The organism is Neobacillus cucumis, from assembly GCF_023715505.1.
Genome location: NZ_JAMBOH010000011.1, coordinates 57,672 through 115,342, shown reverse-complemented (window position 1 = coordinate 115,342; position 57,671 = coordinate 57,672). Strand labels below are relative to the sequence as shown.

Here is a 57,671-nt window from a genome sequence, read left to right as displayed (position 1 = left end):
TTCGTGTAAAAAAGCAGCCCGCTTAAGAAGACCAGAGCAAGCTGCAGCAGTCGTGAGACAAGCCATACAAGACGCGTTTGCTTATCCAGCAGGACCAGTAACACTTGAAATCCCCATTGATTTCCAATCTGCTATTATCCCAAATCATCCGATTGAAGAAATCATAACAACAGCTCCAACTAATAAAACTATTCCATCCTTGCCTGAAGAGGCAATAACTAAAATCTGTCATGCCCGTAGGCCGGTGATTTGGGCAGGAGGAGGAGTGATTTCCTCCGGCGCATCCAGAGAAGTCGAGGCATTAGCTGAAATGATTGGGGCAGCTGTGATTACAAGCCAATCTGGAAAAGGAAGTATACCTGAAAATCATCCACAATGCATCGGCCATTTTGCCGCGTCTGAATTAACGAAAAACCTGCTGCAAACCGCTGACTTATTGATCAGTATCGGTGTTCGATTCAGAGGGAATGAAACATCGAATTGGAAAGTTCCTGTTCCAAAAGAACATATAGCCATCGATGCCGACTGGCTGGCGATTAATCGTAACTATGAAGCTACCTGTGGACTCGTAGGGGATGCTAAACAGATTTTACAGGCTTTAAACGAAGAATTATGCCATAAGTCCATTACTCCAGATCCTTCCTATCTGGATGAAGTGCAGTCTGTACGGGAAGAGCTGCGAGCTCAGTTACGAGCAACACTTGGTCCCTATGAACAAATCCTTGATGGTATGAGAGAAGTGTTACCTCTCAATACGATTTTGGTCCGTGATGTAACCGTTCAAGCAAATGTGTGGGGCAGCCGCCTGTTTGAGATATATGAACCAAGAACCTCGATACATGCGTCGGGCGGCGGGATTGGTCAAGGACTGCCAACAGCCATTGGTGCGCAAATGAGTGATAAAGATCGAACTGTCGTACTAATGGCAGGAGATGGAGGTTTCATGGTCAATGTCGGTGAAATGGCAACCGCAGCGCAGGAAAAACTGCCTTTGATTGTTGTGTTGTTTGATGATGCAGGTTATGGTGTGCTCCGAAATATTCAAAGTGCAGCTTACGGACGTCAGGTAGCCGTGGATTTATTAAGCCCTGACTTTGTGTTATTGGCAAAGTCGATGGGATTTGATGCCTCACGAATTAGTTCCCCAACGGAGTTTGTTACAGAGCTTGAGAAAGCTGTAGAAAACAAAAAGCCAACGATGATTGTTGTAGACATGGAGGCTGTCGGCCCAATGGCGAAACCATTTGGAGGACCTCCGGGAGCAGCAGATGCATTTAAACCGAAAAAATTATAAGGAGGAAAGATAGTGATTTCAACGTATCCATTTGTTTCAGGCAAATATCTGATCGGCGGGAAGTGGATTCAAGCAGAACAAACAGCAGCTGTAACCAACCCGGCTAATACGAGTGAAGTTGTTGGTGAAGTGGCCTTATGTTCAAAAAGTGAAGTAGAGCAAGCCGTGTTCACTGCGGCTAAGGCTTATGAAGGCTGGTCGCAAAGTGATATTTATGACAGGGCAAACCGGATGAGGCTTGCAGCTGAGGAAATTAAAGCAATCGTTGAAGAGAATGTCACTTTACTAGTCCGCGAGAATGGTAAGGTATTAGTTGAGGCGAAGAAGGATTTACTCAGGTGTGTAGATATTATGAAACAAGGGGCGGAAGAATTATTAGAATGGTGGCAGCCTGAAAGTTTACCCGGCAGCCAAAAAGTGCAAATCAGAAAGCGGCCGCGCGGTGTGGCAGCCATTATCTCTCCTTGGAATTCTCCACTGATTCTTACATTTAAGCGGGTTATACCCGCAGTATTGGCAGGAAACACAGTAGTCGTAAAGCCGGCGACCAGTTGTCCATTAACGATTATGACTTTCTTAAAGGTGGCAGCTTCCTATTTTCCGGATGGGGTGATCAATGTGGTAACAGGTTCCGGTGGTGTGATTGGTGATGCTCTTTGCTCTGACCCAAGGGTTCGTACGATTGCGTTCGTTGGCAGTACGGAAACCGGTAAAGAAATCATGCGCCGAGCTGCCGGTACGGTAAAGAAACTGTACATGGAACTGGGCGGAAATGATGCGGCAATTGTTCTGGCTGATGCCAAATTGGATGAAGAAGCGATCAAACGCTTACGTTTTGGAATCCTTCGTGCGGCAGGGCAAGTATGCTCAGCGATCAAAAGAATCTATGTTCATGAATCGAGGTATGAGGAAGTCATTGAAAAATTAAAGAAGGAATTCAGTCGAATTCGAGTTGGAAACGGTATTCAGCCTGATGTTGAAATGGGTCCGTTAAATAATAAATCCCAATATGACTATGTTAACGGTCTGATCAAACGGGCAGCAGAATCAGGGGCAACTGTATGGACTGGAGGAATTCAACTCGATCCTGAATCATGGGATCAAGGCTATTTTATCATGCCAACCATCATTACTGGAGTAGACCAAACAAGTGAGATTGTACGTACAGAACAATTTGGTCCGGTTATCCCAGTATTGCCGTTTTCAAATATTGATGAAGCCGTAAGACTTGCAAATGATAGCGAATTTGGTTTACGGGCGTCTGTTTGGACAGAGGATGAAACACTTGCGATGAAATTAGCTGACCGCTTGGAAGCTGGAGCCGTATTTCATAATAACCACACGGTTTTCCAGGACCTTCACCTTGATTTCCCTGGATTAAAAGAAAGCGGACTGTCCCGTGAAACGAGACATTGTGGGCTTGAGTATTTCGCAGATTCATATGGTCTGGCCAACTAAAAAGGGGGATGCCTGATGAGAATAGGGTTGATTGGCGGAGGAAATATTGGAAAGTTCCTTCTTCAAAGCATCAATATGGATGGTCTTCTTCCAGACGGAAAAATTGTTGGCCTTTATACCCGCAACCAGCAAAGTGCCGGACAGCTTGCTAGGGAATTTGATACAGAAAACTATTTAGATATTCAATCACTAATAGAATCTGCTGCGATTGATTTAGTCATAGAGGCGGCGAATATTCAAGTAGTAAAAGACTACGCTGCTGCTATTTTAAAAAGTGGAAAAGATTTAGTCGTAAGCAGTGTAGGTGCTCTAGCTGATAGCCATTTTTATCAGCAACTAGAAAGAATATGCCAAGAAGCCCGCTCGAAAATTTATTTACCGGCAGGGGCAATTGGTGGACTGGATATATTGAAAGCGGCAAGATCTATTGGTGAACTTGAGTCCGTTTCCATTATTACAAGGAAACCACCTCGGGCACTGCCCGGCGCTCCTGCCGATAGAGAACAAGTGATGTTCGAAGGAACTGCAAAGGAAGCGATTGAATTATTCCCTAAAAATATAAATGTATCGATTATTTTGTCCTTGGCAGGGCTAGGACCGGATAAGACAGGTGTAAAAATAATTTCCGATCCAGCTGTGAGAAAAAATAGTCACTTGATAGAGGCTGCAGGGTCTTTCGGAGCATTATCTCTTCAAGTAGAAAATGATCCGATGCCCAATAATCCTAAAACAAGCTACTTAGCAGCCTTAAGTGTATTGTCTGTATTGAAAAATAAAGATGCAGTCGTTAAGGTGGGTTAGATGGTAGAATGAAGATATGGAAAGTCATTCTAGTATTCTAGTAAAGAAAACAGGGGAAACCCAATCTTTTTAGACAATATTCTCCTGTAAATAGGAAACAACATTAAATAGTAAGGGGGAATAGGCATATGATGAAAACGAACATCAAGCTTGAAGAAATGTCGCAAACAGACATGATTGACTATTTAAAAGAATCTGTGCAGCCTGAAAGTGGCGCAATTCCTGCTTTTCTTTTAGGTGATCCAAAGGTTTATGACATCGAACACAAAAAAGTATTTTTAAAAACCTGGCTGTTTATTGGCCATGACTCAGAAATCCCCAACAAAAATGATTTTATTACAAGAGACCTAGCAGGCTATTCCGTCATTATTTCCAGAGGTGCAGATGGTGAAATCCGCGGTCTTTATAATATGTGTACCCATCGTGGCATGAAACTGTGCCGGGCAGATGCAGGAAATAAATCATCGTTTACATGTCCGTATCATGGCTTTAATTTTAAAAATACCGGGGATTGTATCGGGGTACCGCTTCAAAAGGATCTTTATGGAGAGGGGTTCGATAAATCTGGGTTAGGGCTCCATAAAATCAGAATCGAATCTTACAAAGGTCTTATGTTTGGTACGTGGAATGAAGAAGCTGAGCCTTTAGTAGATTTTTTAGGTGACTTTAAATGGTATCTTGATATCTTAGCAGGCCGGGCGGAAATGGAAGTCATCGGGCCGCCGCAAAGATTTATTATCCAATCAAACTGGAAAATTGGTGCGGATAATTTTGTAGGTGACTCCTATCATACCATGGTTACTCATGGTTCCATTGTTAAATTGGGAATGGTCCCAAGTGCGACTTATTCGAAAAAAGGCTATCAAATCTATACAAAAAACGGGCATGGACTAAATCTTGGAACACCGAATCCTGATTTTGCTTTTCCGGAAGAACTTAAAGACGAGTATAAGTCTAATTTAACAGAAGAACAGTATGACGTATTATCTAATCTAAAAAATATGATTGGCAATATCTTTCCTAATCTATCTTTCTTAATTTCTCATACGAAAGTAAAAGGCCAGTTGATCTCAAATACCTCAGTCCGCCTTTGGAGACCGGTTGATGTGGATAAAATGGAGGTCATTACTTGGTTTTTAGTAGAGAAAAACGCTTCAGATGATTGGAAACGACGTTCTCGAGAGTCGTTTATTTTAACGTTCAGTCCTTCAGGAATCTTTGAACAGGATGACACCGAGGTATTTACGGATATTACTGCTGCAGCCGCTGGTACCATGCCCTTAGTGAAAGGGCTTACCTTTAACTATACGATGGGCTTACATCGGAAACCTGTGGAAGATTTTATTGGCCCGGGTGTTGTTTTCGATGATAAATTCACAGAGGCCAATCAACGAAACTTTTATCGTTACTGGCTCGATCTAATGACTTCTTAATATTTTCTTATACAGGGTAGATTCTATTAAAAAGATTGGAGGAGTAGGGATGAGTTTAGAGAAAATGCTGGCGACCTATGAATTTGAACAATGGTTGTATGTAGAAGCTAAGCTGCTCGATGATATTGATTTTGATGGCTGGTTTAGCTTGCTGCACCCTGACATTACCTATCAAATGCCGGTTCGAGTGAATAAGGAAGGTATTGAACGTCCGGATTATTCCTTAGATATGTTTGCATTTCATGATGATATTGAATTATTGAAGATCCGCGTAGACCGTTTGAAAACAGATTACGCCTGGGCGGAAATTCCTCCTTCACGGACACGAAGATCCGTCAATAATGTCCGGCTTCTTGACTACATTCCGAATGAAAAAGCCGTTGTAAACAGTTATTTGACGATTTATCGAAGCCGAAGTACAGATATCCATCACGATTTAATTTCTGGGGAGCGTCAGGATGAATTCACGTATGTGGCTGGGGAATGGAAGCTGTCGAAGCGTGTTTTCATTGTAGACCAAACCACATTAAATACAAGAAATCTCGCTATTTTTGTTTAATGGCTGAAGAAAAGGGGGCAGACTTGATGGCTCAGCTTAGCGGCAAGTCTATTTATTTGACCGGAGGTGCCTCTGGTATTGGAAGGGCTGTCACCGAAGCATTTATCAAAGAAGGTGCAGCTGTTACGATCCTTGATAAGTCGGCAGAAGGATTACATGAATTGAAACAGCAATTTGGTGAAAAGGTTCAATGTATCGAAGGTGACGTAACGGTATATGAAGACCATGTTCATGCAGTTGAAACTGCAGTAGAATCCTTTGGAAAGTTAGATGTTTTTGTTGCCAATGCAGGTGTTTTTGATGGATTTGCCAAGTTTGAACATGTTACACCGGAAGCGATGTCAGCTGCTTATGACCTGCTGATGGATATCAATGTGAAGGGCTATTTTAATGGGGCAAAAGCTTCGGTTGCGGAGCTTAAGAAAACATCCGGGAATATGATTTTAACTGTTTCTGGGGCAGGATTCTATCCAGATGGAGGCGGAGTCTGGTACACCGCGAGCAAACATGCTCAAATTGGTTTAATGCGTCAGCTTGCGTTTGAATTAGCACCTGAAATTCGAGTGAATGCGGTGGCCCCAGGAGGTACTTTAACTGCGTTACATGTTATTCCGCCGCTCGAGCCCTTCGTAAAGATAGTTGATAATGAAACGAAAGAGAAAAGTATTAAAAAACGGAATCCACTGCAAATTGCGATGAAATCAGAAGACCATGTAGGGGCCTATATCTTGCTTGCTTCGGACCAGGCACGTGCTATTACGGGTGAGGTAATCTCAAGCGACGGAGGATTAGCTGTTCGCGGGCTTGGTTGATTACGATCTAAAAGACACATTGAGGTGATTGTTAAATGGCCCACTCATTAACTGATAAAAAGCCGTTGGCTGGGAATAACGTCATTAATCAAATTGCATTTGTTGTTCGGGATATTGAGCAGGCATCAGAAGCATTTGCTCAACTTCTGGGTATACCGAAACCAAATTGGTTTTTAACTGGTGATCGTGGAGTTTCGAAAGTCACTTTTCGCGGCCAGCCAAGTGATTCCCGCAGTAAGCTCGTATTCATGAATACACCTACAGTGCAAATTGAACTGATTGAACCAGATCAAGAACCTGGGACAATAAGTGAATTTTTGGATACAGTAGGTGAAGGGATTCATCATTTCGCCTTTGACGTGGATTCCATAAAAGATAAACTTCCTGTTTTTGAGGAAAATGGTTATCCATTACTCCAAAGCGGAGAATTTACTTCCAGTGATGGAAGATATGTATATGTCGATACCTTAAAGAGTCATAAGATTCTAATGGAGCTCTTAGAAAGTGCTGAACCCAGAGATACCGCTCCTAGAACTGATGTCTTCACCCCGTTATTAGGAACGAATAAAATAGAGCAGTTTGCTATTGTCGTAAAAGATCTTGATGCTGCTGCAGAAGAGTACTGTAAGTTATTAGGTGTAGAAAAACCTCCTGTTATTCAGTCCGATCCAAGTGAAGTGACTCAGGTTGTTTTTGAAGGAAAACCAACTGAGGGTGAGTCAAAATATATGTTTATTAATACCCCTTTACTTCAACTTGAATTAATCGAGCCAGGGGATTCACCAAGTACGTGGAAAAAGCACCTGGAAACACAAGGAGAAGGGGTCCACCATATTTCATTTTTGGTAAATGATATGGACGAAAAAGTGAGGGTATTGGAGAATATGGGCTATCCAATTATTCAAAAGGGAAATTTCTGGAATGGCAAAGGAAGATACGCTTATATGGATACCACCGCTACATATAAAGTAATAATTGAACTGCTTGAAAGATCTTGATTGGCAAGAAAAACGGACTTGTGACAAAAGTCCGTTTTTCTTTTACATCCAGCAGTATATTAATTCCACTCGCTAATATGATGTTAGGGAAGGGGTGAGAGGATGACGGTACATGTCGTTGGTACTGGTGAAAATCTGTGGTCTATTTCCCAAAGGTATAATGTGTCAATTCATACCATTGTTAGTGTAAACGGGTTACCATCTACTACAGAAATGGTTCCGGGTCTTGCTCTTTATATTCCGGACAATTCTCTGTCCATACGGGCCTATCAAATAAAAGCTGGTGACACCCTTTGGGAATTGGCCGAGCGATTTAAAACGAATCCTTCATCGATAAGTCCTGCTAATCCAGGAATTGATTTGAAACGACTTCGAATCGGTCAAGTCATTAATATTCCCTCACCAATTAAATTAACACTTAGTACGCTTGGATTCTTAGTGCCCTCCGGATCGACGACAAACCTCTCTATTATAGAATCACTATCCACTCAACTAACCTACTTAGCAATCGTGAACTATGCCTTTACCAGTGAGGGTTTCGCTTACGCTCAAATAGACGACTCTGCCATCATTGCGAAATGCAAACAATTAAATATTATCCCATTATTAATGATCCGGAACTTTACCACTAGTGGCTTCAGTGCTGAGCTAGCAGGAGGGGTGCTGGGAAACTCAACCTATCGGCAGAATTTAGTTACAAGCATCGTCAATCTCACAACTAGTAGAGGGTTTGGCGGTGTAAGTCTTGATCTTGAGTTCATTCCTCCAGCAAGGCGAGATGATTTTACATTATTCTTACAAGAATTAAAGAGACAATTAGGAGATTTAATTCTAAATGTTAATGTCCATGCCAAAGCAGCGGATTTACCGACTAATCGGATTGTGGGCGCTTATGATTATGGGGCAATTGGAACCGTAGCTGATCTTATGGCGGTCATGACGATCGATTATGGTTACCCTGGCGGCCCGCCTGAACCAATCGCACCCTACGGATGGATTGAACAGGTGATCGAGTATGCACTCACTCAAGTAAGTCCACAAAAACTGTTAATGGCAATGCCGCTATATGGCTATGATAAAGTGGTCGCTACAAATGCAACCCAAGGATTATCTGTGCTTGCGGCACAAAATCAAGCCATTTCCGTTCGAGAACCTATTCAATTTGATCCTACAGCTAGATCTCCCTGGTATCGTTATTGGGCCGGGACGGTAGAGCATGTGGTTTGGTTCGAAGATATTCGAAGTTATATTGAAAAGTATAAACTTATTGATATTCACCAATTAGTTGGAACCACTTTTTGGCAAATCAGTTTGCCAGCACCACAGAATTGGGCATTTTTAAATAAGGATATAACAGTTATTAAAAACAGGGGAAAATAACTTATAATTACAATGGAGATAAGAGGATTTTGGATAAAAGGGGGGAGAATTAATGAAACATGAAGCTGTTAGAGAAGACAAGAGAAGGACTTCTATGCAGACTTTAGTAGAGCTATGGCTGGTTTCAACAAAATTGGGATTAACCTCTTTTGGCGGACCGATTGCTCACATAGGCTATTTTCACGAGGAGTATGTTAGACGTAGGAAGTGGATGGATGAAAAAAGTTATGCTGATTTAGTGGCTCTATGTCAGTTTTTACCCGGTCCTGCTAGTTCCCAAGTGGGAATTGGAATTGGTGTGATGCGTGCAGGTGTTTTAGGTGGCATCATCTCCTTTCTTGGATTTACGTTACCATCTGTATTGGCCCTGATTATTTTTGCGTTGATCTTGCAAGGAATTGACATTGAGAATTCTGGCTGGATTCACGGTTTAAAAGTTGTAGCTGTTGCGGTTGTGGCGCAGGCTATTTTAGGCATGGCCCAAAAGTTGACGCCCGATTTAAAAAGAAAAGCGCTTGCCTTATTCGCATTGGTTGCCACTTTATTATGGCAAACCTCATACACACAGGTAGTGGTCATCTTGATTGCAGCCATTTTTGGTTTTCTTATCTACTCTAAGAACAATGGAAATACAGATTCAAAAAATCAATTTCCTATATCACGCAGGTTTGGTGTTATTTGTTTAAGCTTATTTTTTACATTACTGATCCTTCTTCCTCTAGTAAGAGAGGTTACTTCGTGGCATTGGATTGCGGTTTTTGACAGTTTTTATCGGTCTGGTTCCCTTGTTTTTGGCGGGGGACATGTAGTACTGCCATTGCTTGAACGGGAATTTGTACCGAACGGATGGATCAGTAAAGAAGTATTCCTTGCGGGATATGGTGCGGCACAAGCTGTTCCTGGTCCGTTATTCACTTTTGCCGCTTATTTAGGTGCGGTTATGAATGGGGGGATTGGCGGGCTAATTGCTACGCTCGCAATCTTTTTACCGGCATTCCTGCTTATTCTAGGGACCTTGCCTTTTTGGGAGGCTCTACGGCGTAATCAAAAAATTAATGGAGCGTTAATGGGAGTAAATGCAGCAGTGGTAGGGATCTTAATTTCTGCCTTTTATCAGCCAATCTGGACTAGTTCCATTATGGAACCAATGGATTTTGCTTTTGCCGCAGTTCTATTTAGTATGTTAGTTTATTGGAAGTTGCCACCTTGGGTCATCGTTGTTACTGGTGCAGCCGGTGGTTCGCTATTAACATTTCTTTCATAAGGATTGTAAAACTCAGGAGCCTTTTCATCTGCAACCTCCACCTTTCCAGATATTGAAACCAAACAAGTTAGTTTTCGTAAGTATATAACCGGCAATTAATATAGAAGAAAGGTGGCTATGTATAAATGGAAACTAGAGAACAATTATTGGACGAGCTATCTGTAATAGAAAAATGGGAAAAAAGACCAAAGTGACTTGTGGTTTTGGGAGCGTCTAGGCCGACTGCCATTTAAGCTTCTGGATAAACTAACTCCTCAATTCATTCATAACAAAGTTGGCAACTTACTTGAAGAAATCGGTTCTTATATACAAACTGGCGGCAGTTATTTAATAAAAAAAGAGACTATTTTTGAAAAAGTAGAAAAAGAGATTGGGAAGCCAATCAACGATGTATCGGATATTAAAGAAATCCCTATTACGACAATGCATAAGTTAAGCATTGAGCTTACTGAGCAGAGGAAGAAGTTTGCTGCCATCCAAGGTGCCAGCACTGGAATCGGCGGAATTTTTACGCTTGCTATCGATATCCCGGCTTTAATGGCTATTTCTTTAAAAACATTACAGGAAATTGCGCTTATTCATGGTTATGATCCAAGCGATCAAAGTGAGCGGGTTTTCATTGTGAAATGCTTGCAATTTTCATCTGCTGATATTGTCGGGAAACGGGCGATTTTGAATGAGCTTTCCCAGTATGGTCGACAAGAGAGAGAATCGGGTGAAATGGTTTCACAGCTGCAAGGATGGCGTGAGGTAGTGTATACATATCGGGATCAGTTTGGCTGGAAGAAGCTTTTTCAAATGGTACCGATTGCCGGGATGATTTTCGGGGCATTTACCAATCGGTCGATGGTAAATGATTTGGCTGAAACAGGGATGATGCTTTATCGGAAAAGGAGGATTCTGGAGAGGCTGACGCAAGGACAAGATTCAAATGACCAGCTAGATTAGCAAGTCCTCATATTTTTATACAAAAAGTTTATTTTAGTAAATTTAGTTTATTATTGGAGGTTCTCCGTATTTTATACATCAAATAGAAAAGGGTGCAGAACGGTTGATACCGTAATGCACCCTTTTTGATACATGGGAAGGTTCTCCTACTTCCTAAGCAGAAGAACCGTCCCCGCGCTTCCTTTAATAAACAACAACCGGCTCGTATGTGCTTAAATTGTTATAGACGGTTTTCATAACACTTGGCGGTGTGTTGACGCAGCCGCCAGAACCTGCATTTAGGTAGGCTGTGCTTGACCAGTTTTTACGCCAGCTGGCATCGTGGAAGCCTTGTCCGCTGTTCGTAAATGGTGCCCAATATTGAACCTCAACTTCATAAGATCCACTGCCTACATGGCTGCCTCTGAGTGTGGCTGGTGTTCGTTTGTAGAGGATATACCAAACACCTTTTGATGTATCTTCACCAGTACTGTGTTTCCCTGTTACCACACTCGTTGTGACGACTAATTTTCCTTTTTTGTATATCCAAATACGCTGCTGTGCAATCGATACTTCCGCATAGGTATCGCCAATACCATTGTTCCCGGTCGTTTCATAACCGTAGCCTTCACCGCTCCAGCCATGTCCGATAATACTAGAAGCAGAAATGGATGTTGTTCCTTTTTCAAAAGCGGCCTCGACCTGTGCAGTTTCTTTGTCCACATCTAATGCCCAGCCATAGCCTTGTCCTTTAACCGAAATCACTGAACCTGAATGGGTCTTAAATTTGAAGTTTTTATTTAATGTAGACTGAGAATCATTAATTTCAGTAATCTTGTTTTTAATATCATCTGTATCAATGGTAACTTTTAAATCTTTAGTCACAGAAGCACTTTTGATTAGTTCGCTGGCTTTTAGTGAATAAACTTGATTCTGTACTTTATATTCAACCGTTTTCTGAAGGAGTTCTTGCAGCTTTTCTTCTTCTTTTTTTACAATCTCACTGTCTTCTTTGACCGGGAGTATAAATACAGGATTCAGATGGATTTCACTTGTAAATCCTTGCTTTTCGAAGGCCTTTACTAGGCCGGCGACATCATATTGCTCCCCGTCCACGCTTTTTGAAACGACAATTTTGCCTTGCTCCAAATGAGCTTGTGCATCTTGGGGAACTTTTAAACTCTTGTTCATAGAGATTAGCTTTTCTTCCAATTGTTTTTTCAATTCTTGGCTGTGATATGTATCTGGTTGGGTTGGTATTAGTGAATAATTTTTTGCCTTTGAAGAAGGAAAAAACGTCCGCTGGCTTTTTGCTATTTTTTTAACACCTGACAGGTCTTGATCCGTAAATCCCATCTTCGTATCTGTTCCATCTAAAATTTGTTGTTGTCCGACATAGACTTCATTTTTTAAAATGGTTGTTTTTAATTTTTCAAGTGCCTCATTTGCGGTTAGTCCACTGACATCTATGCCGTTAATCTTGATATTTGCATTAAAGTGGTTTGCCTGATAATAACTGATTCCGCCCAATAGGAGTGCAACCAGAACGATGATACCAGGTGTGATCACCTTCCAATTCTTATACCATTTGGATGGTGTTACCCGTTGTTTATCCATTTCCGCTGATTCATTTACCGCATTTTCCATGAAAAATTCCCCCTCAACCCGGTGACCCAGCAATTAACGTCAACCGCCTTTACTTTTCATTTGTAATTCGAACATTACAATTATATTACAACACTCTTAAAATAACCTTAAATTATAACTACCATTCTACTAAATTTTTTATTTTAACTTTGTCGTAATTTGTAACTATGTGAAAAATTTAATAAATTTTTGGAAGTAGGAGATTATAGTTGAATCCAATAAAAAGCCGTGGTATAGTAATACCGTCCAATAAATGACCGAAATACCAAAATGGTCAGTTAACAGGAGATGGTTATAGCCCGATACTTAAAGGTGACTTAGTATTTTAGGGAGAAAATTTTTTTTATAAAAAAATGACCATTTGAGAATATTGGTCAATAAGAATTTAATAGAATAATAATGAGGTGAATGATATGAAAGCTTTCACATCGGTGAAAAGTGAGTTTCTGAAAATCCTTCGCACGCGTAAATTACTAATCGCTATTATCGGTGTGATGACAATTCCGGTGCTTTACAGCGGAACTTATTTATGGGCCTTTTGGGATCCATATGCCCATTTAGACCGTATGCCTGTGGCGATTGTGAATAACGACCAAGGTGCCGTCTACAATGGTGAGAAGTTGACGATTGGTAAGGATTTAGTGGAGAACTTAAAAGGGAAAAAAAGCTTTAACTGGAATTTTGTTAGTGCCAGAAAAGCAAAACAAGGCTTGGAAAATCAAGATTATTATTTAGAGATCGAAATTCCGAAAGATTTTTCAAAAAATGCCACCACATTACAAAGTGATCATCCTGAAAAACTAAATCTCATCTATACGGTTAATGAAGGGAATAACTACTTATCATCAAAAATCGGCGATTCAGCCATTGAAAAAATAAAAGAAGAAGTCTCAAGCTCTGTCACGAAAACCTATGCAGAGTCGATGTTTGACAGTTTAAAAGATGTTGCTGACGGATTGAACAAGGCTAGTGACGGGGCCGGGGAGCTTTATAATGGAATTAATGAAGCTAAAGATGGTGCCGGAAAACTAGAGAATGGAATCAATTCTGCCGGCAGTGGTGCGGCTAAATTAGCGGATGGTGCAAAATCCGTAGATTCCGGTACCCAAACCATTAAGGAAAACCTTGAAGTTTTAGCCGAAAAATCGGTCGACTTTTCAGAAGGGGTTATATCGGCTTCCTCTGGCTCCAAAGAGCTTCAAAGCGGATTGGAGCAATTTAACACCGGACTTACTCAGATGAAAGATGCCAATACAAAGCTATTAACAGGTGCGACTCAAAGTGAATCTGGCACAAAGCAATTATCGGATGGCTTAGCTTCAGCCGCAGCTAATTTACCTAGTCTGCAAAATGGTTCACAGCGGCTTGCGGACGGTGCTTCCCAGCTCTCTGATTCCTTAGATCAATGGAAGACAGGAGCAGACCAAACAAAGGTTGGGGCCGATTCTGTAAGCCAAGGACTGGAGCAGCTGCTTGGTCAAGTAAGCAACATGGCGGATAGTTCGACAGACCCAGCCGAAAAGGCAAAATTGACGGCCCTAAAGGACAGCCTGACACAACTATCACAAGGGAGCCAGCAGGTTGCTTCAGGTGTGGGTAATTTGTCAAGCAGTGCTGGCCAAATCAAACAAGGCGCAGGTTCGTTAGCTGCCGGCGCGGGTCAGTTAAATCAAGGTCAAGAGAAATTGGCCGAAGGCATTAATCAATTATCAGGCGGGGCAAAACAGGTATTAGACGGTCAGGGACAGTTAAAACAAGGGCTTGCTCAATTTGGGGCCAAGCTTGATGAAGCCCAAACAGGATTCGGCCAAATTGTGAATGGCTCCAACAGCCTGACATCTGGGTTAGGCCAGTTAGCATCCGGTTCCACTTTATTGCAAGATGGGACGAATAAGCTTGCACAAGGCGCTAACCAATTAGCATCTGGTACCACATCGCTTTACAATGGCGAAATGGACTTGAATAACGGGATGACCAAGCTTGCAGATGGATCATCCGATTTAACCAGCGGTATGGCGAAACTATCGGATGGCTCGAAGGAATTGAGCCATCAATTGGATAGCGGAGCAAAGGATGCTAGTGATGTTAAAGCTAATAACCGTGTGTACGATATGTTTGCCAAACCAGTTAGTCTTAAAAGTACGAAGATGAACCATGTTCCCAACTACGGCAGCGGCTTGGCTCCTTATTTCTTGTCACTTAGCCTTTTTGTTGGTGCGCTTATGCTGTCTGTTATTTTCCCAATGTTTCAACCAGCTTCAAAACCGAAGAGCGGATTTAGTTGGTTTTTAGGAAAAGCAGGGGTTATTTTGGCGGTTGGTATTGGCCAGGCGTTGTTAGTGGACGCGGTCATGCTGTTAGGCCTCGGGCTTGAAGTGAAGAGCGTTCCTTATTTTATACTGTTAAGTATTATGACAAGCTGGGCCTTCTTGGCGATCATTCAGTTCCTTGTGACAGCTCTTGATAATCCAGGACGTTTCTTAGCTGTAATTATCTTGATCTTGCAATTAACAGGCAGTGCGGGAACGTATCCGATTGAACTGGGACCAACATTCCTGCAGCATATTAGTCATTTCTTGCCGATGACCTATTCGATTTCTGGTTTTAGAGCGGTTATTTCAACGGGTGACTTTGGATTTATGTGGGACAATATCGGATATCTTGCCGTCTTCTTTGTTCTATTCCTAGTAGCAACCTTGAGTTTCTTTATCGTAAAATTTAAACGCCAGCCAGAAGTGCAGGTACAATAATACAATGATGAAAAATGGCAGCTTGAGACCCAGGCTGCTATTTTTTATTGTCGATTACTTTCGCCTTTTTTTGACAACTTTCGGACAAGCGTTGATGCCATATTTTCTTCCATTCATAGACTGATAGAGCAAAAGAATGGAGGGATATGGATGTTTGGTTATTCAATGGTTCAAATGGTACGATCACATGCACATAAACTGGATCATTCCTTACGTGAAAGTATCTTAAACCTTTATAAACCTTTCAAATGGACACCATGCTTTTTGCATGATTTTTTTGAAGGGACCATAAAAAAGAGGAAAAAATTATCTGTTATTATTGAGTTTGAGGAAGGCTGCTTCGAAGAGGGATGCCAAGTAGTAGGTGAGATAGTGGGACGCCATAGGAAAAATCGGTTGAGACACCAATTTCACCGGATTTCCTGCAGCAGTGCAGACCTTACGCCGAATGGATTAGAAGAGCTTCTCACAAATTGTAACCATATAAAGAAAGTCTATTTAAATAGTGAAGTGAAGGCTTTTTTAAACGTAGCCGTTCCATCAGCGAATGCTAAAGGAATCATAAGAAACGGAAAAGAACTAACAGGCAGCGGGGTTAAGATTGCCATTGTCGATACAGGAATTTATCCACATCCTGATTTATCTGGCCGAATTACAGATTTTGTGGATTTTATTAATAACAGGACTGCTCCATATGATGATAACGGTCATGGGACGCACTGTGCGGGAGATGCTGCTTCAGCGTCTTTAAAGTATACGGGGCCTGCTCCAAAAGCACATCTAGTTGGGGTTAAAGTTCTGGACAGATCAGGTTCAGGTTCTCTTGAAACGATTATGCTTGGTGTAGAATGGTGTATTCTATACAATAAACAAAATCCTGCTAATAAGATTGATATTATTAGTATGTCGTTAGGAAGTACTGCCCGCAATTATCGTTCAGAGAATCATGATCCAATGGTTAAAATTGTGGAGAGTGCTTGGGAATCGGGCATCGTCGTATGTGTCGCAGCTGGAAATGAAGGTCCGGACCGGAGTACCATTGCAAGTCCTGGTATAAGTGACCGAGTGATTACGGTGGGAGCGTTCGATGACAAGGACACCTTGCAAAGAACAGATGATGATGTCGCTAGTTTTTCCAGCCGGGGGCCGACAATTTATAATGTGAAAAAGCCGGATATTTTAGCTCCAGGGGTTGATATTGTTTCATTAAGGTCACCTAACTCCTATTTGGACAGGGCTCAAAAGAGCAGCCGAGTAGGAAGTAATTACTTTACTTTATCGGGAACTTCTATGGCGACACCGATTTGTGCTGGAATCGTTGCTTTGATAAAAGAAAGTAACCCACAATTAAGCCCCGACGAAATCAAAAACTTACTAACTTCCGGTACCGTTTTGTGGAAGGACAGGGACTATAATGTATATGGTGCAGGGTATATTGATGCTAATAACTCGATTCCTTAATCATGTTAGAGAGGGTGTTTTAGTATTAGACACCCTCTTATCTTTTCTACTATCAATTTGTTTATAAGTTTTGCCTAGTACATATGTGATAAAATGATCTAAAGAGAGACTTAATAAGGGGGGAGACCGTGTTTTCTTTTTTTAAACAAAAAGCAGTTCATCTATTCCCAGGCTATTTTGCGCTGGTAATGGCCACGGGGGCCCTCTCCATCGGAACTTATTTTCTTGGAATGGACTTGATTGCTAAGATTTTATTCTATCTAAACGCAGCGGCATATATTGGTTTATGGATCTTAACGCTTATTCGGTTTTTTTGCTATTTTCCTAGAATGGCTGCCGATTTGATGAGCCATACCGCTGGGCCCGGATTTTTTACGATCGTTGCCGGAACCAGTATGTTTGGCTGCCAGCTTATTATTATTACTGATTTTTATAGGGTTGCCGTGTATTTATGGGGGCTGGCGATTCTTCTATGGGTCGTGATCATGTATACCTTTTTTTCAGCGGTTACGATTCGCAAGGAGAAGCCAGCGCTTGCTGAAGGGATTAATGGGGCCTGGTTGATTGCGGCGGTCGCAACGCACTCGATCTCCATCCTTGGAACGCTGCTTGTGCCCTATATGGAACGGGGGCAGGATGTTGCCTTGTTTTTTACGTTATGTATGTATTTTCTTGGCTGTATGTTGTACCTCAACATTATCACATTGATTTTTTACCGCTTTACCTTTTTAAAGCTTGATCATTCAGCCCTGACACCCCCGTACTGGATTAATATGGGGGCGGTTGCGATTACTACATTGGCAGGTTCTTCGCTCATTTTGAATGCCAAGTATTGGCCGTTACTGGTTGAAATTACTCCCTTTTTAAAAGGGTTTACGTTGTTTTTCTGGATTATGGGTACCTGGTGGATTCCACTGATGTTTATTCTGATGATCTGGCGTCATCTTTATCATCGTTATCCTTTATCGTATGATCCGCAGTTTTGGGGGCTGGCGTTTCCGCTGGCAATGTATACGACGAGTACCTATCAGTTGTCTAAGGCGCTGGGGGTTCCATTTTTAACCGTGATTCCTCGGTTTATGGTGTATATTGCACTGGCTGCTTGGGTATTTGTGTTTTTGGGCATGATCCACCACATGTTTTTTCAACGTATTCATTACGCTAAGTCAGTGGAGGAGAAAAGCTTGTAGAGCGGTGTTTCTACGAGCTTTTTTTCGATCTTCTGTACTGCATCCAGTAGAATCTTTTCATTTTAAATTACTTAAGATATGATGAACGGTATCACAAATAAATGAGGTTTTGCGAAAAACAAACAGCACTTACCCTAATTTGATGGAGAAGTGCTGTTTTGTACTTTTGTTCTTGCGGGAACTTAATTTTTTTGCTCAATCAGGATTTCCTATCCAAATAAAAAAGAATGGCCATATACAAAAAGATGGCTGAAATCCTCCACATATCCTTTTGTTTACTTTAATATTCTCCTTTAATAACAAAATACGAGCCCCGAATGGTTCCAGCTAGTTTAGACTTCTGCCTAGCAAACTTAAACTTCCCTTCTAGCTCCTTTGGTACCTCCATCCCCTCAGAAAGCTTAAAACCAACAGCTCGCTTCGGCTTAGGGTCATCAACCGTATACATGACGTTGACCTCAAGACCATCCTCATAAAAGACGTAGGCCATTTTGATATTTTCCACTTGAAAACGAGATGTTTCTAAAGGTTTGGCTGCAAACTCAATATCACGTTCTTCCTTCAAAATTCGATTCACATAATCAAGTGTCTCGCTGGACTCGCTAGCTGGTACAACCGTAAATTCATGCTTGTATTTGTTCATAAAATAACGGGCTTCATTGGCACGTAAACCAGCAAGCGCTTCTGCTACAGGTGAAGACAGTAAACCAACCGTAGACACATTTTTAAAATCAACGATATAAGACAATTCCATCCTCCTCTTATCTCTTTATTTCCTAACAACAGGAATCCATATTTCACCAAATACTAAGCCATTTCGCTGCCCCATCTCAACCGTTGCATTTGGCCCGCCAACATAGGCAAAATTCTTTGCTTCTGGCAAGACTTGACCAAAGGCAATGCCAGTGAGCATATTACTCAACTCATCAGCCGTTTTCGCTTCCCCTTTAACAACTAGGTACTCCCCTTTAGGAAATTGGATAACTCTCGTTGCTTCCGGTAACGATGTCTCTGTCATGACGCCAGCATAATGCATCATCTTATTATTCACCGCTTCATTCACGGCAAAAATGTAGTCATTTGTGGCATTTGTCTTTAAAGTGTCAAGCCTTCCATCTTGTTTGACGGTCTCCCAAAAATCTGACTTTTCCTGGCTTATGCCAGCATAGTCTGTGTAATCGCTCTTAAGCTCAATTCCAAAACCTAAAACAGTAAAGCTATCTTTTTCTTCTAGCGTATAATCTGCCATAATTAAAACCTTCCTTTTTTTAAAATTAATCAAATGATTTGTCTTTCCACTTGATGAGTTTATAATAGCCTTAAATGATGTCAAAAAATGATACTGTTTAGGAGGTCCAGATGAAAAAAGTTGAACGGATTAATATCATCATGCGGTATATCAACAATCGCGCTCACTTTACAATTTCTGAAATCATGCGGGAATTTAACATCTCTCGTTCGACAGCTATTAGAGATATCAGAGAAATTGAAGCTATGGGGATGCCGCTTGTCGCTGAAGTTGGCAGGGATGGGGGGTATTTTGTCATGAACAACTCTGTCCTGCCCACTGTTCGCTTTACTGATAATGAAATTAAAGCTCTTTTTATTGCCTTTATGGCCACAAAAAATCAACAGCTCCCCTATCTAAAGAGTCGTCAGTCTTTAGCTGAAAAGTTACTAGGCCTCATCTCAGAAAACCAGCAAGAGACCATAGTTCTTTTAAATCAAATCTTGCTATTTGAAGGGACCAACCCGAATAACCCTGACCTGCTTGATCTGTCAGACCTCCCTCATCCCATGTTAGAAAAACTCATCCAAGTCCTTCTTTTGGATCGATATTTATTGATCACTATTAAAGAAGAGAAGGTAATAAGGTCTTATCCCATTTATCTCTTGCACCTTTATCGTGAAAAAAGCCTGTGGCTGATTGAAGGTTTTGACTTAAAGGAAGAAAAGAAGCAGATCTTTAATGTCGACAATCTCACCAATGTCCAATCCTACCCAACGATAAATAGATTAAGTAAGAAAAAGATGGTAGAAAAACTAAGTAAGCAGGAGGAGGTAATCAACCTTGTTCTTGAACTTGGTCCAAAAGCGATTGCTCAGTTTAAAAAATACCACCCTTTAAAAGTATCACTTTCCTATACGAATCCTTACCAAGCCACAGCCATTTTAAAGACTTTTATCGATGTTCATAATCCCGAAGAATTGAATGAAATGACAAGTTGGCTGCTTTTCCTAGGCGGGGATATCAAGGTCAAGGAAATGCCAGAAGAAGTTTTAGCGAGTTTACAAGAGAGATTACGAATATTCTGCCCATAAACGGTGCAAGTTAATACTCATATAATTTTGAGCCTGGCAAGTTTCCAGTTACTCTTTATTTTCACACACCCAGAAAAGATAAATTCTTCCTAATAAATAGAAGTATTTTAAAAGGATAATAGTATTTTTATCAGTACTGTTCTTTATTGAAATTCTAGTAAAATTATTTTGGGTGAAAAAAAATTAAACCTCATTTAGATGAGTTACGTTGAGCCGTACCACAAGTAAATGAGGTCTTTTTTAAAAGATAAGAAAGTATAAATATTTTTGACTTCGAAAATTGTCCAGCTCCAGCGCCTAGCCCCTCGAGGTCACAAGCCAATCCGGCCAAAAGGTTAAAGAGCAACCTTTCGGCCGGCTCGTCTTGTGCTTGTCGGGGCTAACCAAGGCGCTTGCGCTTTTCTAATGCTTGTAAGATTGGGATTGTTTTTACAATAAAGCACCGGAGAAAGAAATAGCCATAAAGGCCATACCATTAATGGCATATCTTTTATGGCTTACTATTTTTGGTCATCTTGCTCCTAATTAGAAATGGTACTTTACCCTCACCTATAAATGTGTGCTTTTTCTGTAGTACGCAAATTAGAAGTTCGAATTTGCGTACTAGGAATCGTTTATTATATAGCATTTTTCTTATCCAATTGAGATTCCATTTTGTACTCTTTTGATCTTAAGTCATCGTTCACTTTCTGCCCTTGTTCCAAAAATTCTGTTTTGAATCCGCTCTTTATTGCCCAACTGTAGAATAAAAGAGACATGCATGTTACTAAGGCCATATCCCAGCCAAATGGAATGACATTAAGTCCGCCAAATTTTTCACTTCCCAGGAATGAAACGATCATCATACATAATAGGTAAGCAACCATCCACAGCCCTGCGAAGAAGTTTTGACGGAATCCCTTCCATTTTTGTTTTGCTTGATAATAGAAATAAATGGGAAGGCCGATCATAATGATAAATAATACTTGTCCGGTCAGCGGCCATTTTGCCCAATATAGAACTAAGGAAGCTATCACGAATCCAATCGGCGAAATGAAACGTAATCCTTTCAAGCGTAATGGGCGGTACAGGTCTGCACCTGTGCGTCTCAAGGTCATCACCGTAACTGGACCTGTAATATAAGAGATCAAAGTTGCAACTGAAATAATCTCTGCTAATACGCCCCAGCCTCTAAACAGGAATAGAAATAAGAAAGACACACCCAGGTTTAAAAACATGGCTTGACGCGGGACACCATAAAGGGGATGAAGTTTTCCAAATACACTTGGAAAGTACTTGCTTTGTTCCATTCCATAAATCATCCGTGAAGTGGTTGCCGTATAAGTAATACCTGTCCCGGAAGGAGAAATAAAAGCATCAGAATAAAGAATAATTACTAACCAGTTTATGCCTAATGAAATAGCTAAGTCGGCAAACGGTGAATTGAAAGTTAAATGGTGCCATCCGTTTGCGATCATAGACGGATTAACTGCCCCAATAAAAGCAATCTGCAATAAAACATAGATAACGGTGGCAATTAAAATGGAACCAATTACGGCAATGGGGATAGAACGTCCAGGATTCTTTGCCTCACCCGCCATATTAATTGGACTTTGAAAACCATTGAATGCAAAGATAATACCAGAAGTGGCTACAGCGGTAAGCACACCCGCCCAGCCGTTCGGTGCGATACTTCCTGTAGAAGTAAAGTTAGAGGCATGAAAGCCGGCAAATAAAAGTGTCCCAATCGTAAGTCCAGGTATAATGATTTTAAAGACCGTAATAAATGAATTCGCTTTTGAAAACAAACTGACTGTCCAGTAATTAATGAAAAAGTAGATTATTAGTAATCCAGAGGCAATGGCTAAACCTCCTCCGGTAAGACTTCCGTTTGCTACTAAACCATGTGTCCATTGCGCCCATTTCCATGGCCAGGAACTCATATATTGAACAGATGCCACGGCCTCAACTGGAATGACAGAAACAATTGCTATCCAGTTTGCCCATGCCGCGAGAAATCCTGCAAACGAGCCGTGTGAGTACTGCGTATATTTTACCATTCCGCCTGCTTCAGGAAACATGGAGCCTAATTCACTATAAGAAAGTGCAATAAATGAGATGACGATCATACCAATGATCCAAGAGATAAAAGCCGCTGGTCCAGCAATTTGTGCCGCTCTCCAAGCTCCGAATAACCAACCGGACCCAATAATCGATCCGAGCCCAACCATAGTCAATGAAAAAGTCCCCATTTTTCGATGCAATTGATTCATTTGTTTTCCCCTCTCATATTTAGAACAAAGGTATAAAGCGTTTACAAAAAATTCCCAAACATCATTATCTATACAACTTTTGTTAATTAGGAGTTTTATATTTTTAATAACCTCCTAATCCGTAACACCCCCATTTCAAAAAATATGCGCGTTATGCGAACTTTTATGGAAATTATAAACTGAAAATAGAAAGAAATCAATATTTTGTACTCAAAACGAGAACATTTTCGATTTTTATCTTCAGAAGATTAAAAATAATTGATTATCTCACCAACTGATAAGAGTTATGGGATAGACTAGAATAATAGTGTGCGTAACGAGAACATTATATTGATTTTTCGAAATTTAATAATATAATAGCTAGTGTAAATACGCGTTTCGCGTAAATTTGATGTTCCTTTTATGGAGATGCTGTTTATGATTTTACTTTACATAGGGGAGAGTGAAAGATATGTCCATCACAAAGAGTCCAATGAGAACAGAAAAGGATTTTTTAGGCTCAAAAGAAGTTCCTGCCGAAGCTTATTATGGGGTCCAGACACTTCGCGCGGTTGAAAACTTTCCCATCACTGGGTATCGAATTCATGAAGAATTAATTAAGGCAATGGCGATGGTGAAAAAAGCAGCTGCGATGGCAAATATAGAGGTTAAACGGCTCTATTCAGGCATTGGAGAAGCGATCATTAAGGCAGCAGATGAAATGATGGAAGGCAAATGGTACGATCAAATTATCGTCGATCCTATCCAAGGCGGCGCAGGAACCTCAATTAACATGAATGTAAATGAAGTCCTTGCCAACCGTGCCATTGAGTTAATAGGGAAAGAAAAGGGGGACTATTTCCACTGCAGTCCTAATACCCATGTCAATATGTCACAATCGACGAATGATTCATTTCCTACAGCGATTCATATTGCCGTTCTAAATCTTTTAGAGAAACTATTGGCAACCATGGAAGAGATGCATTCCGTCTTTCAGCAAAAGGCGGAGGAGTTCAATCCTGTGATTAAAATGGGACGCACCCATCTTCAGGATGCGGTACCGATTCGACTTGGGCAGGAATTTGAAGCATATAGCCGCGCAGTCGAACGTGATATCAAACGGATTAAGCAATCACGCCAGCATTTGTATGAATTGAACATGGGGGCAACAGCCGTAGGAACAGGTTTAAATGCGGACCCGCGTTATATAGAGTATGTGGTCAAACATCTTAAAGATATAAGCGGCCTGCCGCTGGTGGGTGCTGAACATCTTGTCGATGCGACGCAAAATACAGATGCCTATACAGAAGTATCAGCAGCATTGAAGGTGTGTATGATTAATATGTCAAAAATCGCTAACGACCTGCGCTTAATGGCTTCAGGACCAAGAGCCGGTTTGGGTGAAATCATGTTGCCAGCACGTCAGCCTGGTTCTTCGATCATGCCAGGAAAAGTAAATCCAGTCATGCCAGAGGTCATTAATCAGGTAGCCTTTCAAGTCATTGGGAACGACCATACGATCTGCCTTGCCTCCGAAGCAGGACAGCTTGAACTGAATGTAATGGAGCCTGTTCTCGTTTTTAATCTTCTGCAGTCGATCAGCATTATGAATAATGCCTTCCGCAGTTTTACCGAAAATTGTTTAAAAGGAATAAAGGCGAATGAAGAGAGATTAAAAGACTATGTAGAAAAAAGTGTTGGCGTCATTACGGCCGTTAACCCCCATATTGGGTACGAAGCAGCGGCTAAAATTGCACGGGAGGCCATCTTAAGCGGTGCTCCCATCCGGGAACTGTGCTTGAAGTATGATGTGTTAACAGAAGATGAGCTTAATCTGATCCTCGACCCCTATGAAATGACACATCCCGGAATCGCCGGTGCAGCCCTGCTGGAAAGAGAGTAAATGGTTTAAAAGTACTTTTCTAAAAAAATAACAGCACCTTCTAATGTTCATTAGAGGTGCTGTTTTGTTATTGGAAAACCCTATGATGATCCCATATCTAGGCTTCTTTACTCATTCCCTTTGCACTCAATATTCTTTTCACCCTCACAAAAGAGACAAAATCGTTTAATTCATCGACTGATAAAAGTTCCCCATCTATTGAAAGTCTGTGACTGTGGCTTTTTGCAAAATCGGTAATTTCAATAGTATCATCCTTTTCTGCTCCTAATAAGTAATCCACCGTTGTATCAAATAAACCTGCAATTTGTAATAAGGAATGGAGGGAGGGTTCACGGTATCCTGATTCGTAACCGGCATAAGTGCTTTTTGCTATCCCAAGTTTGTCGGCCGTTTCTTGTAGGGACCATTTTCGCTCTTTTCTTAATACAGATAAACGTTCCAGCATGCTCTCGAGGCCTCCAGCTTTTTAATATTGGATTTATTATACCATTGAAAATTAGCGAATACTAGAAAAATATACGCGAAACGAGAACATTATATTGATTTTTCATAATTTAGTTATATAATAGCTTATATAAATACGCGTTGCGCGTAAATCTTGACCATCCTTTTTCAATGGAGATGTTGCTTGTGAAGAAGATTTTATTGCTTGCTACCGGTGGAACCATTGCCTCAGTGGAGAGGAATGAGGGGCTTGTTCCTGAATTGTCTGTTGAAGAATTGCTGAACTTTTTACCAGAAACATCAGGTGATGTTCATGTTGACGGAAGAATCATCATGAATATCGATAGTACCAATTTGCAGCCAGAGCAATGGATAAAGATCGCTGAGGCCGTCTATATCCATTATCATGATTATGACGGATTTGTCATTACACATGGGACCGATACGTTAGCGTATACATCCTCAGCCCTTTCCTATATGCTTCAGGGGCTGGAAAAACCGGTGGTGCTGACCGGATCCCAAGTTCCGATCAGCTTTCAAAAAACCGATGCGAAGAAAAATGTTACCGATGCGCTTCGGTTTGCTTGTGAGGATATTGGCGGCGTATTTGTCCTATTTGATGGCCGAGTCATTCTCGGAACGAGAGCAGTCAAAATGAGAACAAAAAGTTATGATGCATTTGAAAGTATTAACCATCCGTATGTCGCTTACGTAAATGGAAATGAAATACACTACCAATGGAAACCTGTCCGGGCGTCGAAAGAGTTTTCTTTTAACGCTAACCTATGTACCGATGTATTTCTGATGAAATTATATCCTGGTATGAAGCCTGAGACGTTTGATTATTTAAAAGATTTATATAAAGGAATCATAATTGAAAGCTTCGGTAATGGCGGCTTGCCTTTTGAAGGAAGGAACTTGCTTTCAAAAATCCAAGAGCTTACGGAACAGGGGGTTGCGATCGTAATTACCACGCAATGCCTGGAAGAAGGAGAAGACCTGCTTCTATATGAAGTGGGCCGAAAGGTAGCTCAGCATCAAGTTATTTTATCTGGGGATATGAATACAGAAGCTATCGTTCCCAAATTAATGTGGGCGTTGGGACAAGCTGAATCTTTGGAACAGGTTAAGAAAATCATTGAAACGCCAATGGCAGAGGACTTAACCGCCAAATCAGATCAAGAAGACGATATCGAAATCGAACCACTTATTCGTTTGCTTTAATAGTGGAGATCGAAAAATAGGTCGACTATGAGGGCAATCTACAATTCTGTCTTTATAAGGACACGTGACAAGATACATCCATACATGGAGTGGGTACGCTAATGAAGGTTTTACAAAAAACACAAACGATCGTTCGTTATCAGAATTCTAACGGTAAAGTATTTTACGGAATTGTTGAGGGTGATGAAATTTTACAATTGTCCAGTACTTTTACTGAAATTGCAAACAATCAACTAAAATATGATGGTATAAGACTTAAATATAGTGATGTCAAAGTTTTAGAGCCTGTAGCACCCTCAAAGGTGATTAATTTTGGCTGGACATATGCTGAACATGCAAGGGAGACCGGGGGAAAGGCTAACCTCAAAGAGCCATTTATGTTTTTAAAACCAGCCTCTTCCTTGATTCCAAATGGAGAGGATATCATTCTTCCGTCAAGTGATTTAACCAAGCAGGTAGAAATGGAAGGGGAAGTAGCCCTTATCATTGGAAAACGTGGTAAAAATATAAAAGAAGAAGAGGCTTTGGATTATGTTTTTGGCTGTACAATCTTTAATGATGTAACGGCAAGAGACCTTACAAAAACGGATCCCCAATTTACACGCGGCAAAGGTTTTGACACATTTGGACCGTTGGGGCCGTGGATTGTGTCAGGCCTTGATCCAACTAATTTACGAATCGTTACCACTTTAAATGGAAAAATCGTACAAGATGGAAATACGAATCAGATGTCACTCTCCATTCCTTTCCTTATCAGCTGGGTTTCACAGATTATGACACTGGAGCCTGGTGATGTTTTGGCTACTGGTTCCCCATCTGGCAGTTGTCCAATGAAGGCAGGCGATGCCGTAACTGTGGAAGTAGAGAATATCGGTAAACTATTTAATTATGTATTGTAGCAGATATAAAAAAAGATGAAGGGGCCTAATTAGGCCTCTTAGGAGCACGGGAACCGTCCCCGTGCTTCTTCCCTTTGATTAGAAATCGTAAACCCCCCCCTGTTTTTTGAACTCTAAAACTAGCATGAGAACCTTCCCCTTATATCCATAACAAGAAGATTTGTAAGATCATTCTTTCTTATTACCTATTTTTTTGATAAATCATAAAACTAAAACAAATTGGAAACCACTTTACAAAATAGGTTACTACTACTATAGTAATCATATGGATTTAAAAACTCTTTGCCAGTGTTAAAAAATAAGAATTTTGCAAAAATGAAAGCGCTGGCTTTATAAAAACGAACTCAGCGAAAAGGTAAACCTCCCTCCATTGTACTGGTTGCGATTACCATTAACTTCAAAAAAAGAAAGGGTTTACAACTTTAGTAACAAAGGAGTAAAATAAAGTTGTCTGTTAGACGTCTGACATCTTACGTTTGTATTCAGGTACTAGGTTTCGATAAAGTATTAGATAATATTTATACAAAAAGAGGTGCGCTTCAATGAGAATGGTTGATGTAATTGAGAAAAAACGTGATGGTTACGAATTAACCAAAAAAGAAATTCAATTCTTGATAAACGGGTTTACAACAGGAGATATTCCTGATTATCAAATGTCAGCTTTTGCAATGGCTGTGTTTTTTCAGGGAATGACAAAAGAGGAACGCGTTAGCTTAACGGAGGCAATGGTTCAATCCGGTGACCAAATCGACCTCTCAGGCATAGAAGGGACTAAAGTAGATAAGCACAGTACCGGTGGAGTTGGCGACACAACAACCCTTGTGCTGGCACCTCTTGTTGCCTCTGTCGGCGTTCCAGTTGCAAAAATGTCAGGAAGAGGCTTAGGCCATACTGGAGGAACAATTGACAAATTGGAATCGATTAAGGGATTCCATGTGGAAATTTCAAATGAAGAATTTACCCAATTAGTGAATCAAAATAAAGTAGCTGTCATTGGTCAGAGCGGGAATTTAACACCTGCCGATAAAAAATTGTATGCACTTAGGGATGTAACCGCAACGGTTAACTCCATTCCGCTGATTGCCAGTTCCATTATGAGTAAGAAAATTGCTGCAGGCGCTGATGCGATTGTTCTAGATGTTAAAACAGGCAGCGGAGCATTCATGAAAAATCTTGACGATGCGAAAGAATTAGCTCAGTCGATGGTGGAGATCGGCAATGGGGTCGGCCGGAAAACAAAGGCAATCATTTCCGATATGAGCCAGCCGCTCGGCTTTGCAGTCGGCAATGCTCTTGAGGTAAAAGAAGCGATTGATACGCTTAAAGGACAAGGACCTGAAGATTTGCAAGAACTCTGTTTAACACTTGGAAGTCATATGGTTGTATTGGCTGAAAAAGCTTCTGATTTTAACCAGGCACGTGAAATGTTAAAAGAGTCGATTCAGAGCGGCCAGGCATTACAAACCTTTAAAACCTTCCTTGCAGCACAAGGAGGAGATGCATCAGTTGTGGATGATCCTAGTAAACTTCCAACCGCTTCCTATATGGTTGAAGTTCCAGCAAAAACTTCTGGTTATGTGGCGGAAATTACGGCGGAAACGGTTGGAACCGCTGCTATGATGTTAGGAGCAGGACGGGCCACAAAAGAATCTGTCATCGATTTGGCAGTAGGCGTTGTCCTTCATAAGAAAGTGGGGGATCATGTCGAGGCAGGAGAGTCCTTGGTTACGATTCATAGTAACAAAGAAAATGTTCAGGAAGTAATCGAAAAAATTTACTCCGCTTATAAGGTTACAGATGAAAAGGTAGCCGCACCTACACTGATCTATACAGAAATTCAATAATTGGCATCATAAATGGAGAAACATCATCTTGTGCAAACTGGAAAAAATTTAAAGGCTGGTCTTATCGCCAGCCTGGATACCAAAACATATTTGAAAGGATGACGAACAAATGGACATGCAAACATTACTTGATCAAGCAATCGAAGCCAGGAAAAAAGCGTATACGCCCTATTCAAATTTTCAAGTAGGCGCAGCCGTTTTGACAAAAGATCATCATGTCTTTCAAGGCTGCAATATTGAAAACGCCTCCTATGGATTGGCCAATTGCGCTGAAAGAACGGCTATTTTTAAAGCGGTTTCTGAAGGAAAAAAGGAAATAGATACAATCGTTGTTGTTGCTGATACGGAGGGCCCTGTTTCACCTTGTGGTGCCTGTCGCCAAGTAATGGCCGAATTCTGTGATAAAGACACAAAAATTATTTTAGCTAATTTAAACGGCGAAAAGATGGAGACCACCATTGATGAATTGCTGCCCGGGTTTTTTTCTTCTAAAGATTTAACAAAATAAATTTTTTTGTTTGTAATGAAAGCGAATACGAACAACTTTTGGAGGACTTACAATGAAATACATCATTGCGATTATCGGACTGCTTGTTGTTTTCGGACTGGCATACTTGGCAAGCAATAATCGGAAAAACATCAAAATAAAACCGATTATTCTTATGGTCATTATTCAAGTCATATTATCAGCATTATTATTAAATACCACGTTAGGCCTGGATTTAATCAAAGTATTTGCAGGAGTCTTTAATAAATTATTAGGCTATGCAGGTGCCGGGATCTCGTTTGTTTTCGGGGGACTTGCCAATAAAGGAGAAATGCCATTCTTCCTAAATGTATTGCTGCCAATCGTGTTTATTTCCGTGCTAATTGGAATATTTCAGTATTTGAAGATCCTGCCGTTTATTATGAAAGCCATTGGGTTATTACTCAGCAAAGTAAACGGAATGGGGAAATTGGAATCCTATAATGCGGTTGCTTCGGCCATGATTGGTCAATCTGAAGTGTTTATTACGGTGAAAAAGCAGCTCGGTCTCTTGCCTGCCCATCGTTTATATACCCTTTGTGCATCAGCGATGTCCACCGTTTCAATGTCAATTGTCGGTGCCTATATGACCATGGTTGAACCAAGGTACGTGGTTACGGCACTTGTTCTGAATTTATTTGGCGGATTTATCATCACTTCTATTATTAACCCTTATACGGTAAATCCAAACGAGGATATTCTTGATATCCAGGAAACAGAAAAGCAGAGCTTTTTTGAAATGTTAGGCGAATACATTATGGATGGTTTTAAAGTAGCCGTGATTGTCGGTGCGATGCTAATTGGTTTTGTTGCCTTAATGGCTGCCATTAATAATATTTTTGATTTAATTTTTCATATTACATTCCAGGAGATATTGGGATATATCTTTTCGCCGATTGCGTTTATCATGGGAATTCCATTTTCAGAGGCTGTCCAAGCTGGCGGTATAATGGCCGAAAAGCTTGTAACCAATGAGTTTGTAGCCATGATGGACCTGGCGAAAATAGGGGATGCCTTCAGCACTCGCACATTAGGAATTATTTCTGTTTTCCTTGTTTCATTTGCCAATTTTTCATCGATCGGGATTATTGCTGGAGCCGTAAAAAGCCTTAACGAGAAAAAGGGTAATGTTGTCGCCAAATTTGGCTTAAAGCTTTTATACGGCGCCACTCTGGTAAGTGTGTTATCGGCTGTGATTGTAAGTATTGTTTTATAATCTGTTGAAAAAGCATTTTTTCACCCTGTAGAGGAGGATGGAAAACTGCTTTTTCCTTTTTGAAGGAGGGGAATGTTGTGAAAATAATCTTTCACAACAAAGCATATGAGTTTCGTCGGATTATTTCTTTCGGGTGCCGTTTTATTTCTTAATAGTTTGATGTTAACAGGAAAAGCAGAAGCAAAAAGTGTTGGGGTTTTTAATCTGTTTGTAGGAGTCATCCAACTGATTATACCTTTTTATTTAATCATGGTGTCGGGTCAACATCATTGGGAGTTGTATAACTACGCATCTATCTTTTTATTTGGTTTAACTTATTTATATGTTGGGGTCACCGCATTAACAGGACTTGATGGCAGGGGACTTGGCTGGTTTTGTTTGTGGGTGGCGGTTATCGCGGTTGTTTATACGTTCACAGCCGTGATCCACTTCCATGATGCTGTCAGTGCGATTACATGGGGAATGTGGGCTTTTCTGTGGCTGTTATTCTTTTTATCCAATTCACTGCAAATGAAGATTGACCATTATCTTGGACGGGTTGCCTTTATTCAATCCTGGGTTACCTTAACGATCCCGTCTTTATTGTATTTTTTAGGAATTTGGAACACACCTGTTGTCAAACAAATATGGCTGATGGTTTTAATCGTATCCATCGTTTATTTTTGTATAAGCTTACTTAAATTCCGTTTACCTATGCAGAAAAACAATGAAAGCCTTGAAGAGATGATTTGAGGAGGATTTATCGACACAAACACTTTCTGATCTGGGGGAGGGCAACCGCAGCTGACCATTTCAATGTGAAAATGCCTGTTGTACGGTACAAGGTTTTTTAAAGCGTTGAAAATTAATTTGGAGGTGTAAAGATTGAAAACGATCTTGATTACAGGGGCAGGTACAGGGCTTGGTAAAGAACTTGCCCTTGCATATGCCCAAGAAGGAAATCGAATCATTCTGGTGGGAAGAACACCATCTCATTTGGATGAAGTTAGACAAATGATAGGAAAGACAAACGGAAGTGCTACATCAGCGACCTGTGATATTACAGATCCTAAAATGGTTGAACAATTGCTTTACAATTGAATAAAACAGAAAAAATTGATCAAGTGATTAATAATGCTGGTATCGGTTACTTTGGCCCCCTGGAAGAAATCTCAGCGGATAAAATCAGTGATATGATCGATACGAATGTAAAGGGAACGATTTATGTAACAAAGGCAATATTGCCGACCTTCTTGGAACGGAATGCCGGAAAAATTATGAACATTATTTCAACCGCTGGATTACGCGGGAAAGTTCAGGAAACAGCCTATTGTGCAAGTAAGTTTGCGATTCGAGGGTTCACCGAAGCCTTAGTGAAAGAGTTAGAGAATACTTCGATTTCTGTTTCCGGTGTCTATATGGGGGGGATGGATACTCCATTTTGGGATGAAAATAACTTTGTGACTGACCGTTCAAGATTAAAATCGGCAAAAGACGTAGCACGGGAAATACTAGAAAGGGAAAATGAAACCGAGTTGATTATTGGTTAATCGTTTCATCCTTAACGGTATCCTGCTAACCACTAACTGCTATTTTAGATAAATCAAAATAAAAAGTACTGCCTTTAAAAGTTAAATTCTTCTCCAATGGGCTCTCCATTAAAAAAACCTCATTTAGATATGTTACGCTACCGTACCATAAGTAAATGAGGTTTTTTGCGGAAAACAGATACAGCACCTTTCAATATGAGGGAATGTGTTATTTATATGAATAATATGGTCGATAAAGTTATTGTAAAATTCAAAAATAAGTTTATATTCTTAATACTTTTATTTAAAAAAAGCTAGATATGTAGATGTTTTTCTGAAAAATACAATTGTGTTTTTTATATAGTAGTATTATAATTGAATAATAATTCAGATAAGTAAGTAAGAAGCAATTAGTTGGAAGGAGGGAGTCAAAGTGGAAACAAAAGAATTAAAGAGAGGCTTAAAATCACGTCATATTCAGATGATTGCGTTAGGCGGTACAATTGGTGTCGGATTATTTATGGGGTCAGCAAGTACCATTCAATGGACGGGTCCTTCTGTGCTGTTTGCCTATATGATTGCAGGAATTTTTATCTTTTTTATTATGAGGGCAATGGGAGAAATGTTATATTTGGAGCCAAGTACGGGCTCTTTCGCAACATTTGGATATAAGTATATTCATCCATTAGCTGGGTATTTAACGGCATGGAGCAACTGGTTTCAGTGGGTAATTGTCGGGATGTCAGAAATTATTGCCGTTGGGGCATACATGAAGTATTGGTTCCCAGATCTCCCCGCTTGGATTCCCGGTTTGGTTGCCTTTGTGATTCTTGGGGCAGCCAACTTAATCTCGGTTAAATCGTTTGGTGAATTTGAATTTTGGTTTTCGTTAATCAAAGTTGTCACTATTTTAATCATGATAGTTGCCGGATTTGGTCTTATTTTCTTCGGACTTGGCAATGGAGGAACCCCAACCGGGTTATCAAACCTTTGGAAACATGGCGGCTTTTTTACAGGTGGCTGGTCAGGATTCTTTTTTGCACTATCACTGGTTATTGGGGCATATCAAGGTGTCGAATTAATCGGGATTACAGCGGGAGAAGCAGAAGATCCGCAAAAAACGTTAACAAAAGCGACCCAAAGCATTATTTGGCGGATATTAATTTTTTATATTGGGGCAATCTTTGTGATTGTGACCGTTTATCCATGGGATCAGCTGCATTCAATTGGCAGTCCATTTGTTGCAACCTTTGCAAAACTTGGAGTTACAGCGGCAGCCGGAATTATTAACTTTGTTGTCATCACTTCGGCAATGTCCGGGTGCAACAGCGGGATTTACAGTGCAGGCCGAATGCTTTACACATTGGGCGTCAATGGACAAGCACCAAAAATCTTTACGAAATTATCTTCTAATGGGGTACCCCTTTTAAGTACGATCGGTGTACTGGTTGGTTTGGCCGTGGGGATTATTTTAAGTTATATTGCACCAAAAAATCTATTCGTCTATGTCTATAGTGCTAGTGTACTTCCAGGGATGATTCCGTGGTTTGTTATTCTGATCAGCCAAATTCGATTCAGAAAAGAGAAGGGGGATAAAATGGACAATCATCCATTCAAAATGCCTTTTGCCCCTGTATCAAACTACCTGACAATCGCTTTCCTGGTTCTAATATTAATAGGAATGTGGTTTAATAAAGATACCCGTGTATCGCTTGTTGTAGGGATTGTTTTTCTGGCGCTTGTTTCCATCAGCTATTACGCATTTGGCATCGGAAAGCGTGCAGCGGGAGCTCAAACCAAACGTGTTTCTTAAGACTTCTTGAAAATAGCATTATAGTTATCAACAGGGGCAGTTATAACAATGCCTCTGTTTTTATTATGAAACAAATAACTAGGTAAATGAATGTCAGCTAGTTAAAAAACTCATTTAGACGCATTACGGGGAGCTGTAACATAACGTAAAATAAGGCAGGGACTTTAAATGAAGGAACATCATCAACCCAATACTTTAAATGCCCATAAAAGTCAAAATGGGATTACACCTGAATTCATTGAAAATGCTCATAAACTTAGAGAACAGTTACTTCTTGGAATACAACTTTGTGACCCTGCAATTATAAACAGCTTTGAAAGAGACATTCAACAGGGGATTGGAGAGGAAAGATTAAACATCCTTAATAGAGTCCCGAATAATAGGCTCCGGTCCTACAAGAATATTTTATTATCACACAATACGCTTTATAGTTATGCTGCTGAAAAAGGTGGTTTAAGCCCATGGCAATGCCATTTTATATCAGAGAAATATGCTATTATGATTGAGCATGCCAACGCAATTTCTGAACTTGATCAAATTCATGGGAATATGGTAACAGAATATTCCGACCCAACAATACGTAAATCTAAAAGCAAAAATTTAACGATTGTGGAGAAGGCGGAAAACTATATAGAGATGAACTTTGCGGAGGACATTTCACTAGAAGAAATGGCATTGAAATTACATGTTCATCCTTCACATTTAATGCGTGCGTTTAAGAGAGAAAAAGGAATAACTATTAGTAATTATCGAAATTTGAGAAGAATACGAGAGGCAAAAGAGCTTATTCTATTCTCCAATCTTTCCATGACGGAAATTGCCTTTATGGTTGGATTTAGCAACCCTCCGTATTTTTCTAAGTTTTTCAAAGAGGTAGAAGGAGTAACTCCCGGAGAGTTTAAAAGGAAGAGTAAGAAATCTCTATAAAAGAAGTGACGTACGTGTGAGTACGTTCCTTTTAGTGGTGTATGAGAAAATCATGCGCCTATTTATTTTGCTCTTTTTTTACGAACTGCGTATTTACTTTCCCTTTTTTGGATAAAAATTCATGCAATTATACTATAAAAACATGCAATTATAGTTTAAAAGTGCCAGTGTCATTAGATGTATACTAATTAAGTAATGTGTAAAGCGCTTACAAAGAGGGGTGTGTTTAGTAAAACAGCATGAAAGATATCGCTAACTTTATAAAAAAGATGGAGGAGGGTGGCTTATGAAGAAGTTTGGAGTAAAAGACCAAGTTGGTTATGCGCTGGGGGATATTGGAGGAAGTTTCGTTAACTTATTTATAGGCGGATTTTTCTTAATGTTTTGTACCTATGTATTGGGTGTTAGTCCTTATTTTATGGGGACGATGTTTTTGTTAGGTAAATTCTTTGATGCCATTTGTAATGTGATTATGGGAACGATTCCAGACCGTTGGAGATTAGGGAAATCTGGCGATAAATTTTTACCATATATTAATATTTCTAAATGGATATTAGCAGCATCTTGTTTATTAGCTTTTGCAAATGTATCTAGTTGGGGATCTGCAGCCACTCATGTTTGGGTAGTATTCGTTTATTTATTCTTCTGTGTCGCTTATACAGCGGATTCCATTCCTTACGGTTCTCTTGCATCTGTTATAACGAATGATCCTGTTGAACGTACAAAATTATCTTGTGCTCGTGCGATTGGCGGTATGGTTGTTGGTCTTGGATTTTTATCTTTCGTTCCAATGTTTATCTATGATAAATCCCATTCTATAGTTCCAAACGCATTCTTCAAAATTGCGATTGTTTTTAGTATTTTATCGGTATTAGCTTATACAGGACTTGTAAAATTAACAACAGAACGTATTCATGATGATCAACAAGAAGGGGCAAAATCCGATTATCGTTTTAAGGATGCATTTACAGTAGCGATAAAAAATAGACCGTTAATTGGTATGATGTTTGCATCCATTGGTTCACTTTTAATGATAAATGGTGTAAGCCAATTAGCTCCCATTGTCTTTGCAGAACGTTATCATATGCCAGGTGCTTTCGCTATTAATTCTTTCATTAGCATCGGTGTTACACTGATATTATTCGTGATCGTTCCTAAACTAGTTGTTAAGTTCAATAAAAGAAATTTAGTTATTGCCACATCCATCTTCAGTTTAGTTGCGACTGCTTTAATGACATTGGTTATTTTTGAAAATGTATACGTGTTCATGGTTTTATATAACCTTGCTACAATCGGTTCATCCGTCTTCGTTATGGTTGTTTGGGCTCTTGTAACAGATTGTATCGACTATGCAGAACTTCAAACTGGAAAGCATTACGAAGGAACCCTTTATTCCCTTTATTCCTTTGCTCGTAAAGTAGGTATGGGATTAGGTTCTGCACTCGGAAGTTATGCTTTAGGCTGGGTTGGCTTCGTTTCTGGAGCAAAATCTCAATCACCAGCAGTGGCTGAAGGTGTATTAAAGATGTACACTGGTATGCCAATTATTGCATTCATTATCATGTTAATCGGTGTAGGTTTCATTTATAACCTAAATTCAAAAAGAACAAATGAAATGTATGCAGCATTAAAAGAAAGAAGAGCATCTTAATAGGGGCTCCCATATCGTAATTCTTCATAAAGTGAAATTGCAGGAGAGAAAGAAGAGGTTCATATGCGTACTAGATTCCTTTCAAAAATGACAAATGGGGAAGTCGAAGATTATTTAAGTAACAATGATATTATCTATGTTCCAGTTGGAGTAACGGAAACTCATGGAGCCTTACCGTTGGACTCTGAAACCGTTTTGGCAGAAGCTATTGCGTTAAAAATGGCTGAAGAATCAGATGGGCTTGTTTTGCACAACTTACCTTATTTCTTCCCAGGCGGAACGATTGTTGGCAAGGGTACCATTCAAATGAGCATAAAAGACGGAATGGCTTATTTAGACAAGATTGCAAAGTCATTATTAAAACAAGGCTTTAGACGACAAATTTATATTACCAGTCATGGTCCAGCCTATTTGACCGTAAGCGGCATGGTTCGTGATTTCTTTGATGAAACAAAAGTACCCGTCTTGTATATGGATGTATTAAAAGCAGCAGAGGCAGCCAATTTCAATCTGATGGATTCATTTCATAATATGACCATCGGTGCTTATAAAGTTTTAGGTAGATTAGAAGATGTTCCATTGAATGTACCTGAATCTCACTCTGTTACTTATGATGTTCAAGCGATGTTAGCAGGCATGAGTAAGAATCCTGGTAATACATTAGGAAAATATGCTTATCAATCAGGAGCAGTGGGTTCTTACTTTGATAAGCCATCTGACCATATGGCTACACCGCTTTTGAAAACACCCGAAGAAAGAGAAGTACATGCAGATGCGGGTGTTCAAGCGATTAATGAACTTGTCAAGGCATTGGATATGCCGGCTATCGTGGAAACACTTCGACAAGTGGATGTTTATACCAAGGATACGATTCTTCCAAAATACGGGGCGCATTTGCCTAATGGAATAGCGTAAAAAACAAATATCAAGTCGTGCGAATCATATGGGTATCGCACGGCTTTTCTCGTTTAATCGAGAAATATAAAGCCGCAGAGTCTGCTCTATATAACGATAAGACCTCATTTTGATACATCACGGTGAACCGTATCATCGGTAAATGAGGTTTTTTTCTTTAAGTCAAGAAATGAAGAATAATAAGCATGTTTTATGAGCTATTGGAAATACCATCAGGACAAAGAATATCCAAAGTTTGGTGGGATTTTGAAACATGAAACTATTTGACATGATACGTGATGCATTTGAACCTTTTATGGATGGAGAAAAAAGACCTTTGAATGTAATGGAGGTTTCTAACCTGGGTTTTTCCTTTTAGGAACGGAAATCACCATGCGTAATGAAGAAATTGGTTACAATATAGCTCTTGATCCGGAATTGAAACAAATTTTAAGGGATGTTAGAGAAACTGTGCATGTCCCGATTCGAGACGAGTTGATCGAGTTTCTAAAGAAAGAAGGTATCCCATTACCAAATACTACGTCTGAAAAACCACTCGGGGATTTTCAGAATATACCGGAGGGCGCAAGGCTGAATGACGAGGAGCTGGCTAACCTCATGTCCTATAATCAGGCGATGGGAGTCAACTATGCCGCCAAAGGTCTAACTGAATCGATACGGGCCGATGTTGGGTTACTTTTTTCAAAAATTATCTTGAAGAAAACCATGGCGGGGTTAACCGTAAAACAATACTTAGATCGGCATGAGTGGCTTCGTGTTCCGCCTTATTACAAAGGGTAAGTTCAGCTCGCGCGAAAATAATGATTAAAAATGGCTGGATGGAAGAACCTCCTCAAATGGAGGAACGAAAGCAAATAATTAAAAAGTAAAGTCATAATATACTACCTAACTGGTACTTTACTTGAATAAGAAAAACATAAGAATCCAAGACCAGGTGTGTAAATTCCATGATTGGGAAAAATGGTTGTTTTTAATTCCTCTTGCAAATTTTTCCGAAAAATGTTAAACTTTAGAAGAATTATTTTTGTTCGGTGTAAAGGATAGCATAAGATTAACTTTTCGTCTTGATGATCACTGAGTGCAAGGATAGTAACACATTGTGTGCAAAGCGCACAGCAGGAGGAAACAAAATGGAACAAGGTAAAGTAAAATGGTTTAACGCAGAAAAAGGTTTCGGATTTATCGAACGTGACGGTGGAGAAGACGTATTCGTTCATTTCTCAGCTATCCAAGGCGAAGGTTTCAAATCTTTAGACGAAGGTCAAGCAGTTACTTTTGACGTTGAGCAAGGTCAACGTGGAGCTCAAGCAGCTAACGTACGTAAAGCTTCATAATAAGAACAAACTAAAGCAGGCTCTTTATAGAGTCTGTTTTTTTATTTCTTCTTTTAAAAACAAGGAGCCCCACTCACGAATGAGTAGGGCACATGTAAACAAGTAAATCAAATGGTAATCAAAAGTGTATCACATAATCACGAATTCTCCTAATTAAGTATAAAATTAGATATCAATTAGTTGAAGAACTGTGTCCTATTGTGTTTCACCCCAGATATAAAAAGGTACCCGATTAATCGCGTGCATACTTAATTATGCCATGTAAATAAACGGAGTATTCTCGCTGTACACATTCTCTTAACTTGATTTTTCCTTCCTTTTCTAATTCTCCAACCCATTCTTCAATTATTTTTCCATCTTCTTTTGTAGCCTTGGGAATTTCTGTTGAAAACAAATTACCTCGACTAGCATTGCGTAGATTTTTTAATAAACCAACTTTATTCATTGGGTCATCCCCTTTATCTATGATTTTCGACATCTAAGCTTGGTAGATTCTTCATTTAAAAATATCATATTAAAAGATTTAAGGATATCAGATATTGGGCGGTTTTGGTATAAATTAGATAATATTGTTAATTACCCGGGAAATGTGAAGGGTTTTAGAGAAGTTTGTCGAAATCCTCTGGAAAATGCTGTAGATGGTTTGAATAAAAAATAGAAATTGTCAGTTTTTAAAGTGAATGAAAAAGTTGGAGATAACTATATCGGGTACCGATACATGATATAATTTTATTAGAAAAAAATGGAAGTGTGTAAAAAGGGAGGTTTGAAATAGATGAAATGGTTGAAAAAGTTTAAAGAAGGACTTACTGGGTTAACTGATGCCATTGGACGTTTTCCTTTAACCACTTTCTTCTTATTCGCTGCAGCCGTGGCTAATGCTTATTCGATTAGTACAGAAAGGAATGATACCAAGTTACTTTTAACCTTTATCCTTGGTGCGTTACTTAGTGCTGTCGCCCAGGTTGGTTATGAGCGATTCTATACTACATTTTCGTCCCGACTGATGCTAATGGGAGCGGCTATCATCCTAACGGGTGGATACTACTCGATTGTTAGACCAGCTCCAAATTTAAGTACAGAGATCGAAATTAGAATCGTGGTAGCCATGTTTGCGCTGCTTTGGGCCTTCATCTGGGTGCCCGTAATTAAAAGCAACACCAGTTTTAATAAAAGTTTCATGATTACCTTTAAGTCATTTTTTATTTCCCTCTTTTTCTCTGGTATTATCTACGGCGGGATCGCGATTATCCTTGTGGCCTATAATGAGCTGATTTTTAAGATTGGTTATACAGCTTACCCACATACAGCCAACCTTATATTTGTTCTTTTTGCACCCTTGTACTTCCTATCACTCATCCCTGATTATTCAAGGGCGAAGGACGACACGATTGATCAAGCTGCACATTGTCCGACGTTTTTGAGAATACTGCTCTCGTATATTTTGATCCCACTAGTAGCAGTGTTTACGCTCATCTTAGTGCTTTATATTTTAAAAAATATCAGCGGGGCATTTTGGGCCGATAATTTACTTGAACCAATGCTGGTTTCTTATGCCATTACCGTTATTTTGCTTTATATCTTAGTTAGTGAGCTAGAGAATAAGTTTACGGTCTTTTTTAGAAAGGTTTTTCCTAAGGTATTAATACCTATTGTTCTCTTTCAGGTTTCCTCTTCGGTCATAAGTCTGAATGAAATGGGTGTTACACATACCCGTTACTATGTGATTTTGTTTGGTGTATTTGCAATAATGGCTGGTGTTTTATTTAGCTTTTTACCAGTACGGAAAAATGGTATTATTGCGGTTTTGTTGATTATTTTTTCAGCCATTTCGATTGTTCCTCCGGTTGATGCGTTTACCATCAGTCGTAACAGTCAGATTGCAACCCTTGAGGATGAGCTATTAAAATATGATATGCTCGAAAATAATAAAATTAAGCCTAACGAGTCCGTATCTGAAAAGGATAGAAGGATTATAACCAATACTGTTCAGTACTTAGACCGCATGGGATATACAAAGGAGATTGCTTGGTTACCGAGAAATTTTGATGTTTACAAGGATTTTAAGGATACGTTTGGCTTTCAAGAGTATCAGGAATCGGGGGATGTAAATCAATCCGTCTACCTGACAATGGAGCCATCAATGCCGATTAATATTGAAGGATCTGATCGATTTATTCAAATGGATCTTTATCCATTCGATAACAATGGTGAGCAGAAGATTAACGATTTTAAGAAGGCGGGTAAGACCTATACCCTCGTAACAGATACAAAAGGAAAACGTATTGACTTGAGATTGGTGGGAGAAGACAGACAAGAGCTTATCCGTTTTAATACTCAAGAAATCATTGATAAGTTCTATCATTATAATGCAACTAAGAGCATGATAACAGCGGAAGAAGCTACGTTCACGAAGGAGAACAGGCGTGCTAAACTGACGATCGTGGTGCAAAATGTAAGTATTGAAAAGCAAGCTAACCAGAATAACGCAGGGATATTTGTATTTATTCAGATTAAATAGCTGGACTCTATATGTGATTATTCAGGCCCCTCTCAGTGCAGAGGGGTTTTGGTTTTTCGTATTAAGGGAATGAAAGAGAAAGTGGGGTTGAGGATGAAGGAATGTGTCCTTCATAAATAATCATCCTATATGAAGTTAATATTGAGTTGCCGATTTAAATAAAATAAAAATAAGGTACGGCTCTAACGGCAAGAATAAGCAAATAGAAAGGGGAATGCCGATGTTAGATTTAACCATTAACTGGAAAGGTAAAATGGCCTTTGCAGGAACGACCCCCTCAGGCCATGAGATCAAACTGGATGCCGCTCCAGAGGTTGGTGGAGAAAATACGGGAGCAAGACCGACCGAACTGCTTCTCCAGGCTGTCGCAGGCTGCACGGGAATGGATATTATTTCAATTCTGCACAAAATGCGGCTTGAGCCCAGCTCCTTTCAAATAGATGTGGAAGGCGAGCGGGCGGAGGAACACCCAAAACGATTTACAAATATCAATCTCCACTATGCCTTAGACGGGGATTTACCTGAAGACAAAGTCATTCGTGCGATTCAATTGTCAAAAGACAAATATTGCTCTGTTTCCCATTCCTTAAGTGCCGAAATCACTGTCAGCTACTCCATAAATGGGGTTAAAGGGAAAAGGTCTATTTAAGATTCTAAGTAACTGCCTGTAGGAAAGGCAGTTATTTTTTATAATGGGGTCCATAACCCCTGAAGGAGAAAAAAGTGAAGTCGTACGAAGGATAAGAAGGGTTCATAACCCCTGAAGGAGAAAAAAGTGAAGTCGTACGAAGGATAAGAGGGGTTCATAACCCCTGAAGGAGAAAAAAGTAAAGTCGTACGAAGGATAAGAGGGGTTCATAACCCTCGAAGGAGAAAAAAGTAAAGTCGTTCGAAGGATAAGAAGGGTTCATAACCCCTGAAGGAGAAAAAAGTGAAGTCGTTCGAAGGATAAGAGGGGTTCATAACCCTCGAAGGAGAAAAAAGTAAAGTCGTTCGAAGGATAAGAGGGGTTCATAACCCCCGAAGAAGAGAAAAGTAAAGTCGTTCGAAGGATACGTCCCCTTGCTTCCCCTTGCTTCCCTTGTTTCCACTCCTATTCTCTTAAAATAATATTTTTTGTGTAACCGATTGCATTTTTTGCCGAATGGCGTTAGAATGTAAACAAGAAGAAAAATGTTAACGTTAACATTCCATCAAACTAATAAATTATTAATCTTTTTTTAGTACTAATTATTGTTAACGTTAACATTCATAATAATAGGAAGCTGGTGAACCTATGAGAAATTTCATGGATGAGAATTTTCTTTTAAACAATCAAATAGCTGAACGCTTATATCATGAGTATGCAAAACAAATGCCTATTATCGACTATCATTGCCATTTAAGTCCAAAGGAAATCTATGAAAATAAGACCTTTAAAAATGTCACTGAAATCTGGCTTTACGGTGACCATTATAAATGGCGCTTAATGAGAGCAAATGGTGTGGATGAAGAGTACATTACTGGCAGTGCCTCTGACTATGATAAATTCATCGCCTGGGCAAAAACAGTACCAATGACCATTGGAAATCCTCTATTTAACTGGACACATCTAGAATTGCAAAGGTTTTTCGGGATACATGAATTACTTAACGAAAAAAGTGCTCCAGAAATTTGGGAAAAGATTAATGGTTTATTAAATAGTCAAGGCTTTGGAGCAAGAGATTTAATTAAAAAATCAAATGTAAAAGTTGTCTGCACAACCGATGATCCAACTGACAGCCTTGAATATCACTTAAAACTAAAAGATGAGTCTGATTTTGAGGTTAAAGTTTTGCCAAGCTTTAGACCGGATAAAGGTTTAGAAATTAACCGGAATACCTTCCAACCATGGGTTGAAAAGCTCCAAACCGTTTCAGGTATTTCAATTGAATCCTATGGGGATTTTCTTAAAGCACTAGAGTCAAGAGTGAGATTTTTTGATTCAGTAGGATGCAGGGTCTCTGACCATGCCATTGATCAAATGATTTATGCTGAAACTTCAGAAGAAGAAGCTGCTGCGATTTTTAATGTAGCCTTACAAGGCAGCAAGGTCTCTATTGAAGATGAAAAGAAATTTAAAACCTTCACCTTTAAGTTTCTAGGCAAACTTTATAAAGAGCTAGACTGGGCCATGCAGTTCCACATAAATGCATTGCGGAATAATAATAGCAGAATGTTTGAAGAGATGGGCCCTGATACCGGCTGGGATTCTATGAATGACGAATCGATTGCAAAGCCATTATCTCGATTATTAAATTTAATCGAACAAGAAAGTGGACTTCCAAAGACCATTATCTATTCATTAAATCCCAATGACAACGCGATTATTGCCTCAATGATTGGTAATTTTCAAGGTGGAGGAATCCCAGGAAAAATTCAATTCGGTACAGCTTGGTGGTTTAACGACCATAAGGATGGAATGATTGAACAAATGAAGTCACTAGCCAATATGGGACTTATCAGCCGTTTCATCGGCATGTTGACGGATTCAAGAAGTTTTCTTTCTTATACAAGACATGAATATTTTAGAAGAATCGTATGTTCTCTAATTGCCGAATGGGTAGAAAATGGGGAAGTTCCAAATAACCTTGAGTTTTTAGGTGAAATTGTCCAAGGCATTTGTTACCTAAACGCAAAAGAATATTTTGGTTTTGACCTATAAGAAAAGCGCAAGCGCCTTGGTCAGCCCAGACAAGCACAAGACGAGCCGGCCGAAAGGTTGCTCTTTAACCTTTTGGACGGATTGGTTTGTGACCTCGAGGGGCTAGGCGCTGGAGCTGGACAATTCTCTAGGTAAAAACTTTTATACTTTCTTACCTATAAAAAAAGACCCCACCGAGTTTGCTAGTAATATTGGCGAATATTACTAGCAAACTCGGTGGGAATCCCTAGAAAAAACAAATCAACAAATATTATATCAAAAAAACAATTGTGATTTCAAGCTTCATAATAGAATTGGAGGCAACTATATGGAAAATTCATCTACCTTAAGAAAAGATGCAGTAAATAAAACATCAGTAGATCAAGAAGCGAATAAAATACCCACAAAAGAGAAAGCGCTTTATGGATTTGGCGACTTTGGTAATGGCTTCATGTTTGACTTAGGCCAGTCCTATTTAATGCATTTCTATACAGATGTTGCCGGCATTAGCGCTGCTGCGGCAGCTGGAGTTTTTTCCATAACGAAGATTTTTGATGCCTTTATGGATCCTTTGGCCGGGTCACTTATTGATGCAAGAACACCGGGTAAACGTGGTAAATTCCGTCCCGTCATGATGCTTTCAGCTATTATTCTTGCAGTTTTGACGGTTCTTACCTTTACAATGCCTGACCTTTCTATGGGCGGGAAAATCGCTTGGGCATATGGTACCTACATGGCTTGGGGTCTTGTTTATTCATTTACAAATGTTCCTTATGGTTCCTTGGCTTCCGTTATGACGCGGGATGTCGGAGAACGATCCTTTATGGCATCAACACGCCAGGCAGGATCAATCGGTGCTCAATTGGTTACAGGCGTTGCCTTTATTCCGATTTTATCGATGTTCGGAAGTACAAAATTAGGCTATCCGGCTACGGCTGCCATTATGGCCTTCATTGGTGTAATAGGCTTCTTTATCTGCTATAAAGGAACAAAAGAACACATTAAAACGGAAAACGCTCGAAATAAAGAAAAACAAACAGCAAAAGATTATTTACGTGTTGTGTTCACAAATCGACCATTATGGTGTTTAGTTTTAATGACCTTGTTTACGATTTCGGCCATGAATACGAATAACGCAATGATGATTTATTTCTGTCAATATAATCTTGGTCATGTTGGTTTGCAGCCTATTATTAACTTTATCCAGATGGGCAGTTCGGTTGTAGGGATTACGTTGATTCCATTTTTGGTTCGCCGCTTTGGCAAAAAGAAAACAGCAATGGCTGGACTATTAGTTGGAGTGGTTGCAGATGCTTTAAACTTTGTGATTCCGACCAATGTTTATACTTTTATCATTTTTGTTTCAATCGGTTATGCCGCTTTAGCCATTTCAAATGGTGTAACATGGGCGTTTGTTTCAGATGCTATAGATTATGGCCATTGGCACACAGGGATTCGCAAAGAAGGTGTTACTTATGCAGCGTTCAACTTCTCGCGAAAAATGGCACAGTCACTTGCCGCTCTTGTTTCTGCCGGTGTTCTCGCAGCTACTGGATATGTTGCAAACGCTCACCAAACGGCTGGTACGCTTCTTGGCATTAAAGGTACAATGACGCTTTATCCAGCAGTTGCCTTGCTTCTTGCAGCTATCATTATTGGTTTATTGTATAATTTGTCTGATGATAAATTTAAGAGTATTGCAAACGATTTGAATAATGGACGCTGGGAAAAGGGAACTTTCTAATCTTGCATTAGGCTGACCAAGGCGCTTGCGCTTTTCTTATGAGATAAGAAAGTATAAATTTTGACTTCGAGAATTGTCCAGCTCCAGGCGCCATCGGCTCGAGGTCACAAGCCAATCCGTCCAAAAGGTTAAAGAACAACCTTTCGGCCGGCTCGTCTTGTGCTTGTCGCCGATAGGCGGGCGCCTTGCGCTTTTCTTATGAATTTCTGGTATATTTAAAAAAAGCGGAATGTTAATAAAAGGGTGAAAACAAGTGGTAACGATAAAAGATATAGCGAAACTGGCAAATGTATCACATACGACTGTTTCCCGTGCATTAAATGACAGTCCGCTCATAAAGCCAGGAACGAAAAAGAAGATACAAGAATTAGCGGAACAGCTAAACTACACACCTAACTTTAATGCTAAAAGCCTTGTTATGCAAAAGTCTTATACAATTGGACTTTTCTTTACAAGTATTTCAAATGGTACGTCATCCAGTTTCTTTGCAGATACGGTAACGGGTGTAAATAGTGTGATTAATGAGGATTATAACTTATTTGTAAGAGGGATCGATGATTATCATGACTTTTCATCGATCCGCCATCATCGATTTGATGGGATTATTTTAATGAGCCAAAGTGAGTCGGATAATGCCTTTATCTACCATGTCCTTAATCAAAAAATCCCTATTGTTGTCATCAATAGAGAAGTCAGCGATCAATCCATTATTAACATATTATCGAATGACCGTGAAGGCTCATGTGATGCTGTAAAGTATCTGATTCAAAACGGCCACAAAGATATTGCCATTATGGAAGGGATTAAAGGATTTAAATCAACAATAGAGCGCAGGGAAGGATATCTGCAAGCGTTAATTGATCATCAAATTCCCATCCGGAACGAGTATATAGTGGATGGAAACTATGATATGGAAAGTGGATTTAGGGCTATGGGAAAATTACTGTCTCTAAAAAATCCACCTACAGCCGTGTTTTGCTCAAATGATGATATGGCAGTAGGTGCTCTCAATGCTGCATTTGCAAGAGGCCTAACCGTTCCTAGTGACATATCCGTCATAGGCTTTGATGATATTCAATCTGCACAATATACAAATCCATCATTGACAACCGTCAAAAAACCGATTGAAAAAATTAGTCGACTAGGTGCTGAAAAGATTTTAAAGGTATTGGAAGAAAAAGAGAACAAAGCTGAAAAGATTTTTGTCGAAACAGAGTTAATTCTTAGAAACTCAGTATCGGCACGTAAATAAACTAAACCCGTTTATAAGTGAAATTTGCTTGTTAACGGGTTTTATAAACAGAAAATATGTTCACGTGTGCAAACCAAAGGAGGATTAGATATGGAAAAACTAAATAAAAATGTGGCAGAAGGCTATCATAACTATCCTGAGAAAGTGTTGCAATTTGGCGAAGGCAATTTCTTAAGGGCCTTTGTTGATTGGCAGATTGCTGTTCTTAACAAAAAAACCGACTTCAATGGCAGTGTTGTTGTGGTCCAGCCGCGCGGAAGTGCAAAGGTTGAATTGCTCAATGAACAGGATGGCTTATATACCCTTTATTTACAGGGAATGAAGGATGGAAAAGCTGTTAAAGAACATATGTTAATTGATGCGATCAGCAGAGGCATCAATTTATTTACTCAATACGAGGAATACGTCGAGCTTGCGAAAAATCCTGAACTTCGTTTTATTTTCTCCAATACAACAGAAGCAGGCATTGCTTATGATGAGACGGACCGTTTGGAGGACCAGCCGCAAAAGAGCTTTCCTGGAAAATTAACAGCCTTCCTATATCATCGCTTCCAAGCTTTTAATGGGGATGCAGATAAAGGGATGATCATTATTCCTTGTGAATTGATTGAAAAGAACGGTGAAATATTGAAAAAGATCGTTCTTCAATATGCTGCACAATGGAACCTGGGTGAGGAATTTGTTCAATGGATTCATAAAGCGAATACGTTTTGTTCCAGTCTGGTTGACCGGATTGTTCCAGGTTTTCCAATCGATACGATCGATGAAATTACAGAAGAGCTTGGTTACAGGGATGATTTAGTGGTGGTCGGGGAGCAATACCATTTATTTGTGATTGAAGGTCCACAATGGATTAAGAATGAGTTCCCAACCCATTTAGCTGGTTTAAATACCTTATTTGTCGATGACTTAACACCCTACCGTACCAATAAAGTTCGCATTTTAAATGGTGCACATACAGCGATGACTCCTGTTTCTTATTTATACGGATTGGATACAGTGGCAGAAGCAGTTGATCACCCCGTTATTGGTACTTTCATTAAAGAACTTATTTTTAAAGAGATTCTTCCAACATTGGATCTTCCAGACGAAGAATTAAGCCTTTTTGCTGAGGCAGTTCTTGAACGATTCAGGAATCCCTTTATCAGGCATTTTCTGATGAGCATTTCATTAAACTCCATGTCAAAATATAAAACTAGAAATCTGCCAACCCTACTAGAGTATATAAACCGTAAAAAAGAATTGCCTGAAAAACTAGTTTTCTCACTAGCGGCTTTGATTTTCTTTTACAAAGGAAAAAGAGGGGCACAAGATATTCCTCTAGCAGATGATCAGGATATTCTTGAACTGTTTAAAGAGAATTGGGCCGCTTTTGACGGCTCAATCGAGAGTATAAGAACGATTGTCTCCCGTGTTTTAGGTTACGAAAAAAATTGGAAAATGGACCTAAATGCACTGCCAGGATTAACGGATGCGGTATCTCGCTATCTTTACGAATTTGAAACAAAGGGAATGGAGAAAGCGATTGAAGTTGTATTAATGGAGACTTCGAAAAAGTAAAGGGGAGAATAGGAATGTTAGAATTTATTCAAATCAATGAAATCGACAATGTTGTAGTCGCCTTACAAGATCTAGCAAAAGGGCAGTCCATTCGAGTAAATGAGGATGAAGTGGTATTAAAGGAAGATGTGAAGCGAGGCCATAAGGTAGCGATAAAGGAAATAAACGAAAAGGAATATGTAATCAAGTATGGATATCCAATCGGTTATGCCACCACGTTTATTCGTGAGGGGGAGCACGTTCATACTCACAACACGAAAACAAATCTTGATGGTATTCAAGACTACCAATTTAACCAGAAGCTATCTCAAAATCCTTTTCAAAAGGAGAACCTTGTTTTTAAGGGCTTCAAACGGAAAAACGGCAAGGTTGGGATCCGTAATGAACTGTGGATTGTTCCAACAGTTGGTTGTGTAAATGGGATAGCGGAAACGATTATCAAACGTTTTGAAAAAGAAGTAGGCGATATCAGTCCTTTCGAGAATGTACTGGTGCTAAAACATAGCTATGGGTGTTCCCAGCTTGGGGATGACCATGGCAATACTCGAAGCATACTGCAGGATGCGGTCCTGCATCCTAATGCCGGTGGTGTATTGGTGCTAGGCCTAGGATGCGAGAATAATAACTTATATGATTTTAAACAAGGCCTTGGTGAATTTGATGAAGAGCGAGTGAAATTCCTCGTTTCTCAAGAGGTTTCTAATGAAATCGAGGAAGGCGTTAAGCTGTTAAAAGAAATCTATGAAAATGCCAAGCATGATAAGCGTGAAGAGGTACCATTATCCGAATTAAAAATCGGCTTGAAGTGCGGCGGATCCGATGGCTTGTCCGGAATTACAGCAAATCCGCTGCTTGGGAGATTATCTGATTTCCTTGTCGCCCAAGGAGGAACAACGGTCCTAACCGAAGTACCTGAAATGTTTGGTGCTGAAACCATTCTGATGGAACGTGCCGAAGACGAGGAAGTATTTTCAAAAACGGTTGAATTAATCAACGACTTTAAACAATACTTTATTGCGAACAACCAGCCTGTCTATGAAAATCCTTCACCAGGGAACAAAGCGGGCGGTATCACGACATTAGAGGATAAATCTCTCGGCTGCACGCAAAAAGCTGGAACATCCGTTGTTACCGACGTACTCAAATATGGTGAAAGGCTGAAGAAAAGAGGATTAAACCTTTTGAGTGCTCCCGGGAATGATCTTGTGGCTGCCTCTGCCTTGGCCTCTGCAGGCTGTCAACTAGTCCTATTTACGACTGGCCGGGGGACACCTTTTGGCACCTATGTTCCAACCATGAAGGTTTCAACGAATACGCCGCTATATGAAGCAAAGCCGCACTGGATCGACTATAATGCAGGAAAATTGCTGGAGCAGTCTCAAGATACCGTTTTGCAGGACTTTATTGACTATATCATTGAGGTAGCGAGCGGTGCTCAAGTAAATAATGAAAAGAATGATTATAGGGAAATCGCAATTTTTAAAACAGGAGTTACTTTATAAAATAAAGAATATAAAAAATGAGGTTTACTACTATCGGAGGTGCAAGACAATGGAACAGAATTTGCTTTCATTACTGGAAAGGGACAAAATCATCGCAATAATCCGAGGAATTCCAAAGGGCAGCGGGGAGAGAACAGCGGAAGCGCTGGCAGCAGGGGGAATTACATTTTTAGAGGTGACATTAAACACAGATGGAGCTCTTCATATGATTGATGAAATCAGAGGGAAATTTGGAGACCGTCTTAGGGTTGGAGCGGGAACAGTATTAAATCTTAAAATGGCAAAAGAAGCAGTTCAATCTGGGGCTGAATATATCATCTCGCCTAATCTTGATGAAGAAGTATTAGCTTATGGACTGGATCATGGTGTGGAGGTATGGCCAGGAACGATGACTCCTTCAGAGATTGTCCGCGCCTATAATCTTGGAGCAAAAGCCGTAAAGGTATTCCCGATAGGGTCCCTTGGCGTGAAATATATTAAGGATTTAAAAGCTCCACTTAATCATATCCCCATGGTTGCGACGGGGGGCGTCGATTTAACTAATATCAAGGAAGTACTTGGCTATGGAGCAGCTGCCGTTGGTCTTGGCGGAAACCTTGTCAATAATAGCCTGATTCAAAAGGGTGATTTTGAGCAAATTACCCAGATGGCCGCACAGTATACTAAACTTGCCAATGAGGTAGAGTTACATGCAGTCAAATAGCAAAGTAGATGTTGTGACACTTGGCGAAAGTATGGTCCTTTTTCAGCCGATTGGCGAAAAGGGAGTAAAGTATGAATCTCTTTTTACAAAGTCATTGGCAGGAGCAGAATCCAATGTTTCCATTGGACTAACACGTTTAGGTAAAAAGGTTAGGTGGGTAAGTAAGCTAGGGAAGGATCCATTTGGGGATTTCATCTTGTCCACACTTGCTGGGGAAGGTGTGGAGGTATCTCAGGTCATCCGTGATGAACATTTACCGACCGCTGTTTATTTTAAGGAAACCAAAAGTTACGGCGACCCGACTGTATATTATTATCGAAAAAACTCAGCCGCTAGCCATATTCATCCATCCGATGTAAGTATGGATTGGTTAGTGGGGGCAAAGCACCTCCATGTGACAGGGATTACACCGGCACTGAGTGAAAGCGCTGCTGCAGCGGTTCGGAGAACAATGGAGCTGGCCAAAGAAATGGGGTTAACGATTTCTTTGGACCCTAATTTGCGGAGAAAGCTTTGGAGTGAGGAAGAAGCAAGAAAAGTGCTGCTTTCGCTTATCCCACTATGTGATGTGTTTCTTCCGGGACTAGAGGAAGCAGAGGTACTAGTTGGACCACAATCCATGGAAGAGTATGGGGAAAAGTTTCTTAAAATGGGGGCGAAAGTGGTTGCTTTAAAGCTTGGTGCTGAGGGTTCGATTGGATTTATAGAGGGGGAAACAGTGAATGCGGCTCCGCATGTCGTTCATCAAGTCATTGACACAGTTGGAGCTGGAGATGCTTTTGCTGCAGGATTTCTCTCTGTATTTTTGGATGAGCAAGATGCGATGACACCATCGTCCTTGGAAAAGGCTTTAAGCAGAGCAAATATATTGGGAGCCTTGGCCACCCAATTTAAAGGGGATTGGGAAGGCATTCCGACGGTAGACGAGTTAAATGCATTGGAAACAGGAAAGCTGGAAGTAAAAAGATAAATCAAATTCACGCAACTATCATAAAACATGAATGCATAGGGCATTGGGGTTTTATGATAGTTTTTTTATGTAAAAACAAAGATATCGGACCTTTAGGTCTATTCCAATACCTTATATGAGTATAATTATAGGGCTTTTTCATATTTTTATGATTGTAATTTGTAGTTCGTTTGTACTATTGAAATGCTAGCCATATTTCCATGAAAACTCCTGAGCCTTTTTGTTGCTATTTACTCTATTTTTACATATTATTAATCCGAGATAATCATTTTCAAGAATATCGAAAGGGAGATTTAATATCAATGAATATATTAGTAGTAAAAGCAAACAACCGTCCAGCTTCTGAAGCTGTTTCTAGTAAAATGTATGAGACTTTCATGGAGAACCTAGAAGGTGTGAATGTCACCACTTATGATGTATTTGCAGAAGATATGCCATACTTTGGCCAGGATTTATTCAACGCTTTTGGTAAATTACAATCTGGTGAAGAGTTAACAGATCTAGAACAACGTATCTTAGCAGCAAAACAAAAAGCTATGGATGCTCTTTCTGCAGCAGATGTTGTTGTATTTGCTTTCCCGCTATGGAACTTAACGATTCCTGCTAAATTACAAACATTTATCGACTATGTATACGCTGCAGGCTTCGCATTCAAATACAGCGAAACAGGTCAATTAATCAGCTTAATGCCTGACAAAAAAGCCGTTATCCTAAGTGCACGCGGCGGTATTTACTCTACACCTGAAACGGCTCCAATGGAAATGGCTGCTACTTATATCAAAAATGTTTTTGGCGGCGTATTCGGTATGGAAATCGCTGATGAAGTGATTATCGAAGGTCATAATGCAGCACCAGATCAAGCACAAACGATTATTGCTGAAGGCTTAGCAAAAGTCGCAGAAGTAGCAAAGCGTTTCTCAGCTGTTAAAGCTTAATTACAATATTAGTAGGTACACTAAAGCACCCCTTGTTTTAGAACAAGAGGTGCTTTTTTCCTCTATAATAAAGTGGCTTGAGATTGTGATTCCTTCAAATGAAAACTAACTTAGAAACCTACCTTTGTCTGAAAGGTAGGTTTTTTATTATATATGGCAATAATTTAGAAAAAGAGGTTGCGGAGGATTTTCCTAATGGCTGAATTGAAATATTTAGAACCTACTGAGCTGCTTGAAAAAATATATGCCACGCTGTGTTCGGAGTATGAGGATGCCGAGCACTACAAAGATGAAAAGGATCAAAGTGAGATAGACGTTACCAAGAGAAGGTTGACGAAAAAAATATTTAACGAGTTTGTGGTGGATGAAGAGTATTTTTTAACGATGGATTCGGACGTGTTTAATGAAAGATACCATTTATATGAGGAGGATTTTTTGCGGTTGATTAAGCAATGCAGTGAGAATCGAGTCGAGTATGAGACCTTTGTGCAAATTATCGACGACCTCATTGCCAGTGCCAAATTTCGGCTTCATGCGTTTGAGCAGTTGACGGAGGAAATTCAAAAATTACAAGAAGTGGATGAACAGGAGGAGTCCGAGGAAGAAAGTGAGGAGGCGGATGAGAAATAATTGGCCTAAAGTGGGTGGGGGGATTGTGGATAGGATGTTTAAATGTTTGTCGGCATGTTTAGCGTCTGTTATCGACCACTCTTAAGAAACAACAACTGTTTCAAAAAAATACCAACCACTTTTGGACTTTACCACCCAATGGTTAAATTCAAACACAACCAGTAACAAATATCGCACCGGTTTTATTCCACATCTAGTATTAGAAAGGTTAATAGAGTTATATAAGTTAGATTAAATGTAAGATGAGATAAAAAGAGGGTTGCCTTCATTTTCTAATGAGGTCGCCCTTTACGTTTATTCAGGAATCGAAATATTGGAAAATTACTTTGAGAGTTTGTTGGTTCATAATGGATTTTTTAGTATTACTTGTTAAATAGAGTGATTTTATTACAATATGTTAGAACAAAGATTTGTCTAAAATGGAGTTCAGCACAATTTTGTATAATTACTAAGACATCATTTGTTCCCAATACGTTGTCTCTGTGAAAGCGTTTTATTATATGATGATTACAGGAGGTTAAGCCAATGATGATTGAAAAACGTCCGGCACTCTTATTGAACCATTTTTTAAAAGTGAAGCATACTACCATGAATCAAATGATGGTGGCTACTCAATTAACCAAACGGCAAATCTCCTATGACCTTGAAAAAGTGAATCAATGGTTGAAGGAGAAAGAACTACCGCCAATCCAATACAAGGGCATTCATACTATTGAGGTGCCGGAGTTGGTCTTGGAATATTTTCGGAAGCAGCACACGAACTTAAAAGAGCGGGACTTTATTTTAACAGAAGAGGAACGCTTATCGGTCATCTACCTTTATCTGTTTATACGAACTGAACCAATTTCATCTATTCATTTAATCCAGCTTTTACAAGTTAGTAAGAATACGGTCATTTCAGATGTGAAACGGGCCAACGAATTTAATCGTCCTTTTTTGGTGGAGATTTGTTATACAAGGCAAAAGGGCTACCATTTAAAGGGAACAGAATTTGATAAAAGGGTACTAGTAATGCACTGTCTATCAAAATTAATCCATGTCCCCTACTTTGAAAGACTTATTAATCATCTATTACCTGAGAAAAATGGGCACATCCTTTATGAGAGATTGCAAGAAACACTTAATCAAATGGAAAAGCATAATAACCTCCATTTTGTTGAAGAACGTTTACAGCAATTTGCCTATTTCCTTATTTTTTATTACTACCGTTTGCAAGAATTAAAGTTTGCCAAATTTCATTTGGATGAAATGACATTATTAAAAAAAGACCCAATGTGGAGTGTAGCTAGCCAGTTAAGTGAGCAGTTACCATTTGAAGAAGAGGAATCTGAGTTATGCTACATCACTATTCAATTACTTGGTTTGTCACTCGGTAGAAGTTCTACTAAGGAGAATGGTCAGGATTTACTATTTAAACTATGCGAGCAGCTTGTTTTTGATTTTGAATCCAAGGCCTGCATTGTTTTTGAAAAAAAGGATGATGTGGTTCAAACGTTATACCAGCATTTGAGGCCTGCCTATTTTCGAATGAAATATCGTATTCCTATTGATAATCCGCTCTTGAATCAAATTAAGAGTGAACATAAAGAGCTATATACCATTGTGAAAGAAATTCTTCATCCGATCGGATTGCTGTTAGGAATCACTATTCCTGAAGAGGAAATAGGTTTTATTACCATTCATTTTGGTGCTCTGTTAGAAAAGCCGAAGCAGGCACTGCCAAAAAAGAAAAAAGCCATTGTGGTTTGCCCGAGTGGGATTAGTTCATCTCTCATGGTTAAACATCAGCTTGAGTCACTATTTTCAGAGATTAGCGTGGAAAAGACATTATCCTTGCAAGAGTTCAAGGAGAATCGGTGTGATCGCTATGATTTAGTATTTTCAACAGTAAAGCTTGATTCCAAACTTCCTTGTTTCTATGTAAAGCCCATCATGACACCAATTGAAAAAAATAACTTGGTCACAGAAGTTTATCAGTATCTGTTTGGAGTTCAATATCACGATATCTCGTTGAAGGAACTGATACAAACAATTGGTAAATTCGCCCATATATATGATGAAAATGGGTTGAAGCAAGCATTAAGTCAAATGACATTTCATAAAAAAGTAGAGGTTATTAGGGGGAGACAACCAGTGTTACAAGATTTATTACAAGATGAAACCATTCAAGTAATCAAAGAGCTTTCTGATTGGGAGGAGGCTGTAAAAGTAGTTGCAAATCCATTGCTAATGAAAGGAATTATCGAGCCATCCTATATTACGGCGATGATTGAAAATATTAAGACATTGGGTGCTTACGTCGTGATAGGTCCTGAAGTGGCGATCCCGCATGCACGTCCAGAAACGGGAGTTAATCAGGTCGGCATGAGCTTTTTAAAGCTTCATCAACCAGTGAACTTTTTAAATGACGAAAAGTATCCGGTTCGCCTGCTGTTTTGTATTGCGGCGGTCGATAATACAACCCATCTTAAGGCACTTTCGCAGTTAACCAGGCTCCTTAGTGATAAAAATAATATTGAACTTCTAAAACAAGTAGATTCGATGGAAGAGATTGTTGGCTTATTTAAGCAATACTCTGAGGTCGGTTGATTACCTGGCACTTCATTGGGTTTAACAGAAAAATAGATTGTGATTCTAGTAAGGGACTATACAAAAATTGGAGGAATTATTATGAAAATTATGGCCGTGTGTGGATCAGGTTTAGGAAGCAGCTTTATGTTAGAGATGAATGTTCAACAAATTTTAGCGGAGTTGGGGTTAGGTGGGATTGAAGTGGAGCATACCGACCTAAGCTCAGCAACTCCAGCTGATGCAGACGTATTTATTGCGACAAAAGATATTGCAGAAGGAATGGGGCACTTAGGCGAGGTAATCGTGATTGACAGCATTATTGATATGGATGGCATTCGCGTGAAACTTAAGGATGTGCTTGAACAAAAGGGACTACTCTAAGAAATATGCAAATATTGATTTGTTTTCAATAAAAGGAGGCTTTTATTATGGGGGAAAGAATTCTTAAGCTGGTTATGGATATTCTAAGTCAACCAGCAGTATTGGTTGCGTTAATTGCACTTATCGGTCTTCTCATTCAGAAAAAGCCTACGAGTGACGTTATCAAAGGAACCGTCAAAACATTCTTGGGTTTCCTAGTCATTTCCGCGGGAGCAGATATTATCGTGGCATCCCTTGATCCCTTCGGGAAAATGTTCCAACAGGCGTTTCATGTAAAAGGTGTGGTTCCGAATAATGAAGCCATCGTTGCCATGGCGTTAAAAGAATATGGTAGTATCACCGCTTTTATTATGTTTTTTGGGATGTTAGCCAATATTTTAATTGCAAGGTTTACTAGATTAAAATATATCTTTTTAACTGGCCATCATACCTTATATATGGCTTGTATGCTAGCGGTAATCCTTGCGGTATCCGGCTTAAAAGGGGTTCCACTCGTTGTGGTTGGTTCTCTCGCACTAGGTTTAATCATGGCAGTTTTCCCAGCAATCTGTCAGCCTTTCATGAGAAAAATTACGGGTAATGATAGTATCGGATTTGGACATTTTTCAAGCTTAGGATATGTACTTTCGGGTCTTGTGGGGAAGGTAGTTGGAAAGAATTCAAAATCAACTGAAAAAATTAATTTCCCTAAAGGATTAGGATTCTTACGTGATAGCTCTGTAACGATTGCCTTAACCATGATCATTCTCTATGTCATTATCGCTCTATTTGCTGGTCCATCTTATATTGAAAAAGAGCTTAGCGGCGGCACTCATTATCTTGTTTTCTCTCTTATCCAGGCCGTTAAATTCGCTGCAGGTGTATTCGTCATCCTATCAGGTGTTCGTCTTGTGTTAGCCGAAATTGTTCCTGCATTCAAAGGAATTTCAACAAGGCTTGTACCAAACTCCAAGCCAGCTTTGGATTGCCCAATTGTTTTCCCTTATGCACCAAATGCAGTGTTAATTGGATTCTTCTGCAGCTTCCTTGGCGGGATTGTCGGAATGGTTATTCTAGGATTTACAGGTGCGATTATTATTCTTCCAGGAGTAGTACCACACTTCTTTACAGGGGCAACCGCAGGTGTATTTGGTAACTCTACAGGTGGTATTCGCGGAGCAACCATTGGAGCGTTCGCCAATGGTTTATTAATAACTTTCCTTCCAGTTTTCTTAATGCCAGTTCTTGGCGATCTAGGTTTTGCAAGTACTACTTTCTCAGATGCAGACTTTGCTGCATCCGGTATTGTTCTTGGAAATATTGCACACTCATTAGGCTCTACAGGTGTAACAGTTACTGTTGTTGGATTGGTATTAGTTGCTTTAGGATTTGGTTTTTTCAAAAAGGACAAAGCTGACCAAAGTACTCAAATCGGAGCTTAATGGATGTAAAAATGGATAAAAGCACAACGGGGCGGAGCAGCAATTCGTTTTAGCTGTCTCCCCTGCAATGCTTTTCTTTTTTTGCAAA

The 57,671-nt window shown here is 39.8% G+C and carries 49 protein-coding genes (1 of these 49 only partly in view); 43 read left to right on the top strand and 6 right to left on the bottom strand.

From position 1 onward, the window contains the following. The 10 genes from M3226_RS16970 to M3226_RS16925 all read left to right on the top strand — a co-directional run. Positions 1-1,294, top strand: the 3' portion of a protein-coding gene (locus tag M3226_RS16970; protein WP_374110626.1) for a thiamine pyrophosphate-binding protein. 395 nt of this gene lie to the left of the window's left edge; 1,294 of the gene's 1,689 nt are visible here — the last part of the coding sequence; its start codon lies off the left edge, out of view; its stop codon occupies positions 1,292-1,294. A 12-nt stretch (positions 1,295-1,306) separates the two neighbouring features. Continuing rightward, positions 1,307-2,752 (top strand): aldehyde dehydrogenase family protein, encoded by a 1,446-nt coding sequence (locus tag M3226_RS16965; protein ID WP_251567195.1) that lies wholly within the window; start codon positions 1,307-1,309, stop codon positions 2,750-2,752. Positions 2,753-2,767: 15 nt separating this feature from the next. Further along, the gene (gene nadX, locus M3226_RS16960) at positions 2,768-3,553 is read left to right on the top strand and encodes an aspartate dehydrogenase (protein ID WP_251567181.1); all 786 of its coding nucleotides are present in this window, start codon (positions 2,768-2,770) and stop codon (positions 3,551-3,553) included. A 128-nt stretch (positions 3,554-3,681) separates the two neighbouring features. Beyond that, on the top strand, positions 3,682-4,986 hold the full coding sequence (locus M3226_RS16955) for an aromatic ring-hydroxylating oxygenase subunit alpha (RefSeq protein WP_251567179.1): 1,305 nt from the start codon (positions 3,682-3,684) through the stop codon (positions 4,984-4,986). A gap of 49 nt (positions 4,987-5,035) precedes the next feature. Then, positions 5,036-5,545 carry an aromatic-ring-hydroxylating dioxygenase subunit beta gene (locus tag M3226_RS16950; RefSeq protein WP_251567176.1) on the top strand — a complete coding sequence of 170 codons (510 nt, stop codon included), beginning with the start codon at positions 5,036-5,038 and terminating at the stop codon, positions 5,543-5,545. Positions 5,546-5,571: 26 nt separating this feature from the next. Next, positions 5,572-6,357, top strand: coding sequence for an SDR family NAD(P)-dependent oxidoreductase (locus tag M3226_RS16945; protein WP_251567173.1), 786 nt, complete (start codon positions 5,572-5,574; stop codon positions 6,355-6,357). 35 nt (positions 6,358-6,392) lie between these two features. Continuing rightward, entirely contained in the window at positions 6,393-7,355 is a 963-nt protein-coding gene (locus M3226_RS16940) for a VOC family protein (protein ID WP_251567170.1), read from the top strand. Between the two features lie 102 nt (positions 7,356-7,457). Beyond that, positions 7,458-8,735, top strand: a complete 1,278-nt coding sequence (locus tag M3226_RS16935; protein WP_251567167.1) for a LysM peptidoglycan-binding domain-containing protein — start codon at positions 7,458-7,460, stop codon at positions 8,733-8,735. 52 nt (positions 8,736-8,787) lie between these two features. Further along, on the top strand, positions 8,788-9,999 hold the full coding sequence (locus tag M3226_RS16930; protein ID WP_251567163.1) for a chromate transporter: 1,212 nt from the start codon (positions 8,788-8,790) through the stop codon (positions 9,997-9,999). A gap of 195 nt (positions 10,000-10,194) precedes the next feature. Beyond that, on the top strand, positions 10,195-10,947 hold the full coding sequence (locus M3226_RS16925; RefSeq protein ID WP_308211954.1) for an EcsC family protein: 753 nt from the start codon (positions 10,195-10,197) through the stop codon (positions 10,945-10,947). 183 nt (positions 10,948-11,130) lie between these two features. On the opposite strand, the gene M3226_RS16920 is transcribed toward M3226_RS16925, so the two are convergent. Further along, positions 11,131-12,573, bottom strand: a complete 1,443-nt coding sequence (locus tag M3226_RS16920; RefSeq protein ID WP_251567160.1) for a L,D-transpeptidase family protein — start codon at positions 12,571-12,573, stop codon at positions 11,131-11,133. A 413-nt stretch (positions 12,574-12,986) separates the two neighbouring features. On the opposite strand from M3226_RS16920, the gene M3226_RS16915 reads away from it, so the two are divergent. The 3 genes from M3226_RS16915 (at position 12,987) to M3226_RS16905 (ending at position 17,974) form a co-directional block, all read left to right on the top strand. Then, positions 12,987-15,323 (top strand): YhgE/Pip domain-containing protein, encoded by a 2,337-nt coding sequence (locus M3226_RS16915; protein ID WP_251567158.1) that lies wholly within the window; start codon positions 12,987-12,989, stop codon positions 15,321-15,323. A 150-nt stretch (positions 15,324-15,473) separates the two neighbouring features. Further along, entirely contained in the window at positions 15,474-16,784 is a 1,311-nt protein-coding gene (locus M3226_RS16910; RefSeq protein WP_251567155.1) for a S8 family peptidase, read from the top strand. A 128-nt stretch (positions 16,785-16,912) separates the two neighbouring features. Continuing rightward, the gene (locus M3226_RS16905) at positions 16,913-17,974 is read left to right on the top strand and encodes a tellurite resistance/C4-dicarboxylate transporter family protein (protein WP_251567152.1); all 1,062 of its coding nucleotides are present in this window, start codon (positions 16,913-16,915) and stop codon (positions 17,972-17,974) included. Positions 17,975-18,254: 280 nt separating this feature from the next. Here the strand turns inward: M3226_RS16905 and M3226_RS16900 are convergent, their stop codons facing one another. Beyond that, the gene (locus M3226_RS16900) at positions 18,255-18,722 is read right to left on the bottom strand and encodes a phage tail protein (protein WP_251567150.1); all 468 of its coding nucleotides are present in this window, start codon (positions 18,720-18,722) and stop codon (positions 18,255-18,257) included. A 21-nt stretch (positions 18,723-18,743) separates the two neighbouring features. Then, the gene (locus tag M3226_RS16895) at positions 18,744-19,223 is read right to left on the bottom strand and encodes a GyrI-like domain-containing protein (protein WP_251567134.1); all 480 of its coding nucleotides are present in this window, start codon (positions 19,221-19,223) and stop codon (positions 18,744-18,746) included. Between the two features lie 110 nt (positions 19,224-19,333). On the opposite strand from M3226_RS16895, the gene M3226_RS16890 reads away from it, so the two are divergent. Next, entirely contained in the window at positions 19,334-20,296 is a 963-nt protein-coding gene (locus tag M3226_RS16890; RefSeq protein WP_251567131.1) for a helix-turn-helix transcriptional regulator, read from the top strand. Between the two features lie 617 nt (positions 20,297-20,913). On the opposite strand, the gene M3226_RS16885 is transcribed toward M3226_RS16890, so the two are convergent. Continuing rightward, positions 20,914-22,548 (bottom strand): APC family permease, encoded by a 1,635-nt coding sequence (locus M3226_RS16885; protein WP_251567128.1) that lies wholly within the window; start codon positions 22,546-22,548, stop codon positions 20,914-20,916. A 451-nt stretch (positions 22,549-22,999) separates the two neighbouring features. On the opposite strand from M3226_RS16885, the gene aspA reads away from it, so the two are divergent. Then, positions 23,000-24,430 carry an aspartate ammonia-lyase gene (aspA, locus tag M3226_RS16880; RefSeq protein WP_251567125.1) on the top strand — a complete coding sequence of 477 codons (1,431 nt, stop codon included), beginning with the start codon at positions 23,000-23,002 and terminating at the stop codon, positions 24,428-24,430. A 97-nt stretch (positions 24,431-24,527) separates the two neighbouring features. On the opposite strand, the gene M3226_RS16875 is transcribed toward aspA, so the two are convergent. After that, positions 24,528-24,875: a helix-turn-helix domain-containing protein gene (locus tag M3226_RS16875; RefSeq protein WP_251567122.1), complete on the bottom strand. Its 348-nt coding sequence runs from the start codon at positions 24,873-24,875 to the stop codon at positions 24,528-24,530. A 185-nt stretch (positions 24,876-25,060) separates the two neighbouring features. Here M3226_RS16875 and M3226_RS16870 point away from each other — a divergent pair, with 185 nt between their 5' ends. The 14 genes from M3226_RS16870 to M3226_RS16810 all read left to right on the top strand — a co-directional run bounded on the left by M3226_RS16870 (position 25,061) and on the right by M3226_RS16810 (position 38,731). Beyond that, positions 25,061-26,098 carry an asparaginase gene (locus M3226_RS16870; protein WP_251567120.1) on the top strand — a complete coding sequence of 346 codons (1,038 nt, stop codon included), beginning with the start codon at positions 25,061-25,063 and terminating at the stop codon, positions 26,096-26,098. A gap of 101 nt (positions 26,099-26,199) precedes the next feature. Further along, positions 26,200-26,997, top strand: a complete 798-nt coding sequence (locus M3226_RS16865; RefSeq protein ID WP_251567118.1) for a fumarylacetoacetate hydrolase family protein — start codon at positions 26,200-26,202, stop codon at positions 26,995-26,997. 542 nt (positions 26,998-27,539) lie between these two features. Then, positions 27,540-28,841: a pyrimidine-nucleoside phosphorylase gene (locus M3226_RS16860; RefSeq protein WP_251567115.1), complete on the top strand. Its 1,302-nt coding sequence runs from the start codon at positions 27,540-27,542 to the stop codon at positions 28,839-28,841. A gap of 109 nt (positions 28,842-28,950) precedes the next feature. Continuing rightward, on the top strand, positions 28,951-29,349 hold the full coding sequence (locus M3226_RS16855) for a cytidine deaminase (RefSeq protein ID WP_251567112.1): 399 nt from the start codon (positions 28,951-28,953) through the stop codon (positions 29,347-29,349). Positions 29,350-29,401: 52 nt separating this feature from the next. After that, positions 29,402-30,583, top strand: coding sequence for a NupC/NupG family nucleoside CNT transporter (locus M3226_RS16850; RefSeq protein WP_251567109.1), 1,182 nt, complete (start codon positions 29,402-29,404; stop codon positions 30,581-30,583). A gap of 105 nt (positions 30,584-30,688) precedes the next feature. Beyond that, complete coding sequence (locus M3226_RS16845) at positions 30,689-31,315, top strand: AmiS/UreI family transporter (RefSeq protein WP_251567107.1); 627 nt, start codon at positions 30,689-30,691, stop codon at positions 31,313-31,315. 132 nt (positions 31,316-31,447) lie between these two features. Next, positions 31,448-31,663, top strand: coding sequence for an SDR family NAD(P)-dependent oxidoreductase (locus tag M3226_RS32510; RefSeq protein ID WP_308211953.1), 216 nt, complete (start codon positions 31,448-31,450; stop codon positions 31,661-31,663). Further along, positions 31,660-32,112 (top strand): SDR family NAD(P)-dependent oxidoreductase, encoded by a 453-nt coding sequence (locus tag M3226_RS16840; RefSeq protein ID WP_308211952.1) that lies wholly within the window; start codon positions 31,660-31,662, stop codon positions 32,110-32,112. Before M3226_RS32510 ends, M3226_RS16840 begins: the two co-directional genes overlap by 4 nt. 412 nt (positions 32,113-32,524) lie before the next feature. Further along, the gene (locus M3226_RS16835) at positions 32,525-33,904 is read left to right on the top strand and encodes an amino acid permease (RefSeq protein ID WP_445165001.1); all 1,380 of its coding nucleotides are present in this window, start codon (positions 32,525-32,527) and stop codon (positions 33,902-33,904) included. A gap of 168 nt (positions 33,905-34,072) precedes the next feature. Beyond that, positions 34,073-34,831, top strand: a complete 759-nt coding sequence (locus tag M3226_RS16830) for a helix-turn-helix transcriptional regulator (protein ID WP_251567105.1) — start codon at positions 34,073-34,075, stop codon at positions 34,829-34,831. 286 nt (positions 34,832-35,117) lie between these two features. Then, positions 35,118-36,482, top strand: a complete 1,365-nt coding sequence (locus M3226_RS16825) for an MFS transporter (protein ID WP_251567103.1) — start codon at positions 35,118-35,120, stop codon at positions 36,480-36,482. A 63-nt stretch (positions 36,483-36,545) separates the two neighbouring features. After that, positions 36,546-37,397, top strand: coding sequence for a creatininase family protein (locus M3226_RS16820; RefSeq protein WP_251567101.1), 852 nt, complete (start codon positions 36,546-36,548; stop codon positions 37,395-37,397). A 372-nt stretch (positions 37,398-37,769) separates the two neighbouring features. Beyond that, complete coding sequence (locus tag M3226_RS16815; RefSeq protein WP_251567099.1) at positions 37,770-38,177, top strand: DUF3231 family protein; 408 nt, start codon at positions 37,770-37,772, stop codon at positions 38,175-38,177. Positions 38,178-38,527: 350 nt separating this feature from the next. After that, positions 38,528-38,731 (top strand): cold-shock protein, encoded by a 204-nt coding sequence (locus M3226_RS16810; protein WP_251567096.1) that lies wholly within the window; start codon positions 38,528-38,530, stop codon positions 38,729-38,731. A 232-nt stretch (positions 38,732-38,963) separates the two neighbouring features. On the opposite strand, the gene M3226_RS16805 is transcribed toward M3226_RS16810, so the two are convergent. Continuing rightward, positions 38,964-39,176: a hypothetical protein gene (locus tag M3226_RS16805; RefSeq protein ID WP_251567095.1), complete on the bottom strand. Its 213-nt coding sequence runs from the start codon at positions 39,174-39,176 to the stop codon at positions 38,964-38,966. A 330-nt stretch (positions 39,177-39,506) separates the two neighbouring features. Between M3226_RS16805 and M3226_RS16800 the strand changes: the two genes are divergently transcribed. The 14 genes from M3226_RS16800 (at position 39,507) to M3226_RS16735 (ending at position 57,583) form a co-directional block, all read left to right on the top strand. Beyond that, positions 39,507-41,252: a DUF4153 domain-containing protein gene (locus tag M3226_RS16800; protein ID WP_251567093.1), complete on the top strand. Its 1,746-nt coding sequence runs from the start codon at positions 39,507-39,509 to the stop codon at positions 41,250-41,252. Between the two features lie 220 nt (positions 41,253-41,472). After that, complete coding sequence (locus M3226_RS16795; RefSeq protein WP_251567091.1) at positions 41,473-41,901, top strand: OsmC family protein; 429 nt, start codon at positions 41,473-41,475, stop codon at positions 41,899-41,901. Between the two features lie 627 nt (positions 41,902-42,528). Next, a complete protein-coding gene (uxaC, locus tag M3226_RS16790) occupies positions 42,529-43,935 on the top strand; it encodes a glucuronate isomerase (protein WP_251567089.1) in 1,407 nt (468 codons plus the stop codon). Positions 43,936-44,242: 307 nt separating this feature from the next. Beyond that, positions 44,243-45,658 (top strand): glycoside-pentoside-hexuronide (GPH):cation symporter, encoded by a 1,416-nt coding sequence (locus M3226_RS16785; RefSeq protein ID WP_251567087.1) that lies wholly within the window; start codon positions 44,243-44,245, stop codon positions 45,656-45,658. A gap of 253 nt (positions 45,659-45,911) precedes the next feature. Beyond that, complete coding sequence (locus M3226_RS16780; protein WP_251567085.1) at positions 45,912-46,910, top strand: LacI family DNA-binding transcriptional regulator; 999 nt, start codon at positions 45,912-45,914, stop codon at positions 46,908-46,910. Positions 46,911-47,000: 90 nt separating this feature from the next. Further along, positions 47,001-48,470 (top strand): tagaturonate reductase, encoded by a 1,470-nt coding sequence (locus tag M3226_RS16775; protein ID WP_251567083.1) that lies wholly within the window; start codon positions 47,001-47,003, stop codon positions 48,468-48,470. A gap of 14 nt (positions 48,471-48,484) precedes the next feature. Then, positions 48,485-49,972 (top strand): UxaA family hydrolase, encoded by a 1,488-nt coding sequence (locus tag M3226_RS16770; protein WP_251567081.1) that lies wholly within the window; start codon positions 48,485-48,487, stop codon positions 49,970-49,972. A 49-nt stretch (positions 49,973-50,021) separates the two neighbouring features. Further along, entirely contained in the window at positions 50,022-50,675 is a 654-nt protein-coding gene (locus M3226_RS16765) for a bifunctional 4-hydroxy-2-oxoglutarate aldolase/2-dehydro-3-deoxy-phosphogluconate aldolase (RefSeq protein WP_251567080.1), read from the top strand. Next, positions 50,662-51,645 carry a sugar kinase gene (locus M3226_RS16760; protein WP_251567078.1) on the top strand — a complete coding sequence of 328 codons (984 nt, stop codon included), beginning with the start codon at positions 50,662-50,664 and terminating at the stop codon, positions 51,643-51,645. The genes M3226_RS16765 and M3226_RS16760 overlap by 14 nt, the downstream gene beginning before the upstream one ends. Before the next feature lie 302 nt (positions 51,646-51,947). Further along, complete coding sequence (locus tag M3226_RS16755) at positions 51,948-52,580, top strand: FMN-dependent NADH-azoreductase (RefSeq protein WP_251567076.1); 633 nt, start codon at positions 51,948-51,950, stop codon at positions 52,578-52,580. A 195-nt stretch (positions 52,581-52,775) separates the two neighbouring features. Next, the gene (locus M3226_RS16750; protein ID WP_251567067.1) at positions 52,776-53,210 is read left to right on the top strand and encodes a hypothetical protein; all 435 of its coding nucleotides are present in this window, start codon (positions 52,776-52,778) and stop codon (positions 53,208-53,210) included. Between the two features lie 525 nt (positions 53,211-53,735). After that, positions 53,736-55,799, top strand: coding sequence for a BglG family transcription antiterminator (locus tag M3226_RS16745; RefSeq protein ID WP_251567065.1), 2,064 nt, complete (start codon positions 53,736-53,738; stop codon positions 55,797-55,799). An 81-nt stretch (positions 55,800-55,880) separates the two neighbouring features. Further along, on the top strand, positions 55,881-56,162 hold the full coding sequence (locus tag M3226_RS16740) for a PTS sugar transporter subunit IIB (protein ID WP_251567063.1): 282 nt from the start codon (positions 55,881-55,883) through the stop codon (positions 56,160-56,162). 47 nt (positions 56,163-56,209) lie between these two features. Then, positions 56,210-57,583 carry a PTS ascorbate transporter subunit IIC gene (locus M3226_RS16735; RefSeq protein ID WP_251567061.1) on the top strand — a complete coding sequence of 458 codons (1,374 nt, stop codon included), beginning with the start codon at positions 56,210-56,212 and terminating at the stop codon, positions 57,581-57,583. Positions 57,584-57,671 lie beyond the last annotated feature (88 nt).

Coding starts and splice junctions, on each gene's coding strand:
- nadX (WP_251567181.1), top strand. CDS start 2,768: ATGAGAATAGGGTTGATTGGCGGAGGAAATATTGGAAAGTTCCTTCTT.
- M3226_RS16955 (WP_251567179.1), top strand. CDS start 3,682: ATGATGAAAACGAACATCAAGCTTGAAGAAATGTCGCAAACAGACATG.
- M3226_RS16950 (WP_251567176.1), top strand. CDS start 5,036: ATGAGTTTAGAGAAAATGCTGGCGACCTATGAATTTGAACAATGGTTG.
- M3226_RS16945 (WP_251567173.1), top strand. CDS start 5,572: ATGGCTCAGCTTAGCGGCAAGTCTATTTATTTGACCGGAGGTGCCTCT.
- M3226_RS16940 (WP_251567170.1), top strand. CDS start 6,393: ATGGCCCACTCATTAACTGATAAAAAGCCGTTGGCTGGGAATAACGTC.
- M3226_RS16935 (WP_251567167.1), top strand. CDS start 7,458: ATGACGGTACATGTCGTTGGTACTGGTGAAAATCTGTGGTCTATTTCC.
- M3226_RS16930 (WP_251567163.1), top strand. CDS start 8,788: ATGAAACATGAAGCTGTTAGAGAAGACAAGAGAAGGACTTCTATGCAG.
- M3226_RS16920 (WP_251567160.1), bottom strand. CDS start 12,573: ATGGAAAATGCGGTAAATGAATCAGCGGAAATGGATAAACAACGGGTA.
- M3226_RS16915 (WP_251567158.1), top strand. CDS start 12,987: ATGAAAGCTTTCACATCGGTGAAAAGTGAGTTTCTGAAAATCCTTCGC.
- M3226_RS16910 (WP_251567155.1), top strand. CDS start 15,474: ATGTTTGGTTATTCAATGGTTCAAATGGTACGATCACATGCACATAAA.
- M3226_RS16895 (WP_251567134.1), bottom strand. CDS start 19,223: ATGGCAGATTATACGCTAGAAGAAAAAGATAGCTTTACTGTTTTAGGT.
- M3226_RS16890 (WP_251567131.1), top strand. CDS start 19,334: ATGAAAAAAGTTGAACGGATTAATATCATCATGCGGTATATCAACAAT.
- M3226_RS16885 (WP_251567128.1), bottom strand. CDS start 22,548: ATGAATCAATTGCATCGAAAAATGGGGACTTTTTCATTGACTATGGTT.
- aspA (WP_251567125.1), top strand. CDS start 23,000: ATGTCCATCACAAAGAGTCCAATGAGAACAGAAAAGGATTTTTTAGGC.
- M3226_RS16875 (WP_251567122.1), bottom strand. CDS start 24,875: ATGCTGGAACGTTTATCTGTATTAAGAAAAGAGCGAAAATGGTCCCTA.
- M3226_RS16865 (WP_251567118.1), top strand. CDS start 26,200: ATGAAGGTTTTACAAAAAACACAAACGATCGTTCGTTATCAGAATTCT.
- M3226_RS16860 (WP_251567115.1), top strand. CDS start 27,540: ATGAGAATGGTTGATGTAATTGAGAAAAAACGTGATGGTTACGAATTA.
- M3226_RS16855 (WP_251567112.1), top strand. CDS start 28,951: ATGGACATGCAAACATTACTTGATCAAGCAATCGAAGCCAGGAAAAAA.
- M3226_RS16850 (WP_251567109.1), top strand. CDS start 29,402: ATGAAATACATCATTGCGATTATCGGACTGCTTGTTGTTTTCGGACTG.
- M3226_RS16845 (WP_251567107.1), top strand. CDS start 30,689: ATGAGTTTCGTCGGATTATTTCTTTCGGGTGCCGTTTTATTTCTTAAT.
- M3226_RS16830 (WP_251567105.1), top strand. CDS start 34,073: ATGAAGGAACATCATCAACCCAATACTTTAAATGCCCATAAAAGTCAA.
- M3226_RS16825 (WP_251567103.1), top strand. CDS start 35,118: ATGAAGAAGTTTGGAGTAAAAGACCAAGTTGGTTATGCGCTGGGGGAT.
- M3226_RS16820 (WP_251567101.1), top strand. CDS start 36,546: ATGCGTACTAGATTCCTTTCAAAAATGACAAATGGGGAAGTCGAAGAT.
- M3226_RS16815 (WP_251567099.1), top strand. CDS start 37,770: ATGCGTAATGAAGAAATTGGTTACAATATAGCTCTTGATCCGGAATTG.
- M3226_RS16810 (WP_251567096.1), top strand. CDS start 38,528: ATGGAACAAGGTAAAGTAAAATGGTTTAACGCAGAAAAAGGTTTCGGA.
- M3226_RS16805 (WP_251567095.1), bottom strand. CDS start 39,176: ATGAATAAAGTTGGTTTATTAAAAAATCTACGCAATGCTAGTCGAGGT.
- M3226_RS16800 (WP_251567093.1), top strand. CDS start 39,507: ATGAAATGGTTGAAAAAGTTTAAAGAAGGACTTACTGGGTTAACTGAT.
- M3226_RS16795 (WP_251567091.1), top strand. CDS start 41,473: ATGTTAGATTTAACCATTAACTGGAAAGGTAAAATGGCCTTTGCAGGA.
- uxaC (WP_251567089.1), top strand. CDS start 42,529: ATGAGAAATTTCATGGATGAGAATTTTCTTTTAAACAATCAAATAGCT.
- M3226_RS16785 (WP_251567087.1), top strand. CDS start 44,243: ATGGAAAATTCATCTACCTTAAGAAAAGATGCAGTAAATAAAACATCA.
- M3226_RS16775 (WP_251567083.1), top strand. CDS start 47,001: ATGGAAAAACTAAATAAAAATGTGGCAGAAGGCTATCATAACTATCCT.
- M3226_RS16770 (WP_251567081.1), top strand. CDS start 48,485: ATGTTAGAATTTATTCAAATCAATGAAATCGACAATGTTGTAGTCGCC.
- M3226_RS16765 (WP_251567080.1), top strand. CDS start 50,022: ATGGAACAGAATTTGCTTTCATTACTGGAAAGGGACAAAATCATCGCA.
- M3226_RS16760 (WP_251567078.1), top strand. CDS start 50,662: ATGCAGTCAAATAGCAAAGTAGATGTTGTGACACTTGGCGAAAGTATG.
- M3226_RS16755 (WP_251567076.1), top strand. CDS start 51,948: ATGAATATATTAGTAGTAAAAGCAAACAACCGTCCAGCTTCTGAAGCT.
- M3226_RS16750 (WP_251567067.1), top strand. CDS start 52,776: ATGGCTGAATTGAAATATTTAGAACCTACTGAGCTGCTTGAAAAAATA.
- M3226_RS16745 (WP_251567065.1), top strand. CDS start 53,736: ATGATGATTGAAAAACGTCCGGCACTCTTATTGAACCATTTTTTAAAA.
- M3226_RS16740 (WP_251567063.1), top strand. CDS start 55,881: ATGAAAATTATGGCCGTGTGTGGATCAGGTTTAGGAAGCAGCTTTATG.
- M3226_RS16735 (WP_251567061.1), top strand. CDS start 56,210: ATGGGGGAAAGAATTCTTAAGCTGGTTATGGATATTCTAAGTCAACCA.